At 42.5% G+C, this 57,671-nt stretch carries 43 protein-coding genes and 2 pseudogenes; 31 read left to right on the forward strand and 14 right to left on the reverse strand.

Features of this window, described 5'->3' with window-relative positions:
• The first annotated feature begins 235 nt into the window (after positions 1 to 235).
• From OKW21_RS04630 to OKW21_RS04640, 3 genes are all read left to right on the forward strand, one after another.
• Positions 236 to 871 (forward strand): peroxiredoxin, encoded by a 636-nt coding sequence (locus OKW21_RS04630; protein WP_277477765.1) that lies wholly within the window; start codon positions 236 to 238, stop codon positions 869 to 871.
• Between the two features lie 242 nt (positions 872 to 1,113).
• Positions 1,114 to 1,599 (forward strand): GNAT family N-acetyltransferase, encoded by a 486-nt coding sequence (locus tag OKW21_RS04635; RefSeq protein WP_277477767.1) that lies wholly within the window; start codon positions 1,114 to 1,116, stop codon positions 1,597 to 1,599.
• 321 nt (positions 1,600 to 1,920) lie between these two features.
• Entirely contained in the window at positions 1,921 to 2,169 is a 249-nt protein-coding gene (locus tag OKW21_RS04640) for a hypothetical protein (protein WP_277477768.1), read from the forward strand.
• Between the two features lie 112 nt (positions 2,170 to 2,281).
• Here OKW21_RS04640 and OKW21_RS04645 read toward each other — a convergent pair whose 3' ends face one another.
• Both OKW21_RS04645 and OKW21_RS04650 read right to left on the reverse strand, forming a co-directional pair.
• Positions 2,282 to 3,064 carry a toast rack family protein gene (locus OKW21_RS04645; RefSeq protein WP_277477770.1) on the reverse strand — a complete coding sequence of 261 codons (783 nt, stop codon included), beginning with the start codon at positions 3,062 to 3,064 and terminating at the stop codon, positions 2,282 to 2,284.
• Between the two features lie 30 nt (positions 3,065 to 3,094).
• Entirely contained in the window at positions 3,095 to 5,242 is a 2,148-nt protein-coding gene (locus OKW21_RS04650) for a S9 family peptidase (RefSeq protein WP_277477773.1), read from the reverse strand.
• Between the two features lie 484 nt (positions 5,243 to 5,726).
• On the opposite strand from OKW21_RS04650, the gene OKW21_RS04655 reads away from it, so the two are divergent.
• From OKW21_RS04655 to OKW21_RS04700, 10 genes are all read left to right on the forward strand, one after another.
• A complete protein-coding gene (locus tag OKW21_RS04655; RefSeq protein WP_277477774.1) occupies positions 5,727 to 7,943 on the forward strand; it encodes an outer membrane protein assembly factor BamB family protein in 2,217 nt (738 codons plus the stop codon).
• A 98-nt stretch (positions 7,944 to 8,041) separates the two neighbouring features.
• Positions 8,042 to 9,010, forward strand: a complete 969-nt coding sequence (locus tag OKW21_RS04660) for a sugar phosphate isomerase/epimerase family protein (RefSeq protein ID WP_277477775.1) — start codon at positions 8,042 to 8,044, stop codon at positions 9,008 to 9,010.
• A 78-nt stretch (positions 9,011 to 9,088) separates the two neighbouring features.
• The gene (locus OKW21_RS04665) at positions 9,089 to 10,420 is read left to right on the forward strand and encodes a sulfatase-like hydrolase/transferase (protein WP_277477776.1); all 1,332 of its coding nucleotides are present in this window, start codon (positions 9,089 to 9,091) and stop codon (positions 10,418 to 10,420) included.
• 524 nt (positions 10,421 to 10,944) lie between these two features.
• A complete protein-coding gene (locus OKW21_RS04670; RefSeq protein ID WP_277477777.1) occupies positions 10,945 to 12,789 on the forward strand; it encodes a 3-keto-disaccharide hydrolase in 1,845 nt (614 codons plus the stop codon).
• A 26-nt stretch (positions 12,790 to 12,815) separates the two neighbouring features.
• Positions 12,816 to 14,834 (forward strand): c-type cytochrome, encoded by a 2,019-nt coding sequence (locus tag OKW21_RS04675; RefSeq protein ID WP_277477779.1) that lies wholly within the window; start codon positions 12,816 to 12,818, stop codon positions 14,832 to 14,834.
• A 565-nt stretch (positions 14,835 to 15,399) separates the two neighbouring features.
• On the forward strand, positions 15,400 to 16,659 hold the full coding sequence (locus OKW21_RS04680) for a DEAD/DEAH box helicase (protein ID WP_277477781.1): 1,260 nt from the start codon (positions 15,400 to 15,402) through the stop codon (positions 16,657 to 16,659).
• 33 nt (positions 16,660 to 16,692) lie between these two features.
• Positions 16,693 to 17,616, forward strand: coding sequence for a class I SAM-dependent methyltransferase (locus OKW21_RS04685; protein ID WP_277477783.1), 924 nt, complete (start codon positions 16,693 to 16,695; stop codon positions 17,614 to 17,616).
• An 81-nt stretch (positions 17,617 to 17,697) separates the two neighbouring features.
• Entirely contained in the window at positions 17,698 to 17,889 is a 192-nt protein-coding gene (locus tag OKW21_RS04690; RefSeq protein WP_277477784.1) for a cold-shock protein, read from the forward strand.
• Between the two features lie 150 nt (positions 17,890 to 18,039).
• Positions 18,040 to 19,002: a heme-dependent oxidative N-demethylase family protein gene (locus OKW21_RS04695; RefSeq protein ID WP_277477786.1), complete on the forward strand. Its 963-nt coding sequence runs from the start codon at positions 18,040 to 18,042 to the stop codon at positions 19,000 to 19,002.
• Positions 19,003 to 19,338: 336 nt separating this feature from the next.
• Positions 19,339 to 19,974 carry an FkbM family methyltransferase gene (locus OKW21_RS04700; RefSeq protein WP_277477788.1) on the forward strand — a complete coding sequence of 212 codons (636 nt, stop codon included), beginning with the start codon at positions 19,339 to 19,341 and terminating at the stop codon, positions 19,972 to 19,974.
• 20 nt (positions 19,975 to 19,994) lie between these two features.
• Here the strand turns inward: OKW21_RS04700 and OKW21_RS04705 are convergent, their stop codons facing one another.
• Genes OKW21_RS04705 through OKW21_RS04715 form a run of 3 tightly spaced genes read right to left on the reverse strand, consistent with a single transcriptional unit; the run spans position 19,995 to position 23,458 of the window.
• The gene (locus OKW21_RS04705; protein ID WP_277477790.1) at positions 19,995 to 20,906 is read right to left on the reverse strand and encodes a lysylphosphatidylglycerol synthase transmembrane domain-containing protein; all 912 of its coding nucleotides are present in this window, start codon (positions 20,904 to 20,906) and stop codon (positions 19,995 to 19,997) included.
• On the reverse strand, positions 20,872 to 21,828 hold the full coding sequence (locus OKW21_RS04710) for a glycosyltransferase family 2 protein (protein ID WP_277477792.1): 957 nt from the start codon (positions 21,826 to 21,828) through the stop codon (positions 20,872 to 20,874). Before OKW21_RS04710 ends, OKW21_RS04705 begins: the two co-directional genes overlap by 35 nt.
• 1 nt (position 21,829) lies before the next feature.
• Complete coding sequence (locus OKW21_RS04715) at positions 21,830 to 23,458, reverse strand: ArnT family glycosyltransferase (RefSeq protein ID WP_277477794.1); 1,629 nt, start codon at positions 23,456 to 23,458, stop codon at positions 21,830 to 21,832.
• A 594-nt stretch (positions 23,459 to 24,052) separates the two neighbouring features.
• Between OKW21_RS04715 and OKW21_RS04720 the strand changes: the two genes are divergently transcribed.
• The 4 genes from OKW21_RS04720 to OKW21_RS04735 all read left to right on the forward strand — a co-directional run bounded on the left by OKW21_RS04720 (position 24,053) and on the right by OKW21_RS04735 (position 27,502).
• On the forward strand, positions 24,053 to 25,360 hold the full coding sequence (locus tag OKW21_RS04720) for a phenylacetate--CoA ligase family protein (RefSeq protein ID WP_277477796.1): 1,308 nt from the start codon (positions 24,053 to 24,055) through the stop codon (positions 25,358 to 25,360).
• 300 nt (positions 25,361 to 25,660) lie between these two features.
• Complete coding sequence (locus OKW21_RS04725; protein WP_277477798.1) at positions 25,661 to 25,855, forward strand: hypothetical protein; 195 nt, start codon at positions 25,661 to 25,663, stop codon at positions 25,853 to 25,855.
• A 232-nt stretch (positions 25,856 to 26,087) separates the two neighbouring features.
• A complete protein-coding gene (locus OKW21_RS04730) occupies positions 26,088 to 26,726 on the forward strand; it encodes a hypothetical protein (RefSeq protein ID WP_277477799.1) in 639 nt (212 codons plus the stop codon).
• Between the two features lie 86 nt (positions 26,727 to 26,812).
• Positions 26,813 to 27,502 (forward strand): metallophosphoesterase family protein, encoded by a 690-nt coding sequence (locus OKW21_RS04735; RefSeq protein ID WP_277477800.1) that lies wholly within the window; start codon positions 26,813 to 26,815, stop codon positions 27,500 to 27,502.
• Positions 27,503 to 27,527: 25 nt separating this feature from the next.
• On the opposite strand, the gene OKW21_RS04740 is transcribed toward OKW21_RS04735, so the two are convergent.
• From OKW21_RS04740 to OKW21_RS04755, 4 genes are all read right to left on the reverse strand, one after another.
• Positions 27,528 to 30,218 (reverse strand): MGH1-like glycoside hydrolase domain-containing protein, encoded by a 2,691-nt coding sequence (locus OKW21_RS04740; protein WP_277477801.1) that lies wholly within the window; start codon positions 30,216 to 30,218, stop codon positions 27,528 to 27,530.
• Positions 30,219 to 30,639: 421 nt separating this feature from the next.
• Entirely contained in the window at positions 30,640 to 30,993 is a 354-nt protein-coding gene (locus OKW21_RS04745) for a hypothetical protein (RefSeq protein WP_277477803.1), read from the reverse strand.
• Between the two features lie 102 nt (positions 30,994 to 31,095).
• Positions 31,096 to 31,725 (reverse strand): response regulator, encoded by a 630-nt coding sequence (locus OKW21_RS04750; protein WP_277477804.1) that lies wholly within the window; start codon positions 31,723 to 31,725, stop codon positions 31,096 to 31,098.
• Positions 31,726 to 33,447: a sensor histidine kinase gene (locus OKW21_RS04755; RefSeq protein ID WP_277477806.1), complete on the reverse strand. Its 1,722-nt coding sequence runs from the start codon at positions 33,445 to 33,447 to the stop codon at positions 31,726 to 31,728.
• Positions 33,448 to 33,659: 212 nt separating this feature from the next.
• Here OKW21_RS04755 and OKW21_RS04760 point away from each other — a divergent pair, with 212 nt between their 5' ends.
• The 5 genes and pseudogenes from OKW21_RS04760 to OKW21_RS04780 all read left to right on the forward strand — a co-directional run bounded on the left by OKW21_RS04760 (position 33,660) and on the right by OKW21_RS04780 (position 39,511).
• A complete protein-coding gene (locus OKW21_RS04760; RefSeq protein ID WP_277477808.1) occupies positions 33,660 to 34,742 on the forward strand; it encodes a carbohydrate-binding family 9-like protein in 1,083 nt (360 codons plus the stop codon).
• Positions 34,743 to 34,804: 62 nt separating this feature from the next.
• A pseudogene (locus OKW21_RS04765) lies at positions 34,805 to 35,853 on the forward strand (glycoside hydrolase family 43 protein).
• 333 nt (positions 35,854 to 36,186) lie between these two features.
• A complete protein-coding gene (locus OKW21_RS04770) occupies positions 36,187 to 36,855 on the forward strand; it encodes a GNAT family N-acetyltransferase (protein WP_277477809.1) in 669 nt (222 codons plus the stop codon).
• A 481-nt stretch (positions 36,856 to 37,336) separates the two neighbouring features.
• Positions 37,337 to 37,771 carry a thiol peroxidase gene (tpx, locus tag OKW21_RS04775; RefSeq protein WP_277477810.1) on the forward strand — a complete coding sequence of 145 codons (435 nt, stop codon included), beginning with the start codon at positions 37,337 to 37,339 and terminating at the stop codon, positions 37,769 to 37,771.
• Positions 37,772 to 37,963: 192 nt separating this feature from the next.
• On the forward strand, positions 37,964 to 39,511 hold the full coding sequence (locus tag OKW21_RS04780; protein ID WP_277477811.1) for a Ppx/GppA phosphatase family protein: 1,548 nt from the start codon (positions 37,964 to 37,966) through the stop codon (positions 39,509 to 39,511).
• Between the two features lie 40 nt (positions 39,512 to 39,551).
• Here the strand turns inward: OKW21_RS04780 and OKW21_RS32680 are convergent.
• Together OKW21_RS32680 and OKW21_RS04790 are read right to left on the reverse strand one after the other, a co-directional pair.
• A pseudogene (locus OKW21_RS32680) lies at positions 39,552 to 40,416 on the reverse strand (sterol desaturase family protein).
• A 56-nt stretch (positions 40,417 to 40,472) separates the two neighbouring features.
• Entirely contained in the window at positions 40,473 to 40,778 is a 306-nt protein-coding gene (locus OKW21_RS04790) for a phosphoribosylpyrophosphate synthetase (protein ID WP_277477812.1), read from the reverse strand.
• Between the two features lie 150 nt (positions 40,779 to 40,928).
• Here OKW21_RS04790 and OKW21_RS04795 point away from each other — a divergent pair, with 150 nt between their 5' ends.
• The 3 genes from OKW21_RS04795 to OKW21_RS04805 all read left to right on the forward strand — a co-directional run bounded on the left by OKW21_RS04795 (position 40,929) and on the right by OKW21_RS04805 (position 43,570).
• On the forward strand, positions 40,929 to 41,582 hold the full coding sequence (locus OKW21_RS04795; protein ID WP_277477813.1) for a transglycosylase domain-containing protein: 654 nt from the start codon (positions 40,929 to 40,931) through the stop codon (positions 41,580 to 41,582).
• 78 nt (positions 41,583 to 41,660) lie between these two features.
• Positions 41,661 to 42,869: a BaiN/RdsA family NAD(P)/FAD-dependent oxidoreductase gene (locus tag OKW21_RS04800; protein WP_277477815.1), complete on the forward strand. Its 1,209-nt coding sequence runs from the start codon at positions 41,661 to 41,663 to the stop codon at positions 42,867 to 42,869.
• Between the two features lie 71 nt (positions 42,870 to 42,940).
• Complete coding sequence (locus OKW21_RS04805) at positions 42,941 to 43,570, forward strand: hypothetical protein (protein ID WP_277477816.1); 630 nt, start codon at positions 42,941 to 42,943, stop codon at positions 43,568 to 43,570.
• A 112-nt stretch (positions 43,571 to 43,682) separates the two neighbouring features.
• Here the strand turns inward: OKW21_RS04805 and OKW21_RS04810 are convergent, their stop codons facing one another.
• Complete coding sequence (locus OKW21_RS04810; RefSeq protein ID WP_277477817.1) at positions 43,683 to 43,865, reverse strand: hypothetical protein; 183 nt, start codon at positions 43,863 to 43,865, stop codon at positions 43,683 to 43,685.
• Between the two features lie 27 nt (positions 43,866 to 43,892).
• Entirely contained in the window at positions 43,893 to 44,087 is a 195-nt protein-coding gene (locus tag OKW21_RS04815; RefSeq protein WP_277477818.1) for a hypothetical protein, read from the reverse strand.
• Positions 44,088 to 44,410: 323 nt separating this feature from the next.
• Here OKW21_RS04815 and OKW21_RS04820 point away from each other — a divergent pair, with 323 nt between their 5' ends.
• The gene (locus OKW21_RS04820) at positions 44,411 to 48,280 is read left to right on the forward strand and encodes a PAS domain S-box protein (protein ID WP_277477819.1); all 3,870 of its coding nucleotides are present in this window, start codon (positions 44,411 to 44,413) and stop codon (positions 48,278 to 48,280) included.
• Positions 48,281 to 48,319: 39 nt separating this feature from the next.
• Positions 48,320 to 48,949, forward strand: coding sequence for a response regulator transcription factor (locus tag OKW21_RS04825; RefSeq protein ID WP_277477821.1), 630 nt, complete (start codon positions 48,320 to 48,322; stop codon positions 48,947 to 48,949).
• Positions 48,950 to 49,073: 124 nt separating this feature from the next.
• On the opposite strand, the gene OKW21_RS04830 is transcribed toward OKW21_RS04825, so the two are convergent.
• Positions 49,074 to 50,081 (reverse strand): retropepsin-like aspartic protease, encoded by a 1,008-nt coding sequence (locus OKW21_RS04830; protein WP_277477822.1) that lies wholly within the window; start codon positions 50,079 to 50,081, stop codon positions 49,074 to 49,076.
• A gap of 675 nt (positions 50,082 to 50,756) precedes the next feature.
• On the opposite strand from OKW21_RS04830, the gene OKW21_RS04835 reads away from it, so the two are divergent.
• From OKW21_RS04835 to OKW21_RS04850, 4 genes are all read left to right on the forward strand, one after another.
• Positions 50,757 to 54,062 carry a SusC/RagA family TonB-linked outer membrane protein gene (locus OKW21_RS04835; protein WP_277477823.1) on the forward strand — a complete coding sequence of 1,102 codons (3,306 nt, stop codon included), beginning with the start codon at positions 50,757 to 50,759 and terminating at the stop codon, positions 54,060 to 54,062.
• A 10-nt stretch (positions 54,063 to 54,072) separates the two neighbouring features.
• A complete protein-coding gene (locus OKW21_RS04840; RefSeq protein ID WP_277477824.1) occupies positions 54,073 to 55,677 on the forward strand; it encodes a SusD/RagB family nutrient-binding outer membrane lipoprotein in 1,605 nt (534 codons plus the stop codon).
• A gap of 30 nt (positions 55,678 to 55,707) precedes the next feature.
• Entirely contained in the window at positions 55,708 to 56,640 is a 933-nt protein-coding gene (locus tag OKW21_RS04845) for a hypothetical protein (RefSeq protein WP_277477825.1), read from the forward strand.
• Between the two features lie 133 nt (positions 56,641 to 56,773).
• Positions 56,774 to 57,619, forward strand: coding sequence for a hypothetical protein (locus OKW21_RS04850; RefSeq protein WP_277477826.1), 846 nt, complete (start codon positions 56,774 to 56,776; stop codon positions 57,617 to 57,619).
• Positions 57,620 to 57,671: the final 52 nt, after the last annotated feature.

The following is a 57,671-nucleotide window of genomic DNA, read 5'->3' on the forward strand; positions in this document are numbered from 1 at the left end:
GTGCAATGAAAACTGATGAGATGAAGGCTTGTTTTAGAAAGTAGATGGGTATTTGAGAAATTATTTATTGATGGAAAAAAAGCTTTTTGAAAAAAAAGTGTGAATTGATGTCTTTTTCACAATTACATCCGTATGATACACTGAGTGTTTTTTTAGCAATCAAAGCAGATTGTTGTCTGAAATGCTCATTAATTGATTTTAGTATTAATTTTTTCATCAAACCTAAACAAACAACATGGAACTTAAACTAGGAGATACCGCACCTGACTTTACCGCGGAAACTACCGAAGGAACAATCAACTTTCACGAATGGCTGGGAGATAATTGGGGAATGATCTTTTCTCATCCTGCTGATTATACGCCAGTATGTACTACTGAATTGGGAAGAACAGCCAAGCTTAAGTCAGAGTTTGAGAAAAGAAATGTTAAAGTGATAGCCGTAAGTGTTGATGATCTTGATTCTCACAAAGGCTGGATCAATGACATCAACGAGACGCAGAATACTACAGTAAACTTTCCAATCATCGCGGATGCCGATAAGAAAGTTGCAGAACTGTATGGAATGATGCACCCCAATGCTTCCGACAGCATGACCGTTCGCTCAGTATTCATCATAAGCCCAGACAAAAAGATAAAGCTTACGCTGACTTATCCTGCATCTACTGGTCGTAACTTCCTAGAATTGTTAAGGGTAATTGATTCTTTACAGCTTACTGCCAACTACAGTGTAGCTACACCAGCAGACTGGAAAGATGGAGAGGATGTGGTAATTGCACCTGCTATAGCTGATGCGGATATCCCTGAGAAATTTCCCAAAGGACATAAGGTAATCAAGCCATATCTGAGAACTACACCTCAGCCCAACCGCTAATTAAAAGCCCTTATTGAAGCCTGCAAGAGTCATTTTGCAGGCTTTTTTTATGTCAGAGCCCCGTCAATAAATCTTCTGATTCTTATCATAAAATTGTTTGCCAGAGGGGAAGGGTAAGTAGACTTAACGAACTTTATACTGTTTCTTTCAAGTAATATTGGTAAATTATGAGATTTAAAAAGTATTAGTAAGTGAACATACACTTATCCTAATCACCCCAAGATAAGTAGCAATACAGATTTATGACTAAAAAATTAAAGATTAAAGTAAGGCCAGCCACACCAGATGAGCAGGAAGTAGTGACAAGCTTGTTCAGAGACACAATATTGAACATTAGTACGCAGGATTATAGTGAAAAGCAGGTAAACGCCTGGGCAGCCAGGTATGAAAAGACCCACCGCTGGTCTGACCGGATCAAACATCAATATTTTATAGTTGCAGAGCACAATAAGCAGGTGATAGGTTTTGGCTCAGCCACTTCAGATGGTTACATTGATACACTCTTCGTACATAAAGATCATCAGGGAGTAGGGGCAGGTACTACTATTTTACTGCAGCTGTTGGATTATATCACCCAACAGGGTAGAAATGAGGCTCACCTGGATGCCAGCATTACTGCGCGTTCATTTTTTGAAAAGCATGGCTTTCGTATGATCAAACCTCAGCAGAAAGTTATTGATGGAGTTGTGTTCGTTAACTTTATGATGGTAAAAAATATTGAGAGATAAAAGGTGAACCAATAAGCAGGTTAGACCATACGCTAATATCAACAATTGAGTTGAGGTAAACGCATAATGAGTATTATCTACTCTGTAATCTATGATAAAGTCTGCTTGTCTTTTAGGTCTACCTCTCGGTATCACAGCATGCGCACCAACACCGGTCGCTCTTTTCAATGCTGAAATCTATACCCGTCCATACTATACAGAGTTTGAGGATACACTAATGATAAGTATTGGGTGAAGCCATACCAGGTCACTTTGATGGGCAGGATATAGACCATTTGAACCCAAAGCTTCACCCGCGCTGAAGCATTTCAGCCGGTTTCCATGGGCCAAATTGTAAATATCCAGGGGTACCAGGGGCTCAGGCTTAGAAGTAAAGATGTAAACCAACAGGCATCTGAACTTGTGATTTATATGAATACCGATGGTGGTTTCAACTTCTTTACCTACCATCAGGGACGCATAATTACCTTCATTTCATCTATAAGCTCGCGGCAGGAGCTATTTAGCAGTATGAGCGCCATTAATAGGCTCATTAAGCTAATTTGGGCAGGTAGTATTTTACTGACATGAGAAAAAATTTTTTATAGATAAAAAAAGAGCAACATGCTATGCTGCTCTACTAAATCTATGGATAAATTATTTGTTCTTGCTCAGTGCCAAGCAAGACAGCTTATATAGGTAATTATTCTAAACTAATATTCACACTACCAATGCCAGCTTTTACATCCAGGCTAATAACATATTTAGATTCTCCGTAAAGATCATTGGTAAACACCCGGCCATCTTTGTTCAATTCAGGGGCGTTAACTGAGCCTAAAGCTCCGTTTACTTCTATCCGTATCCCAATTTCACGTGGCAACAGCAGGTTGAGCTCTCCTATCCCTCCATTGACTTCCGCATCCAGGTCATTATACCACTGACCACTCAAGTCAATAGATACTTCACCTACACCGGCATTCACTGTTAAGTCTGGCAGGGAGGTATTGGCCAGGTTTAGACTATGCTCACCTACGCCAGCATCCAGGCTTACGCTATTAAGTTTGAGTCCTCTCAGGTCTATTTCAGTCTCTCCCGCCCCTATGGAGAGGTTCAAATCCTGCCTAAGTGCATCATTCAGCTGTATGATCCAGTTATTGGCATCATCGTCACCTATATTAAAATTAAAGTTGTTGATATCAGGCTGTTCTATACGCAGCCGTCCGGTGTTTCCGGTGGAAGTATATTCAATTTCTGGCTGCCAATCTTCATGACTATAGGTAATGTCAGTATCTACCAGATTTTCAGCTCCACCTTTTACGGTCAGCCTCCCGGCTTTCATGGAGATATCGGTTTTGACAGTTTCTACTTCATCCAGCTTGATCGTCTGAGAGGCCTGTCTTACCCCTCCGTTATTCCTGGACTCACTGTTGAATTCGCAAGCCACTAAGCATGGGAGTAAAAGAAATAATAGCTGCTTATTACTCATGATAAAAGAGTTTTTGATAAGTTAGGCAAATTATTTATGACCTGCAGCATCTATTTCAGTGGCAGCGGGCTTCACCGAATGATTAGCATAACGTTCAAAAAACTCCACGATACGGTTAAGCCGGTCCATTCGCCGCAGGGGGTTTCCTGAGCGTGAAAGCTCATGCCCTTCTCCCGGATAGCGTACATATTCTACCGGTCTTTCCAAAACTTTCAGGCTTCTGTACAGCAGTTCGGATTGTCTTACTCCGGTGCGTAAGTCTGTATCGGCATGCATGATGAGTAGTGGTGTTTGAATATTGGCGACAAAGGTTTGCGGGGAATTGGCTTCCATAGCGGCTTTGGCATCCGCTTCCCAGGGATACCCTCCGAAATGATCAGGCACAAGTCTCCAGGCATTACCTTCGCCAAAGAAAAACTCCAACTCATACACTCCTCGTTGGGCAACTGCCGCCTCAAAGCGATTCGTTTGAGAAACAATCCAGGCAGTGAGGTAACCGGCATAGCTACCTCCCGTCAGGAACTGCTGCTCACTGTCTATCCAGCTGTGTTTTTGCATAGCATCATCCAGGGCTGCCAGTACATCACTGGCTGGTCCTTCACCCCAGTTTTGGTAATTTGCCCGGCGAAAGCTATCTCCATAGCCGCTACTTCCTATGGGGTTAGCATAAACCACTGCATACCCCCAACTGCACAGCAACTGAAACTCATGCCACATGCTGAATTCACCGGGGCCCCACATGGCTGAAGGGCCTCCGTGCATTTCAAGCACTACCGGATATTGGGCATTGTCCTGGCGGTTTACGGGTTCCATCAGCCAGTATTCTACTTCATGACCATCATTTTGAACGCTGAAGCGTTTGGGCTGAACAAGCTGTTTCTCTGCCAGCCAATTCTGATTGAGGGAGGTTAACTGCTGAGCATTTCTTCCTTTAGCATCTGCCATGTATACTTCATAAGGTTGGTTGACTTCGGTAGCTGCATAGACAATTACTTCCTCATGCAGGTCGTAATTGTTAACGCCAAGGTTTTCTCCCAGCACTAAATCTGTTCGGGCATTGCGCACATTGATATTATACAAAGGAACATAACCTTCATTAGAGGCGGTGAAAAATATTTCTTTGCCATCGTATCCCCATTTGATGTCACCGATACTTCGGTCAAAGTCATGGGTAAGGATTTCTGCTCCTGAGCCATCGGCCTGAGCTACACCCAGTTCAGTTTGCGCATATGTAATATCAGTCATTGAAGCAGCTGAAAAAGCAATCATTTCGCCATCAGGCGAGTAAGTGGGACTATACAGGCGCATATCAGGCATGTCCAGGAGTTGCCTGCTGCCGGAGCCATCGGCCATCACTTCCCAAAGGTCACTGTCAATGACTCTGTCTGGCATTTGCTCATAATTAATAGAGCTACACACAATGCGGCTACCATCCGGTGACCAGGAAGGGGATTGGAAATTCTGGTAACCATCTGTGAGCTGTGTGGCTTCGGCTTCTTGTTTAGCGTCTATCACGAACAGGTGCTGAAACAGCATTGTATTGTCCAGTCCCAGCTCACCCTGAAAATCCAGTCGGTTGATTACCATAGGGTTTTCTTTGCTGGCATTTTTGGCAAGCCAGGCTCGCACCGATTCCAGGTCACCATCGGGACTCAGCTGGCTTTCTTCTGTACTATCCTTTTTAAAGTCCGGAGTGTCACCCAAGGTCCGGCCCGGCCTTTCGTAATCCCATGTAGGTGTACCGGATAGCTCTTCCATAGGAATGCTGGAAGTAAAAAGGATTTTAGTACCATCCGGTGACCATTGTGGGTTAGAGGCTCCATTTTCGGTATGTGTAAGTACATAAGCTTCGCCACCGGTGAGGGGCAATATCCAGATTTGTGACTGATCTTCATGCTTTCGTACAAAGGCAATCTTGTTTCCATCAGGAGACCAGACGGGTTGGCTGTCGCTATGGTCTCCATAGGTAAGTTGCTGTACCGAAGGATTGTCATTTTCCAGATTGGCTAGCCATAGGTGGTGCAGGTATTTGTAATCCTGCTCCTCATCTTCTGTCATGCTCGTCACTATGTATACCGCTCGGTTGCCATAAGGTGAAACACGGATCTGGCTAGCAGTTTTTATTTTCAGTACATCTGAAGTGAGGATGGGCTGCTTTGCCTGGGCCCACAACATCATAGGCAGGCTCAATGAAAATAAAATGCAGTATATTTTTGCTCTCAAATTTGTGGTTAAAGTCATATTAAAAAATTAGTAAATAATTACGATTTGGGATCTGCAATATAATAAGTCCTGTCTATGTTTTGGCCACCAGTTATTGTTAAGCAAGTAAAACAGTTTGCTCAATGGATAGGAACTTATAAGGTATTAGCATTTTATTATATTCGCTGCACCAATTAGTATTATTACTTGTGAAGGGTTGTACATAAATAATTGACTTTCAGGTATCAATGCTTACGCTTGATGTTTGCAAACCCATAAGTGCGACAGAATAACCAGTCAGCTAGGGGAAAGCAGATTCCAACAAAATCGGTGAAAGTTATGAATTACGAAAAAAGCTGCTTTGCGTAAAGCTTAAAGGACAAGCTTTTTTTAATGTTGATAATAAAGACAAAAGCATTTTGACTTTTCAAAAAAAAATACAAAAATTAAAATGCTATTGTTGTTAAAAAGTTTAGATGAAGCCAATCTGTTTACCTTGAAAATGCAACTTACCTACTACCTTTCATTAGGATTTGCAGGAGCGTTACTGTTATCTTCCTGTGCGCGAGAGCCTAACTTATCTCAAGAAGAAGAAGAAGAATTTACAGAATGGAATAGCTATCTGGGTGATCCTGGCAGGTCTCACTATTCTGTTCTTGATCAGATCAATAAAAGTAACGTCACAGACCTGGAGGTAGCCTGGACTTACAATGCCGGTCAGCAAGGTAGTGGAGGCCCTGATTATATACAGGCCAATCCTCTTATTGTTGACGGTGTGCTGTATGGAGTTTCTCCCGGACTTAAAGTTTTCGCAATCAACGCGGCTAATGGAAATAAAATATGGGAGTTTAATCCTTTTGAAGGCACTGACAAAAGCAGCTTTAGCAGGGGGCTGGTATATTGGGAAGACGGAGAGAATCAGAGGATCATGTTTTCTGCGGAACAATATCTATATGCGCTGGATGCTTCGGATGGTATGCCCATTCGGGATTTTGGCGAAAAAGGCAAAATTGATCTGACCCAGGGGCTAGGTCGTGAGCTGGAAGGGCTTGTCTACAGAAGCCATAGTCCGGGCGCAGTGTACAAAGACCTGATTATCATGGGGGCACTCAACTCGGAGCGACTGCCTTCAGCTCCCGGTCATATTCGGGCCTTTAATATTCATACTGGAAAACAGGAATGGATTTTTCATACTATTCCTCAGCCCGATGAGTTTGGCTATGACACCTGGGAAGACTCCATGGCTTACCAGTTTGTTGGTGGAGCGAATAACTGGTCGGGAATGTCTATAGATGAAGAGCGAGGAATCGTCTTTGTGCCTACAGGATCAGCTGCCTTTGATTTTTACGGAGGAAATCGTAAAGGGCAAAATCTTTTTGCCAACAGCTTACTGGCTTTGGATGCAAATACCGGCAAGCGGATCTGGCATTTTCAGACAGTTCATCATGATTTGTGGGATAGAGATTTGCCGGCCCCACCTAACCTGGTGAAAGTAGTACGAGAAGGGGAGAAGGTTGATGCTGTTGCGCAGATTACCAAGTCGGGCCATGTCTACGTGCTGGATCGTGAAACTGGCGAATCATTGTTCCCTATTGAAGAAAAGCATTATCCGGAATCTGATCTGATGGGTGAACAAACCTGGCCTACGCAGCCCTTGCCGACTAGCCCTCCACCTTTTGCCCGTCAAAGATTTACTGAAGCGGATATCAACCCTTTCTCCCCTGATAAAGATTCACTCCTGGCTGTATTCAAAAAAACGCGTTCCAATGGTCAGTTTGTACCTCCCAGTACTGAGGGTACAATGATTTTTCCCGGCTTTGATGGGGGAGGAGAATGGGGGGGCGCCGGCTATGATCCTTCTTCTGGTATTTTATACGTAAACGCTAACGAAATGCCCTGGATACTTACTATGATAGAGGTGCAGGATGTCAATACCCAGGATATGGTTGTTTTGGGGAAAAGTGTGTATCAGGCAAATTGTATGGGTTGTCACGGAGCTGATTTGCAGGGGAGTAATTTTCATGGTAATGCTCCTGAACTTGTCAATGTCAAACAGAGACTTAGTCATCAGGAAATAGCTACACTGGTCAAAGAAGGTAGGGGTTCGATGCCCTCTTTTGCTTTTCTGAACGATGCCCAGATTGATGCAATTACTTCTTACTTGTTGGGAGAGGAAGCAGGTGTACAAATGCAAATGGAAAAAACGGCGGCTAATCAACCTGTAGATAAAGAAATAGGTAACCTGCGTTATAACCATACGGGTTACAATCGCTTTTTGGATTCTGAAGGTTATCCGGCTGTGAAGCCTCCCTGGGGTACACTCAATGCTATTGATCTTAATGAGGGAGAGATTCTATGGTCAGTACCCTTAGGGGAATTTGACGAACTTACAAAGAGAGGTATCCCTAAAACAGGTACTGAAAATTATGGAGGGCCGGTAGTAACAGCAGGAGGGCTCATCTTTATCGCAGCCACTAAAGATGAATATATTCGTGCGTTTGATAAAGATACCGGAGCTGAATTGTGGAAATATAAGCTGCCGGCAGCAGGTATGGCTACTCCTGCCACCTATCAAGTTGATGGTCGTCAATACCTGGTTATCGCAGCCGGAGGAGGAAAAGGAACGAAGACTCATTCTGATGCTTATGTAGCTTTTGCCCTTCCAAATAAAGAGTGATGATTGATGAATAATGATGCATGCTTATATTTTGCCATGACTAATACCTGTTTTTAACAGTCATTCTCCATTTTTTCAATAAACATTAAAAACAACCTATGCACAGCAATCACAAGAATAGCCGAAGAAATTTTTTAAGTACATTGGCAGCAGGAAGCGCCGCGTTAACCATTTCACAGCCTTCATTTGCAGAGGCCAGAGGGAAGAAGCAAAAAGAACCTGTCAGCTTTCACGTATTCTCCAAACACTTACAGTTTTTGGATTATGACCATATGGCGGAGGCTGCCGCTGAAATTGGCTTTGATGGTGTGGATCTTACGGTACGTCCCGGTGGTCATGTACTGCCTGAAAATGTGGCTCGGGATTTACCTAAGGCAGTTGAAGCTGTCAAAAAACAAGGACTACAGGCCAAGATGATGACTACCGCACTGCTTGATCCTGACAATGCCACCAATCAGACATTATTAAATACTGCTAGCGAGCAGGGAATCCAATATTACCGCACCAATTGGCTTAAATATCCCGAAAAAATAAGCATTCCTGAGTACATGAAAGAATGTCGTAAAAAACTTACGAAGCTGGCCAAATACAATCAGAAGCTTGATATTTATGGTTCTTATCAAAATCATTCCGGTCGGCAATATGTAGGTGCGCCGGTTTGGGATATTGCCCTTATTCTTTCAGAAATCAATTCTCCACATTTGGGTAATCAGTATGACATTCGCCATGCCACAGTGGAAGGAGGAGAGGCCTGGCCATTAGGTTTACAATACATACACCCCCATATCAACACAATAGTGATGAAGGATTTCAGGTGGGAAGAGAAAGACGGAAAATGGCAGGTATTCAATACGCCTATAGGAGAAGGTATGGTGGACTTTGCCAGCTACTTTAACATGCTAAAAGAATTGAACCTGAGCGCCCCGGTCTCTTTTCATTATGAGTATGAGATGCCTGAGCATGACGATAGCTTAAGCGAACAACAAAAGCTTGCCAGGACCAAAGAAGTAATGAAAAAAGATCTGACAGCAGTAAAGGAAATGATGAAAGACGCTGGTTTGATTTGATAGAGTTATGGCTTTACGCGGATATTACCATAATATTATAGCACCTAAAACTATTATACTTAGAACTAAAACGCCATAATGAGATCACTGCTTTTCCCTTTTTTTATTTGCATTATTTCTAACCTTTTTGCCCAAAATCAACGTCCTAATGTTATTCTAATCTACACCGATGATCAGGGTAGTATAGATATGAATTGCTATGGTGCTCAAGATCTGGCTACCCCAAATATGGATGCCTTAGCCAAAAGGGGTGTGAGGTTTACCCAGTTTTATTCAGCCGCTCCGGTCTGTTCTCCTTCCCGGGCAGGTTTACTGACAGGTAAAGTGCCCCAAAAAGCAGGCTTGCCAGGTAATGCTTCTTCCAGAGAGGGGCATGCTGGTATGCCTGGCGAGCAGATCACGATTGCAGAAATGCTCAAAGAAGCAGGTTACACCACCGGCCATGTAGGCAAATGGCACTTGGGCTATACTCCCGAAACTATGCCCAACGGTCAGGGCTTTGACTACTCCTTTGGCCATATGGGTGGCTGTATTGATAACTATTCTCACTTCTTTTACTGGAATGGCCCAAATCGTCATGATCTCTGGCAGAATGGTGAAGAAATCTTCAGAGATGGAGAATTTTTTCCTGATCTGATGGTGGAGGAAGCCAGCCAGTTTATAGAAGCCCATCAGCAAGAACCCTTCTTTTTGTATTGGGCAATCAATACACCACATTATCCTTTGCAGGGAGAAGAGAAATGGAGGGAGCATTACAAAGATTTACCTTCGCCGCGTAGGGAGTACGCAGCCTTTGTATCTACGACTGACGAAAAGGTTGGTGAGCTAGTCAATAAAGTGGATGAGCTTGGCTTAAGAGAAAATACCATCATCATTCTGATGTCAGACCATGGGCATTCCGTGGAAGAACGTACTTTTGGTGGAGGTGGAAATGCCGGGCCTTATCGTGGAGCCAAGTTTAGCCTATTTGAAGGTGGGATCAGGGTGCCTGCTATCATAAGCTGGCCCGCACAGCTACCTGAAAACGAAGTGCGTGAGCAGATGGGTGTGGGCGTAGACTGGTATCCTACCATTGCTGAGCTTTGTGGTGTTTCCCTCAATCAAACAGATCTGGATGGTATTAGCATAGTCCCTGTCATTCGCTCAAGTAAGGCTAAATCTCCTCATAAGACTTTTTACTGGGCTACAGGCAGAGAGCAGTGGGCAGTTAGAGAAGGGGACTGGAAACTGATTGGTAACCCTTATGATCCTACCGACAAAGCCCCGATACCCGAAAACCAAAAATATTTTCTGGTGAATTTGAAGGAAGACATTTCAGAAATGAATAATCTGGCCGAACAGCAGCCGGAGAAAGTAAAACAGATGAAAAAAATTCATGCTGAATGGGATGAGAAGTTCTCCCGGCACTAGCATATTGATATATCAAATCACTTAAAAATCAGGTATAATCCTGTCTTTTTCATTTTTCTACTGGGGCTGAATCTTTACTTTTGAAAGATTGTCAGGTGTGTGAATCTATTATTATCGTGAGTAAGCTACCTTTTCCTCTATTACCAACACTCATGCAAAGACTGCTTATTCTTTCTTTAGATCTGCTGAACCTTTGTTGTTGTCTGCGCTAATATTAGCAGGTGCATATAGGACAAGCGTAGCCTCAAAATATGCTAAAGAAGGCAATTAGCATGAATGTAGAACGTTTACTAGCCTGGCGAGGTATGCTGAAAGAGGCTGTTTTACGGCCTTGATAAACCCATACTGTATTTTGCGACAGAGGTGAAGAGCTGAATTGAAGGTATTTTCAGAAAAGGCTGGTATATAAAGTTTGTAAGCCTATTTTTGTCGCTTAAAATAATGATAAAAGCCTCAATGAATGTTGAGCCAGTTAACGTACACGCTCAACGAATTTTGTATTCTAACCTTATTTTGAATTACAAATGCAAACAACACAATTTAATGATTTGAAACGATGGCTGCCGCGTATAGCTTCAGGTGTTTTTACCCTTGTATTGATTACGCAGAATGCTTTCGGACAAGCAGGGAAGATTGACCTTAATGATTTATCTGCCTTTGAAGATCCGGGAAAAACCTGGTCAGTAGTAGCGCGTGTCTCAGCGGATCTGGAAGAAGTAAATGGATTTGAGATCACAAGAGGAAAAGGAGTGCTGGTTAACCAGCCTACTGAGCGTAGACATGGTGAAGACCTTTACACAAAACTTGAACACGGAGACATAGACCTTGAGCTGGACTATATGATGGCCACAGGGTCTAATTCGGGCATTTATCTCCAAGGCATGTACGAAATTCAGTTGTTGGATAGCTGGGGTAAAAAATACCCTTCATCCGCTGATAATGGTGGCATCTATGAGCGTTGGGATGAAAACCGGCCCGAAGGAGAAAAAGGCTATCAGGGCTTTCCGCCTCGCCAAAACGTGAGCAAGGCACCTGGCCTGTGGCAACATCTGAAGATCTCGTTCCAGGCTCCCCGTTTTGATGCACAGGGTAATAAAACAGAGAACGCCAGAATCCTTCTGGTGGAACTTAATGGCGTGACCATACATGAAGATGTGGAGTTGCAAGGCCCGACACGTGGTGCAATGGCTCAGAAAGAAGTGGCCAAGGGCCCTTTGCGCATTCAGGGGGATCATGGAGCTGTTGCTTTTAAAAATATCAAGTACACTACTTATGAAAGCGAATATCCTTCCTTATCAGATCTGAACTTTAGTTTATATGAAGGTGAGTTTGAAGAAAAACCCAACTTTGATGCGGTAGAACCAACGCTGGAAGGTGAATCTGCCGCCCTTACTTCCAACCTGCCTTTTGATTCAGACCAGGTGCTGATCCGCTATCAGGGAAATCTTAATGCCGATAAAGCAGGTGACTATACTTTTAACCTGCTGATGTCTGGTGGAATGGGTAGCCTTAGCATTGGTGGAGAGGAAGTAATCAGTGAGGCCAGAAACAATGGTAGCGCTACCGTAAACCTCAAAGCAGGCAGTACTCCATTTGAATTAACCTATTATAAATATGTGAGCTGGATGGACCCTTCCTTGGGATTGACCGTCTCCGGCTCAGCATTACGGGAGACCATCATCAGCGATGAAGATGATTTTCAGCGCAGCAATGCTGCTAACCCTATCCTTAAAGAAGCGGAAGTAAATACTACGCTAAGAAGTTTTATGAGGCTTCCCGATAATGAAATCGTAGTGCATGCTATTTCAGTAGGTAGCCCTGAACAAATCCATTATACCTACGACCTTGATCATGGAACTATCGTGCAGGTTTGGAGAGGAAGGTTTTTAGACGCTACTCCTATGTGGAACAGTCGGGGGAATGGTACCAGCCGTCCATTAGGATCGGTGCAGTACCTGAGCGAACCGGAGATGACTGTATCTACCATGAGCTCTGCCAATGCCAGCTGGAATAATGATACTACCCAGTACCGTCCTAAGGGGTATATTATGGATCAGGACAATCGCCCCACCTTCCGCTATCTGATGAATGGGGTCATGGTTAATGATGAGATCAGGGCAACAGAAGGAGGTAAAGGTATTCGCAGAGAGCTAAGCATAGAAAAGCCTTCAGATAACCTTTATGTACGCTTGGCAGAAGGTAACTCTATCTTAGCTATGGAGAATGGAATGTATGCAGTTGATGATAAGGCATATTACCTGAAGCTGGAAGGTGATGGAAACACAAAACCTACAGTTAGAGAAGTAAATGGTAAGCAGCAACTGATCATGCCCTTGCGTGATAAATTGACGTATTCTATTCTTTTCTAATTCCCAATGAGATTAATTTCAACAAAATGAAATCAATAAATATTAAGCTATCAAAGGTTTACATTCCCCTCTTGCTGATTGGAATGTTGACGATGAATTTAAATGTATTTGCTCAGGAATCTCCAAAAGAAGAAGACTATTTCAGCATCATGCGAGTGCCGGTTCCTGAAAACGTATTATTAGAAGTAGGTGGAATGGTAATGTTGCCCAATGGTGACTTAGGCGTTTCTACCCGGAGAGGAGATATTTATGTTGTAGAAAATCCCAGTAGTAATCAACCGTTTTTTCGCCTTTTCGCCTCAGGATTGCATGAAGTATTGGGCTTGACCTATAAAGATGGATCATTCTACTGCTCGCAGCGTGGTGAACTGACCCGTCTGGAAGATACCGATATGGATGGCAAAGCCGATGTGTACGAGACCGTTTATGCATGGCCGCTTTCCGGTCACTACCATGAGTATAGCTACGGCCCTAAAATAGCACCTGACGGCTCTTTCTTCGTATCGGGCAACGTAGCCTTTGGCGATGAGCAATGGTGGAGCGGTGAAAGTAGGGTGCCCTGGAGAGGATGGATATTGAAAGTGACTCAGGAAGGTGAATTAGTGCCCTGGGCTGCCGGAGTGCGTTCTCCCGCCGGTTTAGGTATGATTGATGGCGAACTCTTCTATACTGACAATCAGGGTGACTGGGTTGGTTCAGGCGGAGTTTGGCATGTAGAGAAAGGAGACTGGCTGGGACATCCTGCCAGCCTACGCTGGACCTCCAGGCCTAATTCTCCCGTCAAGCTTAGTGCCGAAGAAGTCTATGCAAAAGTAGACCCCCGGGTAGAAAAAGATGAAAACGGAAGATACATCAAGCCCGAGAATGTGCAGAATGGAGACTTCGTAACTTTATATGAACTTCAGGATGAGTTTTCTGAAATCAAGCTTCCAGCAGTGTGGTTGCCTCACGGTATTTTGGGCATCTCAAACTCTGAGATTGTAGAGATCCCTGACAATCATTTCGGGCCTTTTGAAGGACAACTGCTGGTAGGTGATCAGGGGCAAAGCAAAATTTCGCGGGTGGTATTGGAAAAAGTCAATGGCGAGTATCAGGGCGTCGCTTTTGATTTCAGAAGCGGCTTTCAGTCAGGTGTATTACGCATGGCCTGGGGGCAGGACAAATCTCTTTTTGTAGGTGAAACCAACCGGGGTTGGGGTTCTGCCGGTACTGCCGACGAAGGGTTACAAAGACTGGTCTGGAACAAGAGGGTCCCCTTTGAAATGAAGACCGTGAAGGCCATGCCTGATGGTTTTGAAATTGAGTTCACCCAGCCGGTAGACCGCAAATCTGCTGAGGATATCGCTTCTTATGATGTATATAGCTACATCTACAAGTACCATCCGGTATATGGCAGCCCTCCTGTCAAAAACAATAATGCTATTGTGAGGGGAGTAAAAGTGTCTGAAGACGGCATGAAAGCCCGTATCATTGTAGATGGATTAGAACGTTACCATGTACATACAATCCGTCTTTCAGGTGTGCGTGAGAAAGAGCATTTCTACTCTTTGGTACATCCTACGGCTTACTACACTTTAAATAATATTCCCGAAGGGCCCAAGCTACAGCTGAGTGAAGTTAGCACCTATAACTCTGCCAGTCAGCAGACCAGTGCTACGCTTCCTGATAGAAAAGAAGCGCCTAAAAATCTGGTGTCTCCCGATGGTCCCGGACAGGATAGTTCGGGGAGAGGAGCAGGAAATGGTGCTGCAAAAGCTACAGCAGGAGTAGAAGAAAAAGCTGCTCCTACCTTCGCTGAAATAGAGCCATTGCTGGCGAACAACACATGTACCGCATGTCACAATGCTGACAGTCGCCAGGTTGGTCCGGCTTTCAAAGAAATCGCCAAGCGTAAATACTCCGACGAGGAGATCGTAGATTTGATTTATGTGCCGCAGCCCAAGAACTGGCCTGATTATGCTACCGAGATGCCTCCTATGCCTCAGGTGCCCCGGGATGAAGCACTGAAAATTGCGGCATGGATTAATTCGCTAGTCGGAGAATAAGAACTTTTTAAGTTAAATTTTATGTACTAAGCCTCTTTGCCAGTTTGGGCAGAGAGGCTTTTTCTGTTTATATAAAATGCATCATTGTAAGAGGCCAGAATAACCTAAGAGGAAGTTATTTTTATGTCTTTTGAGTACCCAATAGAGTGCATTAATGCAGATGTTTCTAATTTCATTGTATTGGTTGGCAGAATGAGTAAGTCTATATAGAGCATGTCTGTGCCAATATACATGAAGCACATTGTGAGCTTAAAAAAGGTATCTGTAACAGACAGTGCGGTTTTGAAAGTGATTTTAACATAAAAATTAGATCATAGCTGCTTCTATGCCGGGAAGTAGTTTCCCTGTTCTTTTTTTGTATAACTCATTTTTATGCCTTCCTTTGTGAAAATAATATTTTACTAATTGAAATATATTTACAATAAAGGAACTACCTTTAAGTATTAATTGTGTATATACCATCTGCAGGAATAGCCTGCTGATGAATTTGCTGTTTTAGATGAATTAAGTTCCCGTCCACACGGCCCTCTTGCATTTAGGCCAGCCTTATTTTTAATAATTACGAATGACATTTAACGAATTGAATCTGATAGAGCCTATCTTAAAGGCGCTCCGTCAGGAAGGTTATAGTAAACCTACGCCTATACAGGCAAAATCTATCCCCCCTATACTAGAAGGAAAAGATCTTTTGGGCTGTGCCCAGACCGGTACCGGAAAAACCGCTGCATTTGCCATCCCCATGTTACAATTACTGGAGGAGCAAGGACCGCGAGGAAAATTCCGTAACCCAATACGTGCGCTCATATTAACCCCTACACGAGAGCTTGCTATTCAAATAGGAGAAAGTTTTCAGGCGTATGGCCGACATCTGCCCATCAGGCATACTGTAATTTTTGGTGGTGTTTCTCAAAAGTCACAAACTGATGCTTTGAGAAAAGGTCCGGACATACTCGTAGCTACCCCGGGACGCTTGCTGGATTTAATGCAGCAAGGTTTTATAGACCTGAGGAAGCTTGAGCTTTTTGTGCTGGATGAAGCAGACCGCATGCTGGATATGGGCTTTGTGCATGATGTAAAAAAGGTAATTGCCAAGATTCCTAAAGAAAGGCAAACCCTTTTCTTCTCAGCAACTATGCCACCCGACATCGTTAGCCTTGCTGACAGAATTTTGGATCATCCTGTAAAGGTAGAAGTAGCTCCGGTATCATCTACGGCAGATACTATTCAGCAGTCTGTGTATTATGTAGACAAGGGGAATAAAAAAGCCCTGCTCAACCATATCCTTCAGGATGCTGCAATAGAAAGTGCTCTGGTATTTACACGTACCAAACATGGAGCGAATAAAGTGACTAAAGATCTGGCAAAGTCAGGGATTACCGCTGAAGCTATTCACGGTAATAAGTCGCAAAACGCCCGCCAGAATGCACTGAAGAACTTTAAAAACCGCCGTACAAGGGTATTGGTAGCTACTGATATTGCAGCCAGAGGAATTGATGTAGATGACCTTTCGCATGTGATCAATTTTGAGCTTCCCAATGTACCTGAAACCTATGTACACCGTATCGGCCGTACCGGTAGGGCGGGAGCCAGCGGTACCGCCTATTCTTTCTGTGATCAGGAAGAAAAAGCTTTTTTGCGGGATATACATAAGCTTATAGATAAACGGATTCCGATAGTAGATGATCATCCTTTTCCTTTAGGGGCTATGCCGGCAAGACCTTCGGGTGAACAAGATAAGCAAAGAAGAAATCAGCCGAATCAGGCTGCCAAACCTAAGAAAAAGAATTTCAATAGGTTCTCTGACAAGAAATCCCGTAAGTGGTAAAAATAGACACCAGGTAAATAAGCTTTATTTCTAATGAATCGTGAAGATAAACTAGGCCATTCAGAACAATACTTCGGTAGATACCGGGATCATTGGTGGAATGATAGTTTTCTTATGGCTTTAGCTTCCCGTATCTCCCTGAAGCAGTGCAAGCAGATGTTGGATGTAGGTAGTGGTATGGGGCATTGGAGTAAAGTTCTTTTTCCGTTTCTGGCCGAGGCAGCAGAAGTTCATGCCGTTGACAATGACCCCGTCTGGTCTGATCTACAGGATAGCAATATTGAGTATTTTAGTCAAAAAGGGGGAAGCTTTAGCTTTGAATGTGCCTCCGCCGATAGATTACCTTATGAGGATAATACTTTTGATCTGGTAACCTGTCAAACCTTATTGATTCACGTACGTGAGCCGGAAATGGTGATTATGGAGATGAAAAGAGTATTAAAACCGGGGGGTATCGTATTGTGTGCTGAGCCAAATAACCAGGTACAGCATCTCATCAGAAATTCTTTGTCGGCAACTGCTTCCATAGAAGAAACTATGGAGCACGTAAAATACGCTCTGCTCTATGAAAAAGGGAAGAAACATTACGGGCATGGAGATAACTCTCTGGGCGACCTGCTTCCCGGCCTTATGGCTAAGGCTGAATTTGAAAAAATTGAAGTCAGAATTTCTGATAAGGCTATTGCCATGTATCCTCCCTACGATAAGCAGGAGCAGATCGCTACACTGCATCAGTGGGCAGAAGGAGGCCATTCTTCACCTTCGGGTACTGATAATAGAGATTATTTTGCTATTTTAGGTGAAGAGTATTTGGATTTTTATGACTCCTACCATAAAAAATACGTTAATAAACTGGATCAATTGCTTGTTGCTTTGGAGGAAGAGTCTTTTCATACTGCAGGCGGAGCTTTGATGTATGTGGTTAGCGGGCGGAAAAATAATAAAATCAAAAACTAATGAGTTATTTAGGTGTTTAACACACTTTAGTACTTACTTAATCAATTAATACAGAACAATTATCACAAATCAATTTATATCATGAATCACGGAACAGTTAAATTTTTTAATGAATCAAAAGGATACGGATTTATTAAAGATGATGAAACAGGAAAAGAGTACTTTGTGCACGTATCTGGTCTGATAGACGAAATCAGAGAAAATGACGAAGTTACTTACGAACTGGAAGAAGGAAGAAAAGGACTAAATGCAGTAAATGTAAAGCTTGCTTAGTTTACATATATCTAATTTATAAATTTTCTCAGGGCTACTTTATCAGGTTAACTTTGCCAGCATCAGCTATGGCATTCTGGCCTTTTGAAGTAGCCACTTTTTTTTAATGTATTTCTCAAAAAAGATTAAAACCATAAGAATATTTTTCTGATGGGTATGACCACATTTGAGATCCCTCCGGCCCGATATTATCCCTTCTCTTCAGGAATCTACAGTACTTCAGCAGGGCTGAATAAGCTACCTACAGATTTTGGAAATAGAGAGGCAGATCAAAATATCTTCCAGATAGATACGGCCTGGCATAATTACCACAGCAATAAAGAAGAGTGCCGAAAAGAAGGCATCCAAAAATACTATAAGACCCATACCCTTAGAGATGATACGCGTATGAGTCTGAGCAGGTATGTTATTCAGCAACTTCTGACGGCTTATCCCAATATATTTCAGGAAAAAAACATAAAGGGGCTGAGATACCTTCATTGCCTGCTTAGTGGTGAGACAATTACGTATGACCAAAGCTATCAGCTTACAGAAAACAGCAAGTACCTTTCCCTCCTAGATGCATTGGCAAGTTTTGTACAGGAAGACATTGCCGTCTGGCAATGGGATGGTGAGCGTGACTGGATGTCTTTGATTCACCTTTGCGCTCCTAACCACTGGGCCCCTGCCGATAAGATCGGCAAGCCCTTTTCCGAAGTGCATCAGCCGGTAGCCGGTATGGAAAAGATGCGGCAACGCTATCAACCCATGCTCAGCAGCCTGATCAAAGGGGGTAAATATGTGCGTTTTGCCTGGGGGTTAAGTACAGACAAACGCCTTAATCATCATCCTGATCCACAGGCAGGGTGGGATGAAGATGCATGGCAGGGTAGAAGGTTTGATCCTGAAAATCCCTCACTTTTCGTGCGTATTGAAAGACAGACCCTCAGTGGGCTTCCTGAAGTAAATGCTGTATTTTTTACCATACGTACTTACTTTGAGGAGGTCAATGCATTGGAGGCTACCCATCGCAAAGCATTATTGGAAGCGCTTAGCAGCATGTCTTCAGCATCTTTGAAATATAAGGGGCTAAATGATGATATTGAAAACATAAAAGCCTATCTCAATACGTAAGAGTCAAGAAGCTGTTTGCATTAGCTTCATCGCGCTGCAAACATGTCTGATGAGCTATAGCTTTCTTACTTACTCGGACCGTAGCTTTGGCCACGCTCCTCAAAATCCATTGTTTTCGCCAGTAAATAAATAACTCAAACAGCTTCTAATATTTTTAGTGTTCTACAGGCACTTTAAAGTGAGAAAAGTAACTAATGGAAGCATAGGGAGTTACTTAATTCATAACCACTATTTTTATTCTAATCAATGCTTTTCATTTCATGTTTGCGTCTTTCTAAAGACGAATGACCTCTCTGGTAAGTTGAAAATTAGAAGTGAAGGGTTTAATCCGACATTATGATAAACAAATGGAAAAGAAAATTTTTGAATCAAGCTGCTTATTTTGTTTCGTATCTAAAGTTATATCCCCTCATTCAAAAAGACCTAAGTAATACCCTGGTCATTGACTGCGGAGCTAACCAAGGTGATATTTCTGCTCTTTTTGCCAGAACAGGGGCAAAAATTTATGCGTATGAACCCGATCCAATTGCGTTTAAGATTTTAGAGAGCAAGTTTTCCTCAAACCCTGATGTAAAATGTGTCCCCAAAGCCGTCTGGGTTGAAAATGGGCAAATAGATTTATACCTGCATAGCGATCAGGAAGGTGAAAATATTGATTTTACGGTGAGCTCTTCCATTGTCAAGGGAAAAAAGAATGTTTCGGAGCGTAATAATATACAGGTAGAGACTATCAACCTCATTGAGTTAATTAAAAATGAATCAAGCCCGATTTCAGTACTAAAATTGGATGTGGAAGGGGCAGAAATAGCGCTTTTACAAAGAATTATAGAAGAAGAGTTATATAAGAAAATAGCGCTTATTTTGGTTGAGACACATGAAAATAAAATTGAAGCTCATGTACAGCCTGTCCAGGAGATGCGAAAGCTTATAGAAAAGAAGGAGATCACCAATATCAAACTGAACTGGGTTTAGTTTGATATTAGTGATCATGCTTAGTGCCTTTGTACACTTTCTGTTACATCCTGGAGGCTTTCCAGTTTTACAAAAGCCCCACTCAGCGAAGTGATTGTGGTAATCAGAAAAAAGAGCAGGCCCAGGGTGAGGGCTGTATCTTGCGCTAGTTCAGCACCAAACAATTGAGGGGCATACACAAGTACAGCTTCTCTTGCACCTACTCCACCAATTGTAAAGGGAAGCATTGCTGCCAGTGCAGCAAGCATAAAGAAAACATAATAATCAGCATATCCGCTACTGATGTTTAAGGCAAAAAGGATGGAAAGTACACTGCCTAAAGTCAGTACCTGAACGGCTATAGAGTAGAGGCTGCTCGTCCAGTAGATAGATGTAAATTTTGGGAATAAAATTTTTAACCCCAGGTAATACAGCGGAAAGGCGAAAATTATTCCGAGCCAGATCAGCCAGCTCCATGCTTCAATTGAAGCATAAATCTGACTGAAAAATAAGGCGATGAGCGTAAGCAATCCTAATGCTACCACACCACTTACTCTGTCAAGCAAAGAGGCTGTAATCAGACCTCTGGTAGAGACTCCATCTATTCTTCTCAATATTACTATTTTGTATCCATCTCCTCCCATGCCGCCAGGTAAGAACAGGTTATAAAACATGCCTACCATATAGAGTTTGATATTAAAGAAAGTATTGAGATAGAGGCCAATACAGGAAAAAAATGCCTGTAGCCGAATCGCATTAAATAGCTTGGATAAAATAAAGAGCAAAAGCGCTGGAATAAGCCAGGCAATATCTGCTGCTTTCAGAATCTGCCAAACCTCATGAATATTTACTTTTCTAAAAACCAGATAGAGCGCTAATGTTGTCAACCCAAGCTTGAGTAACAGTTTTAGGTATCGCTTATAGGCTTTTTGTGGTACTGGTAGCTTTTCCAATAAATACTTCTTTGACGCGATAAGGTGTTTTATTTTGAGATTCAAAGTAGGTACGCATGATGAGCTCGGCCATAAAACCAAAAGTAACCAATTGTATTCCACCAATAACGAGCACTACACCAAGCAGGAGTAATGGCCTGCCCCAGATGTCATGTCCCAGAAATTTCTCAATCAACATATAGAAATTAATGATTGCTCCTAAGAAAAAGGAAATAATCCCCATTGTTCCAAACAAGTGCATGGGTTTTTGTATGTACTTCTGAAAGAATAGCATTAGCATCAGATCACTGACCACCCTGAATGTACGTCCCAAACCATATTTGGATTGGCCGTAAATACGGGGATGATGCCTTACACTCATTTCTGTCACACTTGCCCCCTGCAGCTTGGCCAATACCGGAATAAAGCGGTGTAGCTCTCCGTATAGTCCCAGGTTATGAGCAATGTCACTACGAAATATTTTTAAGGAGCATCCGTAGTCACTGATGTATACGCCCGTAAGTTTGCGGATAATCGCATTGGCGATTTTGCTGGGAAACTTCCTTAGAATAAAGCCATCTTTACGCTTTTCCCGTTTACCGGCTACCAAACCCCAGCCTTCATTTTCTATCTTATCCAGCATGGCTGGAATGTCCAGAGGATCATTCTGCAGGTCACCATCCATAGTCACAATATATTCGCCTTTGGCATAATGGATTCCGGCTGACATAGCGGTGGTCTGACCATGATTGCGGTTGAATACGATGAGTCGCACATTTTCATTGGCATATTTTTTTACCATAAAAACTGTCCGGTCGGTAGAGCCATCATCTACCAGCAAAACCTCATATTCAAGGCCCTGAAGTGCATCCTCAATGCGTTTCAGTAATGGTTGTACATTGTCTTCTTCGTTATAAAGTGTAATGACCAGCGATAACTTCATCTTATTTAAATTTCACGAGCTGTAATGTGTCTTCTTTATATTGAAAGTTATACAGGCTTTCATATTTATATCCCTGCTCAGCTAAAATATCCTTATAAGCCATATAATAATGATCTGGTAAAATTTCCTCCTCAAAATTCAATACCTCTTCGCGTTGCCATTCAATATAAAATACGGTTGTTCGGGAGATCATAGAACCTTCCAATACATGAAGGGGGGCATTTTTGCTTATACTTACGATTTTGTCCGCATCACGTTTGTCCTGAGCTTCGGAGCTATTCGCTGACCTGATGGGAATTACCGTAAGGTTGAATACGATTCTAAACCAGACCAACAGCAATATCAAACTTAATACCCTTCCTGTGGGGAATTTTATATAAAGCCCGAGAATGGCCAGAGCACCACTGCTAGTAAGTAATGCCACCCACCAAAGTCCGGGTACATTTGCCTGTAAAACAGGTACAAATGGTATTGCCATGCCTGAGGCCGCTACTATGACAATAAGTACCAGAATGATGCGGTGTAACAGTTTAACCTTAACTGCTTTGGCTTCATCCCCTGGCAGAAGGAAGTAGTATACCAGCATCATAATAGGAAAAGGGTACAACATGTAGGTGTAGCGTGCCCTTGCTCCGGGTGATAGCCAGTATAGTAGAAAGTTAGCAATAAAAATGAGAGTGATAAAAGTGATCACTGGCTGCCTTTTAAGCTGATTAATAAAACCCCTGCGAAACATAAATGCCAATAACAAGCTGGAGGGCATGATGTTGACGAAAGTTGTTAGGGGAAATTCAAAAATATGTGCAACCAGCTTAAGGAAACCGTTTCCTTCATCTACCGCTGTACGACTGCTGGACTCGGAAAATAACCGCTCAATGAAGCCTGTAGGATCATTATACAAGCTATACGCCCAAAAGTAGCTGCCTACGAGCAAGAGGAAAAGAAAAATACCTGCAAAATGTGCAGGTAGAAAGAGTTTGCGGAAGTCTCTCCGGTAAATGAACCACGTCAACAAAGTAATTCCCGTAAAGGCGATAGAAGGTAAACCTTTGGTTAATGTTCCTATGGCAGTAAGCAGATAAACCCAGAGAAATAGTGACCAGAAGCGCTGCTGATGGTAGAAATGATATACCGCCAACAGGCTTGCTAATGTGACGAGAGAATAGAAGAGGTCAATTTCTCCGGTAAGCGAAAAATAATAGAGAATATCTACCGAGACCAAAAAGAATAGCGCTGTGTATATGCCAAAAGATAGGCTGACATATTTTCTGCCAAAAATGAAAATAAGCCCTCCCATTCCCAAAAAGGAGAGTACCGAAAAAAATCGTACTGCAAACTCAGCATAGCTACCGAATAGCTTAAAGGAAAGGATAATGAGCCAGTTATAAATGGGAGGTTTATTGTAGTAGAGTGCTCCTACCTCAGTGGGGACTATCCAGTTTCCCCTAAAAATCATTTCTAAAGCCACAAGTGCCCGGCGCGGTTCTTCATGTTTAAGCGGGTGTACACCCAATTGAAAAAAAAGCGCAAAAAGAAGCAATACAAATATACTGGCAGCCAGGTACGCTTCATTTCTGCTCAAGTTGGGCAAGGCTTGCTTATTGTGAGTGCTAAGAGGCTTGCGTGACATTCTTACTTGAAGAGCTTAGATATTGTTATTCTGTTATTAGCGCAAAGCTATGAAAATTATGATTGGTCACTTCATCCAAGAGTGCTTATTTAATTTACTGCCAAACAGAGAACCTTTGGATGCTGACAATACAGTTCACCAATGTAATGGACGATCATACTGTTTAGAACTCATCTCAATATTATCCTAGCTCAAACCTAGGGAGCGTACATGTAGCATAGCAATGATGAAGTTGGAATATTTATCAATTTTGGAATGTAATTTTTATTGAAAAAAAGCATTTATTTTTTTTGCAAGCTTAGCAACAGTCAAATAACACACTTCTGAAGTAGCAGGATTTTCCTGTTAGAAAAGGAAAAGTTTTATGTCGCTGCTCGACAAGTTATCATAGTAAATCGCTGAATAAAGTAGCAGTGCAATGGTGAATATAAACAGGAAGGTAAAAAGGCAAACTTACTTTGAAGTAGAAGATATTTGTTAATCCTCTATTATTTCACAAAAATTTAATAAAATATATTTGAATATTAATTATCTATACTATATTTTTATTATGTAATATTTGCCAAAAGATTCAACTGACTTTGCTTGTATATTATGAAGAGAATACTACAACAGTTTTTTGATAAACAGCTTAGATACAGCCCTTACTTTTATAAAAGGCTCAAAGAAGTTCAGAAACTTGAAAGCATGAAGCATGCTACCGTGAATAGTTTACTGGAAAAAAAGTTTATTTATTTACTACGTAAAGCAAGCCAGGAATCTGTGTTTTATGCATTGCTTTACAAAAAACATAAGGTAAATATTGATAAAATAAAGACAGTTGGTGACCTGAAGTACCTTCCCGTCATCACTAAACATGATGTTGTACCTAATAGAGAAGAGATTTTTATCGGGAGTAAGTTCAACAAATTAAAAGCCAATACGAGTGGCACGTCAGGGTATACAGTAAGAATATATAGAGATTACCAGTCAGTTGTTGAAGAAGGAGCATATCAATGGGCCCACCGTATGAAGTTTGGCCATTTTCCGGGAATGAAGACTGTAGTGCTGAGGGCTAATCTGAATATTCATGAGAAAGATGTCTACGACCCCTTTACTAAGACACTTTATCTGTCCAGTTATCATCTTAAGCAACAAAATGTTGAGTGGTATTATCAGGGAATTAAGGAGTTCGCACCCAATGCAATATTTGCTTATCCCAGTTCATTGGAGTCCTTGGCTAACTTTTTTATTCAAGCAGGTAAAAAGCTAAGCATACCTGTAATTTTTACATCTTCAGAAACATTATACAGCTACCAAAGAGAAAAGATTGAAAAAGTTTTTTCTTCCCGCATCATAGATTGGTACGGAAATGCAGAGCGTACCATAGCTCTGAAAGAGCAAGAAGATGGCTTATATGATCAGGTGCCGCTATATTCAATTAATGAATTTGAGCAAGATCATATCATTACCACCAGTCTAATCAATACCAGTTTCCCACTGATTAGGTACAAAGTAGATGATATCGTGCATCTGGATGAGGTAGGTCCAGAAACGAACGCGGGTAAGCGGGTGAAAGAAATACAGGGCAGGAGTGATGATGTATTATTACTACCTGACGGTACACGCATAGGATTACTTTGTGGTGCCTTTGACGGTATAGACCATGTGCTGCTTAGCCAGATTGTACAGGAAGATAATTATACTTTCTATGTCAATGTGGTTGTCACTGATGAGTATTGTAGTGATGATGAAGCGCTGCTTAGAAAACAATTAGAAGAGTATATCGGATCAGATTTGCATTATACAATCCGCTACGTGAGTGAGGATCAGATCATCAAGTCTAAATCGGGTAAGTTTAAGCTTATTGTAAACAAAACGCGACAGCCTGGCCAGAACGTTAAGGCCTCAGTTCTTAATTGATTGAAAAGCTTGCATTTTCTTCATTATAACAGCTTCAATATTTTAAGCGTATCTTAGCCAGGAAATAATTCTTTAGTTTTCGCTCTACAGCTGACAGTTAGATAAACTTATTTTTGTCAATCAGGGAATAGCAGATTGAAGCTTCCCCTCATAAAAAAGTTTGGAAATCAACATCAGTTTACAAGCCTGCTACTCGCAAAATAACAATGAAAGATCTATGCGATACAATTTTAGCGCTCATTGAAGAGGCAAGTAAATATGTAAATGGCTTAGATCAAAACGTGCTGTCATATAAGGAAAATGAGCTCAAGTGGTAAAAAAGAAATTTTGGGGCATTTGGTTGATTCTGCTATCCGTAATCTTAAGCGTTTCACAGAAGTTCAGTTTTCCTCTCAACCTTATAGAATTCAAAAATACCAACAAGATGAGCTTTTAAGATCTAATCATTATCAAAATCAAAATTACGAGGAAATATTGACACTTGGCAGAGGCTAAATCTTCAAATCAGACATGTGCTTGCTTTCTTAGGTGCAGAAGAATTGAACTACAAAACTGTTATAAATGAAACCGTTACGATGGTTGATTGAGGACTACGTGGCACATATGCAGCACCATTTAAAGCAGATCAAAGCTGAGAATTAACTGATGATGTGTTCATCAAGTATAGGAATAATCACTTCAAATATTTACATTATGTAAGCCACTTTTACTACTTAGGATCAGCGTAATGCATGTTGTATTCATCATAAAACTTCAAAGCCTGCTGCTTACAATATTCTTCATTATTGTACTTCCCTATTTTAGTCATGGCCAGCACATAGATATTGATACACTTAAATATAAATTGTGGAGTGCTCATGATTCATTGCAGTGGTCTGATTTTCAAAAATCCCCGGTGGAGAAAGAACTTAAGTATGGTTTTAGGGCAAAGACGCTTACCTCACTTGTATATTTTTATACACCAGCGCTTTGGCATATTGACTCCTGCATGAACGTATACGTTGCAGTGAGCAGGCAAAATTCTTTCACTAAAGATACTACAGACAAAATTCTATTAGGACACGAACGCATTCACTTTGATATTGCAGAACTATTTGCCCGCTATTTGAGAAAAGAGTTTATCATGCTATCCCAGTCAGATGAAAACACACTTGAACAGTACTTATCATTGAGAGATAGCCTGTTTCAGTCCGCCAATGTTTTCCAGGACATATATGATGAAGAAACCATGTATGGCCTTAATGCCAGGGAGCAAAAGAAATGGACAGAATACATCGATAAAGAGCTTGAAACATGGAAGGGGTATACTTTTGATCAAATACCTCAACACTGCAAAAAATACATCACTAAAAATGAAGGGAACTGAGTACTCGTGGAATTTTTTGCAATAAATTACTATAGTAGAGGTAAAGTAAAGCTATAATTTTTATTATATATAAAGTACAATTACGTATGCGGATTTTTGCAATCAGTGATATACATGCTTGCTATCGCACATTTGAGGCACTGCTCCAGAAAATTGACCTGAATAAAGAAGATGAGTTGTACTTATTAGGAGACTATATTGATCGTGGGCCAAGCAGCAAAGAGGTAATAGAGCTGATCCTAAAGCTTCAGAAAGAGAATTATAACGTTCACTGTCTGCTCGGAAACCATGAGGTCATGATGTTGCATGCGCTACGTTACCCTCACTCACCCGAAGCACAAAGCTGGCAGCACTGGAATGGGGGAGATAGTACACTGAAAAGCTTCGGAGTAACTTTTGTAAGCGACATTGATGAAAAGTATATCCGGTTTATGCTGTCTCTCTCATACTATCTGGAAAAAGATCATTTTCTTTTTGTTCATGCCGGATTGAATTTTAAGTTAGCCGATCCGCTGGGAGATAAAGAAAGCATGTTATGGTCTTTTGATGACCGTCCGAAAGTCAATAAAAAGTGGTTAGGAGATAGGATTATAGTGCACGGGCATCGCATCCATACCAGAAGTAGAATAAGGCAAAATATCAGCGAACTGGATACATTTCCTGTGCTTGGTATTGACAATGGATGTGTCTATCCCAAAAGAGAATACAATAAACTTTGTGCAGTAGAATTAAATAATATGGAACTATATTTTCAGAAGAATATTGAAATCCATTAAGCTTTACGGCCTATTCTACTGCTAACTAACTTTCTTTTTTTTGGATGTCCTGCTTTACGAGCTCTTCTAATGTAGCATCATCTTCCATTTCCAAAAGAAGGTTTGCAATAAGGGCTGTCCACCCCGTTTGATGTGACGCCCCCAAGCCCTGTCCGGTATCACCATCAAAAAATTCGTAAAAAAGGTGATGGTTCTTAAAGTGTGGATCCTCAATATATTGCCGGTACGAGTGATTGGTGTGGTACCGAAACTTCCCTTCATCATCTCTTTCAAATATTCTCAACAGTCTTTTACTCAGTTCGTTAGCAATTTGCTTTAGGTTGAGCTTTGTGCCTGAGCCGGTAGGGAATTCATATACGTAAGAGGAGCCATAAAACTTGTAATATTTGCGTAAAGACTGGATAATCAGGTAATTAAGAGGTAGCCAGATAGGACCTCTCCAGTTGGAGTTGCCGCCAAACATACTGCTGCTGCTTTCACCTGCTTCATATTGAATTACATGTTTACCATGATGCTCAAAAATAAAAGGGTTTTCTTTATGATGCTTAGACAAGGAACGTATACCATAATCAGATAAAAATTCATCTTCATCCAGTAAGCGCTTGAGCAGTTGCTCTAACCGGTAAGCCCTGAGTACAGAAAATAGATATTCATTTTTTTCATTCTTTTCTTCAATTCTGGAGATAAGCGATGCCAGGTCAGGGCGGGTACGGATAATGTTGATTGCGCGGGTTTTAAACTCATACAGGTGGTCAAAGGCACTCTTATTGAAGATTTCAACGGCAAAAAGAGGGATGATACCTACCAGCGAACGAACCTTAAGTCGCTGCGTGCTACCGTTCTCCATTTGTATCACATCATAATAAAAAGCATCTTCCTCATCCCACAAAGAGATATCTTTCTCACCTATGTGGTGCATAGCCCAGGCAATATTCAGAAAATGACGGAAAAATTTTGCGGCAGACTCTTCGTAAGCATTATTGTGCTTAGCCAGTTCCAAAGACATCCTCAGCATATTAAGGGCAAACATCGCCATCCAGCTGGTAGCATCTGCCTGCTGCATTTTTCTGATGCCGGGCGGCATTTGGTTACGGTCAAAAACACCAATATTGTCAAGGCCTAAAAAACCGCCTTCAAATAAATCAATTCCGTTAACATCTTTTTGGTTGACCCACCAGGTAAAATTCATCAGGAGCTTCTGAAAGGCTCTTTCCAGGAAGTCCCAATCGGGAATACCGCTCTTTTGTTTATCCTTTTCATATACTTCCCATACTGCCCATGCATGCACGGGAGGGTTTACGTCGCTGAAGTTCCATTCATAGGCGGGAATCTGCCCGTTAGGGTGCATATAGTACTCGCGTAGCATCAGTTGGAGTTGTTCCTTGGCAAAGTCTGGGTCAACCTGAACAAATGAAGTAGCATGGAAAGCCAGGTCCCAAGCTGCATACCAGGGGTACTCCCACTTATCGGGCATTGATATGATGTGACGATTGGTAAGGTGCTGCCAGTTAAAGTTTCTTTTATCAAGACGAAAAGGAGGCTCATCACCAGGTTCTCCAAATAGCCATTTGAATACGTCCAGGTAATAGAACTGCTTGGTCCAGAGTAACCCTCCCAAGGCATTTCTTAATAGTTTTTGGTGTGCATTTTTTAAATGAGGCGGAGAAAGCTCTTTATAGTACGCTTCACTTTCAAATCTTCTTTGCTGAAATATTTGGTCAAAATCTTTCCAGGGAATATCCAAACGTTGCTTGCTGAGGCGTACTTTAAAAGTATGCGATTTTCCTGAAGGTATATTTGCCTTAAACCAAATCGCAGCTTTGGTGCCTTTCTTCTCCGGATTTACAGATTTACTACCGAGTGTAACATGGTCATTGATCCCATCTTTTACCCAGGGATGTTTATTTTTGGTATTGTAGATGCGTAAGTCATTGCTCTCATTTTCACAAAATAACTGCTTGCCTCCATGATGATGCAGATAATAGCTGCCATTTCTGCTGGAGTTAGCCAGTATACAAGAAGGTGAAACTGCTTTGAGCTTGGGTTTCTGATAGCGCTTGTTATGCTTCCAGTAATTTCTGAACCAGAGGTGAGGGAGTACGTGTATGGGAGCTGCTTCAGGGCCGCGATTATGCACTGTGATTTTCATCAGCACATCATCTACTCCAGCTTTGGCGTATTCAATATAACAATCAAAGTAACGGTTATCCTCAAAAGCATCGGTGTCCAGTAGTTCATACTCAGGCTGCGTGCGATCTCGCTGATTAGCCTCAATTAATTCATCGTAAGGAAATGCCGACTGAGGGTATTTATAAAGATATTTGCAGTAAGAATGAGTAGGGGAGGACTCCTGATGAAAGTAAAGTTCTTTTACATCTTCACCGTGATTGCCCTGCTGATTAGTGAGGCCAAAAAGCCTTTCTTTGATAATAGTATCTTTCCCGTTCCAGAAGGCGGGTGCGAAACAAAGAATTTGCTGCAAATCACAAAACCCGGCAATAGCTTCTTCCCCCCAACGATAAGCGATGCTACGTGCCTGATCATGTGAAATGCATCCCCATGCATTGCCATCAATGCTGTAATCTTCGCGTACAGTACCCCACTGTCTTTCAGTTATATAAGGTCCCCACTTTTTCCATTGTCTGTTTTCAGCCGAGTCAAGCAGACGTTCTTTTTCAATACTGATTTTAACATTATGCTTCCGGCTGTCCGTCATATTTGGAAAAATATTACTTTAAAGAGTAAATCAATCAAATATTGTTAAAAATAACAAATAATATGCATATTTTATTTTTTATTACAATAAAATATTTTGTATGGGTTGTGGACGACTGGTGCTAACTATCAGTTTACTCAGATGAAGTGGAAGCTTTAGTATTGGAATTGTGTAGCACAGGTTTTAGCAAAGCTTTTAGTATTCTTAAGTGATGCTGAAACAAGGGAAGGTTCTGGAAATTATTTCAAATTTCTATGAAGAGAACAAGCATTTGTATGATGCCAATAAGCATTATAAAAAAGTAGAGCCAGTTAACAGCTAGGACAAAAAAAACACGGCCTCAAAAATATTGAAGCCGTGTTTGAATCAAATTAACGTAATGTATTCTGTCAGTTACTTGCTTATGAAATCTTAATCATTACTAATGATTTATGCTGTCTTCTCTACTGGCAATTGTCTTTATCTCCTGTCTTTTTATCTCCCAGGGCCTGGTGTTTTTTGCTTTAGGTCCGGTTACTTTTGCGCGGGTAGTTGAAACATCCACCAGTTGGGCATTTTCAATCACTTCCGGCGTATTTCTCCAGGGTTTCTGATTTTTTGCCGCAGGTCCTTTGGGAGCAACTTCTGAAGTAAATAGTATAGCAGACTTACTATCTTCATGCTTCCAGTGCTTATAATTTTTAGCCTTCGGCCCTTTCAGGTCATTCCTACTCTGAGCCATGCTCATCGTACTCAACAATATTCCGGCAAATAATAATATACTTAGTTTTTTCATGATGTAAATCTTTGTATCGTTTGTCAAGTAATTATACGCTTTAAATAACGCTTTGCAGCTCTAAAAAATATGGTAATTATTTATCCGTATTTATACGGATGCTCAGATAAGTTTAAGGTGTGCTGCTTTTTTGATCAGTTCCGCAGTGTTTTGTACTTTCAGCTTTTTCATCATGTTTACCCGGTGGGTCTCTACAGTACGGGTACTAACAAAGAGCTGGTCTGCTATTTCTTTTGTCGTTTTTCCATTTGAGACGAGTTTGAGCACTTCCCTTTCTCTTTTGGACAAATTCTTGTGAGGCTCGCCTTCCATAGCCATATTACCAATCATCAATTGAGAAATCTCCTCATTAAAATGTTTTTTACCTTCAAATACATTGTGGATAGCTTCAATAAGCTCTTTTTCATCAGCATTTTTAAGTAAGTAACCATATGCTCCGTTTCTTACCGCTTTTACTACATATTGCCCCTCAGCATGCATGGTAAGTACGATAAACCTGATATTAGGATGGCTGTCATTAGCTTTAAGAATAGTCTCAAGACCATCCGTCTCTCCCAATGAAATATCAATCAATACTACATGAGGCTGCTTGGATTTCAGGGCATGAAAAAGCTCTTTGGCGGAAGAAGCTTCGCCGATCACATCTATGTCTTCATCTTTACTGAGCAAAGACACAATCCCCCCCCTAAACAATTGGTGATCGTCCACGATCATGATTTTAATAAAGGCCATTTAAAAAGGAATTTCAACTTCTATACTGGTACCATTTGCGTCTGAGTAGATTACCAGACTGCCATCTACCAGTCTGGCACGCTCCCTCATGTTTCTCAGTCCATTGCCTGGAAGTACCGTACTCTGATCAAAGCCGGAGCCATTGTCAGAAATGAACAGACTGACATGTTCATCAAACTCTGTCAGAGAAAGTCTGATTTCAGTAGCCTGAGCATGTCTAATCGCATTGTTAAGTGCTTCCTGAGCGATACGGTACAGCACTATATTTACTTTCTGAGGGATTTTAGATTCTTCAAGTGTATCTTGATTATAACGAATATCAAGGGGTGAACTCTGATCAAGTTGTATCACCAGGTTCTTAATGGCCTCGCCGGCACCAAAGTCTTCCAGTACGCTGGGCATAAGATTGTTGGCCATACGCCGGGTTTCTGTTATGGTATCATCCAGCGTTTTCAGTAATTGCTTTTTGTGAGTTTCTTCAAGAGGTATGGCCTGTATTGAAAGTCTCAGGCTGGTAAGCAGGGGGCCTAGCCCGTCGTGAATCTCTTTAGACAATCTGGAGCGTTCCTGTTCCTCACCATTAATGATTGACTGCTGATTTTCTTTCAGTAACCTTTCTTCATTTTTCTGGTAGTCTCTGAGTTTTTGTTTCATCTGCAAAAGCGCAGCCCCCAGGGTATCCTCTTCACTGAGTAGTTGATAGTTGGCGCTGAAATTCCCTTCGCCTATCCTTCCTGCAAATTCTATAGTTTGTTGTAATGCAGTAGTGAGCTTATCCAAAGCCCTGAACATGCCGCCAATTTCGTCATTTCTGTCTACATCTTTCTGTGGCTCAAGAATAACTCCTCTGGACATTGTGTTGAGGTATTGTTCCATTCTGAGTATAGGCTTCACCAGTAGCCTCGCCAGTTGGTATGACGCCAGAAGCACAAAAGCCAGCATGATGACCAGCATAATGTAAAAATTTCTTCTCAGGCTTTTCAAGGGAAATAGGGCTTCCTGATAATCAATTTCTGAGAGAATAACCCATTCCAGTCCATTGATGGCTATCTTTTCAAAGGCACTAAATACAGAGACCCCTCTGTAGTCCAATATAATGCCTTCTCCTGTTTCCCCTCTCAGAGCTCTAACTGCTCCTGAAGTCCTGGCCAGTATCGTTGTGGGGTTTTTGTCAGGAAAAAAACGAGATGTGCTACGCATAGTATAGTCTTCACCTACCAGGTAAGACTCACCGCTTTGTCCTAAGCCGGTTCTTTCCAGCAAAATAGATTGTATTTCAGTTAATGTGTCAATACAAACCAAATATTGACCTGAGTTATACGCCATAAACGCAAGCGTAGCAAAGCCTTCATCATTCTCCGGGCTTAAGTCCTTGATAAATATATTGCCCTGATTAAGTGTGTCAGGTAGCGTTAGTTCATATGAATTAATATGCACTGAGCCTGGACTCTTTAAATAAACTACTGAATTAAAAAACTGCTGATTATAGGTTGAATCTGATTGAGCAAGCAGGTGTTTTATAGCCTCCACGCGGCTGTTGATTACATTTTCTATTTGAACCACTTTAAGTTTTTTGACCGAAGAAAGCTGGAGCAGTACCCGCTCTTTGAGTGCTATTTCAAACTGTAGATAGAATAAGGTGCTGAAGATTCCGATCACAATACAGGAGAGGGCGGTCATCACCAGGGCCAGCTTATTTTTTATCCTTACATGTCGGAACATCAGACTTACTTATTCTGAAGGGGTTTGAGTAAAAAAACAAATGATTGACAAATGAAAGTGGACAAATCTATAATATTTGTGGAGAAATGTTTGGGAAAAAAGAATTTTGTTGAAATTTTTTAATGCTGATGAAATAAAAACTGTTTTGTTATTTTTGCATCCTTAAAATATTTTCTGATATACGACTCATGCGTTAAACACGCTCAACCTATATGCTGAGACATCTGACTTTTGTATTTACGCTCCTTATCTTCGCCAGCCCTATGCTACGGGCACAGTCACATATACCCACATTTGACCCCAAGCAGTACATTTGCTACCAAAGCCTTGATTCCCTGCTTATTGATGGCAAGTTGGATGAGGAAAGCTGGCAAAGTGCCGCCTGGACTGATGCCTTCATAGATATTCAGGGTGAGCATATGGCCGGGCCGAGGTTCAGAACCCGGGCGAAAATGCTGTGGGATGATCAGTATTTGTACATCGCTGCCTATCTGGATGAGCCGCATGTCTGGGGCACGATTACCGAAAGAGATGCTGTCATCTTCCATGACAATGATTTTGAAGTATTTATTGATCCTGATGGAGATACACATTTCTATTACGAATTTGAGATGAATGCCCTCAATACCATCTGGGACCTGATGCTTACCGCGCCCTACCGTGATGATAAAAATGTGGTGCTCAATGCATGGGACATTCGAGGTATCAAGACAGGAGTACATGTAGACGGAAGCCTGAATGATCCTAATGATACCGATCAGGGCTGGTCGGTGGAAATTGCCATGCCCTGGAAGGTACTGCTTGAGAAGTCAGAAAGCAGAAAAATTCCTGCAGATGGTGAGTATTGGCGGATCAACTTCTCCCGAGTAGAATGGCAGATAGACATTACAGCTGAAGGCTATCAAAAGAAGATCAATCCTGATACTGGCAAGCCTTATCCCGAAGATAACTGGGTGTGGACATCACAGGAATACATCAATATGCACCGCCCCGAGACATGGGGCTTCCTTGCCTTTTCAGATACTGAGGTTGGGCAGGGAACAGAAAGTTTTACCATACCTGAAGCAGAATATTTGAAATGGGAGCTGAGAAAAGTCTATTACCGGCAAAATGATTATTTTCAAGCCCATCACAAGTATGCGGATCGGCTAGAGGACCTGAATCTGGAAATCCCTGAGGGACATACGGTTGAAATCAACGCTCAGCCTACTTATTATGTAGCCCGTCTTAAAACTGCTGATGCGTCAAAAACATGGCTGATCAATGAAAAGGGCAAAGTTTGGAGTATTGAGTAGTGTGTAGATGATAAGTGGTACATTTATTTTTTGTAAAATCATAAAGAGTTAATCTAAACCTGATGCGCCAAACAGCACTAAACCTAAGTCTTAATGTATTGGTCAGTATATTTCTGATCACCTCATGTACCCAGCCCAGTCAGCAAAGCGAAAATGCAGAAACTGATACTGTGGCTGTATCAGGTAATCCTGTATTTGAAGGCTGGTATGCCGATCCAGAGGGAATCATCTTTGACGATCAATACTGGATATTCCCCACTTACTCCGCGCCATTTGAGGAGCAGGTGTTTATGGACGCTTTCTCTTCTCCTGATCTTGTCCACTGGACCAGGCACGAAAAAATTATAGATACCAGCCGGGTAAAATGGGCGCAGAAAGCTATGTGGGCTCCTGCGGTGGTGGAAAACAATGGGAAGTACTTCCTCTTTTTTGGTGCCAATGACATTCAGACTCCGGAAAGGCGCGGGTGGAAAGAGGGCGAGTCATTAACCTACGGGGCATAGGTGTTGGGGTGGCAGATCAACCTCAGGGGCCGTATTCCGATTATCTGGGTGAACCATTAATTCCGGAGGTGCATAATGGCGCCCAGCCTATTGATCAGTTTGTGTTCAAAGATCAGGATGGCAAGCACTACCTGATCTATGGTGGCTGGGGGCATTGTAATATCGCACAGCTCAATCAGGATTATACCGGCTTTATCCCTTTTGAAGATGGTACTACTTTCAAGGAAATTACGCCTGATAGTTATGTGGAAGGGCCTTTTATGTTTATCAGAGATGGAAAATACTACTTTATGTGGTCGGAGGGCAACTGGACTGGCCCGGATTACAGTGTTTCTTATGCGATTGCCGACTCTCCCTTTGGTCCTTTTGAAAGAATAGGTACAGTTTTGCAGCAAGATCCTGAGATTGCTACCGGAGCCGGGCATCATTCGGTGCTTCACCCTGAGGGAACAAACGACTGGTACATTGTATATCATCGCCGACCGCTGGGCAGAACGGATGCCAACCATAGAGTTACCTGCATTGACCGCATGGAATTTGATGAAAACGGAATGATTCAGCCGGTCAGGATTACACAGGAAGGGGTGGTCGCTAATTCTTTAAGATAAATTAAGCCAAGAGATTTAGCAAAAGCCAGCTGAAATTATTGTGCAAAGCATGTTGCTTTTTTTGATGGTATGTTTGCCTACTGTATCTAAAATTTTTTTGAAGTCGATAATTATCTATACAAGAACGGGAAGGAACTGCCAAGCCGCCTCAAAAATCAGGTCAGTAAAGCTATCTCATACTTGTATCATGCTTACAGCCCCTCTCTGTAGGGCAAGATTGTTAGAATGCTAGGTGATGTAGTAAAGCCTGGATGTTTGATGTCAGCGCTGGTTCATTTCCCCTAATGATCGCCATGCAGGCTGTGGAATATGCAAACATGTTTTTACTTATCTTTGAAGAAGAAAGAAGCGATCAACTTCCGTAGATGGCATGCATTACGCGATAAGCATTCCCTACAGGGCTCGGGACATAGGGGTTGCAAAAAAGCATGGAATAGCTTTAGCATGATAAAAACAGAACTACTTACTGCCAGGTTAAGCCTAAAAAAGCCGGTTTGGGAAGACATCATGTCTATTCATCATCTGCATTCACTGGCTGAAACCGATCAGTACAATACTTTGGGTATTCCTCAGCATGTAGAGGAAACAGAAAATGTTGTCAAAGAGTGGATACAGGCCTATGCGCAGGAACCCGTCAGCTATTATACTTTCGTAATTAGAGAAGTGAATATGAGTATTTCAGCATTTGTAGGGGTGATTGCGCTCAAATTGGGTAGCCCCAAATACAAAATTGCAGAAGTATGGTATAAAGTACTTCCCCAACATTGGGGAAAAGGCTATGCTACTGAAGCTTTGTTGTCGCTCATTGATTTTGGGTTTAAGGAACTCAAACTGCATCGTATAGAAGCAGGATGCGCAGTCGACAATCTGGCCTCCATCAGGGTGCTGGAAAAGGTGGGTATGCAGCGTGAGGGCAGGAAAAGAAAAATACTGCCTCTCAAAAGTGGTTGGTCAGACAATTATGGATATGCCATCCTTGAGGAAGACTATACTGGAAAGTGAGACTCTCTTTGTGAAGGCTTTAATACCGCAATAGAGTGACCTCATTTTGGAAATGCAGACGCCTGGGCCCGGCAAACCTTAGCTGATCATTTGTACAAATCTTCGCATGGCTACAAAGCATCCCTTCAGCATTCATATCCCCGATTCGGCCCATTTTGCAATCAAGGGGGCTACCAAGTGAATTGATATTGGACGTTTTACGCCTAAAATGTAATATTCCGCTGTCCTAAAAGTGATGATTTACACGTAAGATTCCTCATAGACAGTATCTACAGGGCTTGTTTTACACCTGAAACGGAGGGAGTAGGTATTGCAATTGTCCATTCTGAGCTAAAATATCCTGTTTTAAAGTGAAGTGTTATTTTTTAGGGCTAAGGTGTGGCACTCATGCTCTCATTTATGACAAATCTATTGTTACAAACAATCAAGCAGGTTGCGGGTTAGTCTTAATCGATGTAAACCCATAATTATACTGAAAAGAATGGCTGAAATAACGCTTGGGGGCAATCCCATACATACCCTTGGTAAGCTTCCTGCTGTAGGAGAACTGGCTCCGGATGCAGTACTTACGAAAAATGATCTAAAAAGAGTCTCCCTCAAAGATTTTCGTGGTGCTAAACTCGTACTGAATATCTTTCCCAGCCTCAATACTTCAGTTTGTGCTACTTCAGTGAGGGAGTTCAACAAAAGAGCAGGGGCGTTGGGAAATACCAAAGTGCTCTGTATTTCCCGTGATTTGCCTTTTGCCCAGGCGCAGTTTTGTGGTGCGGAAGGTATAGAAAATGCGATCACACTTTCGGACTTTGCTCAGGGAGAGTTTGGAAAAAATTATCACCTGGAAATCATTGATGGTCCTTTCGCAGCATTGCATTCACGTGCAGTAATCGTAGTAGATGAAGAAGGCAGAATTGTTTAAAAAGAACAGGTAGGAGAGATAGATGAAGAACCTGATTATGATGCGGCTCTTGCTGCCCTGAAATAAATATGAGAAACGTCATGCTTAAGTCTGCATACAAATGGTTAAGCAGATTTCTTTACAGACATCTTAGACTATTGCCTTAGCTGAGGCATGCGAATGTACAGTATCACGCTTTAATGAACCAATTACATGAAACTTGCCGCTATAGACATTGGAACCAACTCAATTCACATGGTAATCGCCGAGGCAGCCCATAAAAATAGCTTTCAGATTATTGATCGTGAAAAAGAGATGGTTAAGCTGGGTGTAGGGGTTTTTTCAACCAATCGCCTGAGTGAACGTGCATTTAAGGAAGGCTTAGAGACCATCAAGCGTTATGTGCAGTTGGCCGACCAGCGTGGTGCTGATGAAATTATTACCGCTGCTACCAGTGCTACTCGCGAAGCCCATAATGGCAGTGATTTTTTGAATGAACTTGTCCGGCAGACTGGTATTTCGCCCGAAGTAATTTCGGGTGGAAAAGAAGCACGGTTGATCTTCAAGGCAGTACGAAACGAAATAGCGCTACGGGGTGAGAATGCGATGATTATTGATATTGGGGGAGGGAGTACTGAGATAGTTGTTGGCAATGAAAAAGAAATTCTGATGGGCAAAAGCATGAAGCTAGGGGTACTGCGCCTGCTGGATATGTTTAATGGAGACAATACAGTAGGAGAAGAAGCCCTGGGGGTACTACAGGCACACATTCGTTTTGTAGCCCAAAGCATCATGACTGAGGCAAAAGAGATTGGCTTTACCAGGATAATAGGTACTTCAGGAACCATACGAACACTGGGCGAAGCTGCCCATATTGCTGCCGGAGGGAAGTCCATGAAATCTGTCAATGCTGAAGTAGTTAAGTTGAATGATCTGGACAATCTCACCAAAGAACTACTGAAAATGAAGGCTGAAAAGCGGGCTGAGATCAACGCGATAGGGGAGAAGAGGGCAGATGCCATCCATCTGGGCGGAGCCCTGCTGGTCCAGCTACTTCAGATGGCAGGGGTAGAGGAGATAACCTTATGTGATGCCTCTCTTAGAGAAGGGCTGATATTGGACTACCTGGATAATCATGCACAAAATATCGCTGACTTTCCGGAGTCGCAGGATTTAAGACATCGTTCGGCTTTCCAACTTGCGCATCAATTTAATGTAGACTGGCAGCAAAAAATTCATGTAGCCTCTCTTTCACTTCAGCTCTTTGACCAGACGCAAAAGTTGCATGAGCTTGAACATTTTGAAAGAGATATTCTAGAGTACGCATCCTTACTGCACAGTGTGGGGCAGTATATCCGTTTTGAGCATTATCACAAACACTCCCGCTACATCATCGCCCATGCCGGTCTGAGAGGTTTTAATGACGAGGAAATTTTGCTTATCAGTCATGTGGCACGTTACCATCGTAAGGCCGAGCCCAAGAAGAAACATAAGAAGTACAAGAAGCTTTCCAAGCGTCAGAGAAAGGTAGTGAAGGTTTTATCAGCCGTATTAAGAGTGGCGGTAAGCCTTGACCGTACCAAGAATCAACTGGTAAAAGAAGTAGCCTGTAAGCACGCCAAGAAAAAGCTGGTACTACAAGTAGCAGGACGTCCTGAAAATATGAAACTGGAACTCTGGGCTACCCGCAAGCATGTAGATCCGCTGGCAAAAGCACTAAAAAAAGAAGTGTCGGTTGAAGCTATTCCCGGTGACCTATAGCGTATCTATGGAATAGTAAAGTGAATACTATAAACATTAGCTACTCTACATCCTGGAGCTTAGCTTTAATGGGTTTTTCTATTTTTTCATGTATTAGCGGCGGATGCTTCCGGTACGGCTGAAAAGGAATCATAAGTAAATTAGATAAACGGTCATGCTCTACTACTTTCATATGGGTATCAATGCCATAGTTTAGCATTTTTGTATGCTTTACTTTACGATAAGTACCAAAAATCCTGTCCCAAAACGCGAAAATATTTCCGTAGTTGGAGTCGGTAAGCGGTTGTTGATAATGGTGATGCACCTTGTGCATATTTGGGGTAATAAATATGTAGGAGAATAGCCGGTCAGCCTTCTCCGGCATTTGTATGTTAGCATGGGTAAGATGAGCAAACAGTACCGAGAGACTTTGATATAGCATGACAATCCCTATCGGCGCACCAATGAGTATAACAGCCAATGCGGAAAACTGTCTCTCCAGGATGATGGCGTAGCCCGGTAGTCACGTCTACCGTAGTATCACTATGATGCACCAGGTGGAACTTCCACATCCACCTCACCTGATGCTCCAGCCAGTGAACAAAGTAAGCGCCGATCAGATCCAGGAGCAACACCCCCACTACAATTTGTGTCCAGAGTGGCAAATCTACCAGATATAACAATCCGATCTGGCGGGAAGAAGTAAAATCAGAAGCCCAGAGGAGTACTCCGGCCAGGCCAAAGCCGATGATCATAGTGGTGAGCGTGAAGAAAAGGTTGAGCCCTGCATGTCGCACTTTTTTGTAGCGGAAGCGGAATAAAGGCAATATTCCTTCCAATACCCAGAAGAAAACAATCCCCCCTATCAACAGTGAAGCTCTGAAACTAGTGGGAATTTCGGTAAAGAAATTAATCAGCGATTCCATAAGGCTTAGGTCTTAGATCATCCTATGGCTGGAGCTATCATAGGATATCCAATAGTCTACTCGGGTTTAAACCTCAGCTTCTCCAGCATCTCAGGAGAAATACTCTCAGCATAAGCTCCATAAGCGTCTACCAGTATACCCTTATCTCCTACACTGGTTTTGATCGCATAGAGTACCTCATTATCGTCAGGGTTGCTCATACCTTCAAAGCGGTATGTTTCCTGAATTTCAAACTCTTTGGGCCTGTAGTACATGTTTAGGTGTTTACAGTAGATTTTATCTTTTTCCAGGTTAAAATCGTGTTGATAGCCTTCAGTGCGTAGTGCTTTGATAGCTTCCTGCAAAGTGTCATAACTTTTCATAATGATATTAATTGTTTAAGCTATCCTAATATAGCTTTTGTTGAGAATAAATATGGCTAAGTAGGGTGGAAAAAAGATGAATTTATGGCAAATTCGTGAAGTCTTATGTCAATCTTTCGTTAAATTATAAGCAGTAGAAAACTAACCATCATGCTATTCATCAAAAGAACTGCTGTATTGCTCGGGTTTGTACTGCTCATTACATCCTGTTATTATACAATTGTAGTACTGGAAGCACGTAATGAAACGCCTCGTATAGTTCAAAGCATCATAGATTCAGATAAGATCAAACTCAAGTTGGCTGACTTTACTGAACGGCAGATTGATATACTTTTATCCGTGCAGGACCCTAAATTCTATGAGCATAAAGGCATTGACCTGAAAACTCCGGGAGCAGGAAAAACTACCCTCGCCCAGGGCTTGTGCAAGTTTTATTATTTTGATGGGTTTAAAAGAGGCTGGGATAAGATCAAGCTGATGCTCATCACCCGCTATGCATTTGACCCCCTTGTTACCAAGGATACACAGATGTTACTGATTATCAATGACATCTATCTTGGTTCTTATCAGGGGCAGCATATCAGAGGGTTTGAAGATGCAGCTCAGGTATATTTTGACAAAACTTTTAAAGAGCTGAGTGAAGACGAATACATCTCGCTGGTAGCCATGATACGTCGCCCCAATGGAGATAACATCAAGAAGAAGCCAAAAGAGCACGAGCTTAGGGTGATGCGAGTCAACAGATTTCTAAAGGGAGAGTATACCCCCCAGGATAACAGTGATCAGTTTTACGACAGAGATTAACTTCACCGTTCTGCCACTTCCAATTTTCAGAATGCGTTTTATGTACCTACCTTTGCGCTTATTTTGAAATCATAAGCTTTGAGTAAAAAAATTATTGTGTGCGGTGGGGGGGCTTCCGGCTTCTTTACAGCGATTAATATTGCCAGTAAACACCCTGATTATCAGCTTATATTGCTGGAAAAGACCAATAAGGTGCTGAGCAAGGTCAAGATTTCGGGAGGAGGACGCTGTAATGTGACCAACGCAAGGTCCAAGCCTTCCGATCTTGTGAAGTTTTATCCCCGTGGACAAAAGAAGTTACATTCCATCTTTAAATCATTTTCTACCAGTGATATGGTGGAGTGGCTGGATAAATCCGGCGTAAAAACACATACTGAAGCGGACCTGCGGATGTTTCCCGTCAGTAACTCTTCCCAGACTATTATAGATTGCTTTATGGAGGCAGCCCATGAAACGGGGGTGGAGATCAGAAAAAACTGTGGGCTAACAGGCTTCTCGCAGACTAAGAAGGGATGGAAAGTAGAAACTCAGCAGGGCGAAACATTAGAAGCCGATGCACTGGTCATTGCGACCGGCTCCGCTCCTTCGGTTTGGAAGATACTGGGGAAGATGGGACTTGCGGTAGAGAAAGCAGTGCCCTCACTCTTTACTTTTAATATCAAAGATTCCCGGCTGCAGGGCTTGTCCGGGATGAGCTTCGGTGATGTGAGCATACGAATTAGCGGAACCAAATTAGAAGAACAGGGCCCCTTACTGATTACCCACTGGGGGTTGAGCGGACCGGCTGTACTCAAGCTCTCAGCCTGGGGAGCCAGGTGGATGGAGGAACAAAAGTACCGGTTTAATGTTCAGCTTAATTTTCTCCCTACATCCAACTTTGAGCAGTTTCGTGAAGAACTGCTCAGTTTTAAAGCCACTCATCCCGGTCGCAAAGTTAAGAACTTTCAAAAAGAAGAAATTCCTAAGCGTTATTGGGAGTGCATATTAAGTTTTCTGGACATTAATCCTGATCTTACTTTTGGAGAACTGCCCAACAAAATGATCAACAAGCTGACCGTGGAGATAATGCAGGCTGGCTTTGAGGTTAGAGGGAAAAGCACATTTAAAGAAGAGTTTGTCACCTGTGGGGGAGTGGCACTCGCTGAAGTAGACTTGAAAACCATGGAAGCCAAACGCTTCCCCGGGCTCTACTTTAGTGGTGAAGTGCTGGATATAGACGCCCTTACGGGTGGGTTTAACTTTCAGTCCTGCTGGTCTACTGCCTGGCTGATTTCTGAAATGATTTAGTTTGAATAATTATAACTAATAGGATATAATATAGTATTTTTGGGGCTTTAACTTCGTGAAAATGCTATTCTATGGCTTTCAGGGTACTTATTGTCACTTTTCTTTTCAAATTCATTTCACCCGCTTTTGCTCAGACTGAAGGTATTAAAGTAGGTGCATATTCCAGTTTTTACAGTTTTATAGAAAATAGACCCATTCCAGGAATATCAGTAAGCATAGTAGAAGCTGATAATTCTAGAGACCGACTTTTTGTCCCATTTACGTTACTTAGATTTGAAGCCCCTTTTAAAATAAAAAGGAAAGAATATGCGAAGAGTAGACTTTGGGGCTTCTATGATGGAAATAATCTTTACATCAGTTCAAAAAATTATACACTATCAACGATAGTAAGATTCAGTAAAATCCTTCACCTGGGCAGATACGCGTATTTCAGAGGAACAGAAGAAATCTCAAATAAGACAAACTGGGCAATAGGGGGATTAATAGGGACCATACCTATAGGAAGTTATTTTGTGCTCGATATGAGTAATGGAGATGTTTTTCCGCTAACGATAGAAACATTAAAAATTATTTTGAGAGATAATCCTGATTTGTATCAAAAACTCGAAAAAGACCCAAATGGAGCAAACAATCTGTTAAAGTACATAGAAAAATTTAACAGTTTATTTCGTATCAAAGAAGAAAGTTATATCAAACAATAACTTCTTCAAGGTTTGCGAATGCTTATCAACTACTGTCCCGAGACCTAGCTTCGTGATCAATGCTTCACTCGGTCTTTGCTCAGCACTTTGTTTCGCATGAAATATTAAAACACTACCTTCCCCAAAGCTTTTTTATGCTCTGTCTCATCTCGGGGATCAGCGGAGGGAGCATGGCAATATTGAGCAAGGCACCGGCAATGCAATACGTGTATGCCTTCTTCTGCTTAAAGATGATGTTGATCATATAATTGATGCCTCCTGCTACCGAACTGATAATAATACCGCCCAGTAGCACGTCAAAAATAGGATGACGGCCGGATTTTTAACTGCCAGCTGCTGAAGCCAGCACAATATTAAGCGCATAAAGTAGCAGGCTGACTGGGCCATCAGGTACACCTATTACGTAAGCGTCCTTAGCGCCATTAGCTTTCTCGGAGTCAAATATTCTTCCGGGCAAATCAGGCATAGGTCGGATCATACCCAACTGGTAAAAAGAGATGATGATAAAGTCAAGCATTCCAAAGCTGGAAAGCAATGCAATCTGTCACCTTCTCTTCAGCGACCTATTTTGACCGTGGAGCAGTTCCCGGCGAATGGCGTTGATATTCATCAGTATGAAATTAATGATTAGATTTTTTAAACACCGAGATTGGGCAATTGTTGGGGTAAGCACTTCAATGAAAGCACTATGCTTGCATGTCCCAGACTCCCCCAAAGTGGGGGAATTTTATATGAATAGCTTCTAAAAATTTCCCAAAGCATTGATATTCTTAGCATAAGGTTAAAGCTTAGTTCAGGAATCCATATCTTAGTAAACTGTTCAGTATCAGTTAGCTGCTTATGAGATATGTGTTGATTATCATATTTTCCCTGTGGAGTACACTTGCTTATCCCCAAAGCTATAGCTTCTCTCAGTATGAAGTTGAGGACGGCTTGATTCAATCATCTGTTAACTGCTTTTTGCAGGATCATTACGGAAATCTATGGGTGGGAACTTCCGGCGGACTGAGTAGTTTTGATGGCAAAGAATTTGTTAACTATGGTTTACAGGATGGCCTTGCCGGGACTGAAGTCTATGACTTGTATCAGTATGGCGACTCACTGCTCATTGGCAATAACCAGGGGCTTGCTGTGTTTGATGGTGCTACATTTCATAATTTTGAAATTACTGACAGTAGTGGACAGGTACTGAAAGTAAACCTCATCTTTAAGGATCAGCAAGGTCAGTTGAACCTGATCCTGTCAGAACAACGCTTGGCTGTATTTTACGGTAATAATGTTCAATATAAAGGTAAGCTTACCGATGAGCATATTTCTGCCGTAGCCATCGACGCTCAGGGACTTCCCTGGCTGACTACCTATCAGGGCAATTTATTCACGCTTGAGGATGGACAGCTTATACATAGAGCTTCCAGCCCTCATCAGGACTTTCATTTTGCAGACCTAATCTTTGACGATCAACAGCGACTATGGGTAGCTGGTGTGTACTATGGCTTTCTCACATATGATTCAGCCAGCGCGCAGCTTCAAAAGTTTCCGCTGGATTTACCAGACATCGGGCGAACCTTCAAAATGTCTCTGGACCGAGAAGGAATGATGTGGGTAGGCACCTCCGGCGGCACCTATTGCTTTGATCCGGAAAGTGCTGAAATTGATCATAAGAGTTTTGCTTTTGAGGGTTCAATCGTTAGAGATATTTACCAGGATGATGAAGGAAATCTTTGGTTTGGTTCTTTTGGTGATGGTTTTTACAAATTTAAAGGCAGGCTGTTTACCAAGTTGAGGCACGAAGAAGGGTTAAGGGGAAAAACCTTTATGGCTGTCATGAAAGACAGCAGAAATAGATACTGGTTTGGTTCCTATGGTGGAGGAGTAGACTTCTTACATGAACGAGATGTTGACAATTTTAACGTAGAAAATGGGCTGAGCAGTAATTTTGTCTCCAGCCTGGGAGAAGATAGTCTGGGCGGCATCTGGATTGGTACCTTCAACGGGCTGAATTACTATGACGGAAAAACTATTGCGTACTTTGGTGAGAAAGAAGGGCTGCCCTCAGCGGCAGTCTATGCTATTTTCAGGGACAGCGACCAACGCATGTGGTTTGGCACCAAGAGCGGAGTCGTTTATTTGAAAAATGGAGCATTTCATCCTTTGATGGACGATCAGGGTAAAGCTTTTGATGAGCCTGTTATGATCATGCAGGCCTGGAAAGATGATGCCTACCTCTTTGCTTCCGGCAAAAACATTTATCAGCTTAGAGGAGAGCGTGTTTCCCTGTTTTTATCTTCTGAGACCTTTGATCAGGGGCATATCATCGCCCTTGCGCAGGACCAAAAAGGGCAGTTATGGATAGCCACAGTGAATGGTCAGTTATTTCGTTATCAGCCGGAAACACAAGAAGTACTTCACTTGAACAAGCTCTACGATATCCCCGGTAGCCTGATCTATTCTATGATTTTTGCTGATGATGGAAGTTTACTGCTGGGCACACAGAGAGGGATCAACCGCCTGTTTTTTTATGAGGATGGTAGCCTCGCCAAGCTACAACACTATGGAAAAAATGAGGGCTTTCTGGGGGTGGAAGCCAATGCCAATGCCATCCTCAAAGAGGATGATGGAAGCGTCTGGTTTGGTACTGTCAACGGTATGTACCGCTATAACCTTCAGGAAGAGCAGGAGAGTTTTGAGCAGATCAGACCGCATTTGACGGGGCTTCGACTGTTCTATGAAAATACCAACTGGAAACGCTTTACCGATTCCGTGAGTAATTGGTATAGCATACCTAATCAACTGAGTCTGTCCTATAAACACAATCACCTCATGTTTACCTTTAAGGCAGTAAGCCTTGACAAACCGGAACAGGTGATGTATAGCTTTATACTGGAAGGCTACGAAGAAGACTGGTCTCCGGCAACCGAGCGCTCAGAAGCAGTGTACCCCAACTTACCTCCCGGGGAGTATACTTTTAAGGTAAAGGCAAGAAGTCCGGGAGGAGTCTGGTCAGAGGAGCCGGTAACTTATGCTTTTATAATCAATCCACCGTACTGGCAGACCTGGTGGTTTTATCTGATTTGTCTCTTGCTCTCCATTCTCCTGATTCGTCTGTATATCTTCTTAAATTTAAGACGTGAACGTGAACAGAGAGTACAATTGGAACTGGAAGTAAAAGGGCGAACACGTGAGATACAGGCACTGAATAGCTCATTGGAGAAAAGGGTAAAAGAAAGAACTGCCGAACTGGAGCTTACCAACAAAAAGTTTGAGGTAGAGTTTGAACTACGCAAACTTGACCAGGAGAAACTGGCTCAGCGGGAAAGAGAATATCGTCAGCTGGTGAATAACCTGCGGGAAATTATTTTCAAGACTGACACCCGAGGAAGGCTTACCTTCCTAAATGACCGCTGGCAGGAATACATGGGTTACCAGTCTGCTGAGTCTGTGGGCAGGCAGTTCACAAAATATCTATATGGGCCTGAGTTAGAAAAAGAACGTTATATTCAGGTCTTTGAGTCCATCATCGCCAAGGAGCTGCCCTACTTTGAGGCTGAGCTTCGCATGACGCGTAAAGATGGTGATAAGTTCTGGGCAAAGGTGTCAGTCAGAATTGAGTATGACGAAGATGGAGAGATCATCGGAACCAATGGTAGTTTGGTAGATATAGACCAACGCAAAAAAGCAGAGTTTGCCCTTAAGGCCAGTGAAGACCGCTATAAGTTCCTGATTGAAAATACCCAGGATATCATTACCCTGCAGTCGCTGAACCTGATCTATTTTTATGCCTCGCCTCGTATTTTTGAAGTGGCCGGCCACGAGCCGGAAGATATTATTGGCAAGTCCAGTATGGACTATCTGCATCCTGATGATGTAGAGGGCTACCTTAAGCTGAAAGAAGAGGTGGTCCGGCTAAAACACAGCAAAGGAATGGTAGTCCGCTTCCTGGATGGAAGTGGTGAATACCGTTGGTATGAAACCTTCCTGAAACCAATTTTTGACGAAAATGGAGAGCTGCGCAATTTCATTTCTTCCAGCCGTGATGTAACTGAAAAGGTGGAGCTCTCCAAAGAGATTGAAAAGGTTCGTAAAAAAGTAGCGCAGGATTTCCATGATGAGATGGGGAACAACCTGGCCAGTATCTCAGTACTCTCTCAGATTATCCAGAATAAGCTGGGGCAACAGAGCAATGGCGTAGAAACTTTGCTTAACAAAATTGATGTAGCATCTAAAAATCTTTTCAGTGGTACTCGGGATTTTATCTGGGCAATTGATCCTAAAAATGATAACTTAAAGGAAGTGTATTTTAACCTGAAAGATTTTGCAGAGGAGCTATTTGACAATACCGGTATTAACTTCTATGCCAGCTTTGACCAGGAAGATGAAGACATACGTTTAAAATTACCTTCTGGCTGGAGCCGTCAGCTGGTACTGATTTTTAAGGAAGCCTTTACCAATGCACTCAAGTATTCCAACGGAAGCTGTGTGAGCATGTGTTTTTATGTAGATAATGAATCATTTTGCATACAGGTCAAAGACAATGGTCAGGGGTTCTCCTTCAAAAATGAGAATAACTTCCGAGGTATAAAAAATATGCGTGACCGTGCCAGCAAGATAAAAGCCCGTTTTGATATTCAATCTATAGCAAAAGATGGCACATCGGTAGTTTTAAAGAAAAAAATCACCCAATTTGGGTTAGTCAATCTTGAGGCTAAATAGGAAGAATTTACGTTACACTAGTAAGAGCGTATACAGACTATGAATGACCATACGAACAGAATAACCATCGTTGAAGACAATGAGGTGGTGAGGGATGGCTTTGCCTTACTCATTGACAGTGTGAGCGAGCACCAGGTTGTCAGCACTTATGACAATTGTGAAGACGCACTAAAAAACCTCAAAAAAGACCGACCAGACATCATTTTGATGGACCTGGAACTGCCAGGGATGCATGGCGTAGAGGGTACGCGTCGTATCAAAAAACAGCTGCCTGAAGTCAATATCATTGTAATCACCGTTCATGCCAATAGTGAACTGGTTTTTCAGGCTTTATGTGCCGGAGCTTCGGGTTACATCACAAAAAATGCCGGACATAACAAACTCCTGGATGCCATCGCTGAAGTTCAGAAAGGTGGTGCGCCTATGAGCAGCCAGATCGCTCGTATGGTCGTGCAGTCCTTCCAGAAAAATACAGACTCACCACTTACCGCCCGTGAGACTGAAGTCTTGGAGTTGTTAGCCAAAGGGAAAAGCTATACGGTAATCGCCGATGAACTCTTTGTGCATAAAGAAACCATCAAGTCACACATCAAAAATATTTATACCAAGCTCCAGGTAAACAGTAAAGCTGATGCTATAGAAAAGGCGCTCAGAGATCGCCTGATTTAGCTGTCCTATACACAGCAGTATTGCTATACTTTGGTTAAATAAAAAACCTGAATACTTAGTTTAAGCTTAGAAAGCTTGTCCAGAAGCTGTTGCTGGTATAAAATGGCCGCCCATCCAATTCTTATCATAATTGCTCTTGGCGAGCTTCATCTTTTACCAGCATAGGGCTCCAGCCTAGGTGCTCTCGGATGTAAAACGTATTGTGGGCGTAGTCCAGTACCACACAAAACTGCTTCAGGAGCGCATTGCCTATGATGCCATCACGGTATGAGATAGTAGCTTCATCGGCCTTATATGCCTTAAAGGTTGGGAAAAAAGTATTTACTTTAAAAAGCTTTCTTTTACCAAGCTTCAGCATAGGTAAGTTACTACTACTTCCGGTGATACTCCCACTGTAGCCAAACCCCAGCCGCTCAAATTTTGGCGAACTTTCCTCTATGGAAGTATTGTCATAAATGAGCAGGTGATGGTTAAATCCCGTGTCTATCATCAAATTTAGCATATGTATTTCATCATTCCATCGGGCTTCAGACCGGACGATAGGTCGGCTCATCACCACCTGCATAGGGTGAGGTGAAAAAGTGTTTTCTTCCAGAAAGCCAGAGCCCTCATGTAGGCGGATGACTTGGGTGAGGTAGTCTATTTCTACAGCAAAACTGCGGAACAATGAAGCTCCAATGATGCCATGGATGGTAGTTCCCTTAAGTTTTAACCGTGCCAATGGGTTATTTTGCAGAACAACCGCCCCCATCTGCTTGGCATAAGCGTCCCCCACTTGTATGCTAATACAGCTGATCACAGTGCCTTCCACTGCTTTTCCACGGCCTGCACCCTGAAAATGTATTTTTCTTCCCAAGTGAAGTTCCAGGTCTTTTACATAACGTTCGTGCAAAATCACGGGTGAGTTGGTACCTGTATCTACTAAAAAATTAAGGTCTTTCTCTCCATTGATATTTACGGGTACGATGATGAGGTCGTTGATTAAGCGAAATGGGATCTCGGTATATGGCAAGCCATTTAACAAGCTAAATATTTTACTGTTTGGCTCAGTCATCGCCTTAGTCTGGAGTACAATGATAAAGCTCAGGATGAATAGCATCCATTTTCTGGGGAGGGTTAATGCTATGCTCATGTGGGTGAATTTTGTGATATCAAAATACATGCACACGGGCTGGCATACTATCGCTTCATATTGGGGAATCTTGTATTACAGGTCTCACCCGGATTAGGGGGCGGATAGTCACAAAATGATCTCACAGAAAGAATATGCCCGTTTTTGCCCCCTCTTTTGCGGTATAAATACAAGTTTATTTTTACCCCAAGCATAGGTATAATGAGCAACCAAAAGGCATTAATCAGTAAGCTTGGAAAGCAAATGACCAGAAATGAGTGAAAGACGTCTACCTATGTCTGGGGGATAAATTTCTTAGGCAGAAGTATAGTTTTGAGGCTTGAAATTTTTTGTGCATTCTCATTAAGTCAAATTTCTGACCTGAAAACAGGAGGAATCACAAAAGCGGATTACCAATAATATTCTCCTTGTACAACATACGACTGACCTTTATAAACTCACTCATATTATCTTAAAAAGTAACATTTCAAATTGATTTTTTGAACTTCATTTCTCCTTCCAAAAAACCCTTAAAATGGGGTATGGGTAAGCCTGTTTTATTTTGTAAAATTTGTAAAATATTGAATTTCAATTGTTAAAAATCATCACACTACTGTGAAAACTGATACTGTCTCCTACAAAAGAACAGCTCATTTCAAAACAGGTGATGCTTACCTCAACTAAACATTTTTTTATATGAAAGTAAAATTCTACATGCTAATGATACTGTTGGCTGCAGGGGTTTTTAGTGCTTTTTCACTGATGGCCCAATCCACAGTGTCCGGTAAGATAACTTCTTCGGAGGATGAAAACCCGCTGCCGGGTGTAAACATCATCGTGAAAGGGACTACCATTGGAACTGTGACTGATATAGATGGTAACTATCGTATCAACGTTCCGGAAGGAAAAAACACATTGTCGTTTTCATTCATCGGTTATGTCTCGCAGGATGTACCGGTAAACGGACGCAATGAAATCAATGTCGTATTAAATTCTGATGCGCAGCAACTTTCTGAAGTTGTTGTTACTGCCGTAAACATTGAGCGTGAAAAAAGAGCCCTAGGCTATGCAGTAACTGACCTTGATGGTGAAAAGATAGCACAAAAGGCAGAGCCTGATCCGGTTAGGGCATTACAGGGAAAAGTACCAGGCGTTAACATCATTGGTGGGGGTGGGGCGGTCGCTGCCGGGACGAATATTACCATACGTGGAAATTCATCATTACTAGGTAACAACCAGCCGCTATTTGTGGTAGATGGTGTGCCTTTTGACAATTCTACCTTTCAGACAGGAAGCTTTTCTCAGGGAGGAACTACTTCTTCCAACCGTTCTTTTGACCTTGATCCTAATAACATTGAGTCTATGACTGTACTTAAAGGAGCGGCTGCTTCGGCACTGTATGGGTCCAGAGCGGCGAATGGGGTGATAGTTATTACGACCAAGGCGGGGCGCAAAGGTACAAGCAAAGGCTTGGAAGTAACTTATAATGGTTCTTACTCCGTTGAACAGGTGTCAAATTTGCCCGATTACCAATTCCAGTATATGCAGGGCAACAACTTTAAATATGTAGATGGAAATTTTGGTACCTGGGGTGCTCCCTTTGATACCAACCATCCCGCCTGGCAGAATCCCTTAAACGCAGACCTGATTTTGGGTACCGATGATCAGGGGAGGGCATTAGTAGCGCACCCTTACGATCGCTATCCTGATCGTTTTCCTAATCTGGTGGAGGCTACCGTTCCTATTGAGGGATATAATACACCTGAGGCATTTTTCAGGAATGGATATGTTTTTGAAAATGCGGTAACGGTCTCTGCCGGTAACGAAAAAGCCAATTTTACTGCCGGTGCTTCCCGAACGACAAATGAAGGAATTGTGCCAAACAATTCTGTGACACGTACCAGCGTCAATGTAGGAGGTAACGCAACTTTGGAGAACGGAATCTTTATCAATGGAAGTATTAACTATGTAAATACTGACCTCACTTCTCCTCCCATCACAGGTTTGGGAACCGCTGGTACCAGTGTCAACGAGCGCCTGCTTTTTACGCCACCCAATGTAAATGTAGCAGGCTATCCTATACAGGATGCGGAAGGAAACAGTGCATTTTATCGCCCTGATAATGACAACCCCTACTGGTTGGCACGTTATGCTCCTCACACTTCCAAGGTAGACCGCTATTACGGTAAGGTATCAGTAGGCTATGACCTCACTGACTGGTTGACCGTACAATATCAGGCAGGATTTAATGCTTACACTGACCGTCGGCTGAATGTAATTCCGGCAGGTAGTAGCCAGTGGCCGGTAGGGCTAATGACCTCCGATGATATAGCACGTTCCGAAATAGATGGCAACCTTCTTCTGACTGCAAATACCAATCTCACAGAGGACATTGGGCTGAAGGTAATTGCCGGACATAATGCGAATCAGCGCACAATAGAAAGACAATCTTTTCAGGGTACCGGTATCATTGTCAGGGGAATTCATGATATGGACAATCTGCAAACAGTGATCCCTAATCGTGGGGGTTTTGAAAGAGTCCGCTATCAGGCGCTATTCGCCGATGTGGGGCTGTCCTATAAAAACTGGGCATTTTTGAACCTGGTAGGGCGTAATGACTGGCACTCAGGACTGCCCGAAGATGAGCGGAGCTTTTTCTACTCAGGGGTGAGCGGCTCTTTTGTACTTACTGATGCGCTGGAGATAGAGTCAGGCTTTCTTGATTTCGTAAAAATAAGAGCAGGTTTGGCTACCTCAGGAAACGACCTTGACCCTTATCTGACCCGTACCGTGTTTGTGACTAATTCCGCGTTAGGAAATAACATCGCCAGATTGGAATATCCCTTTAATAGTGTGAATGTACAGTCCTTGAGCAATCAGATAGGTAATGCTGACTTAAAACCTGAATTTACTACAGAGTTTGAAGTGGGGGCGGAAATTAGGCTGCTGGATAACCGGATCGGGATTGATTTCACTTACTACGATCGCTGGACGAGGGATCAGATCGTGCCTATTGATGTGGCTCCATCTACCGGATACTGGACATCTATCGCGAATATAGGTCAGGTAAGTAATACCGGGGTTGAAGTGGGATTAGACCTTACGCCAATTCGTACCAGTGGCGGGTTTAGCTGGAACATCTTCTCTGCCTTTACCAAAAACAAAAATACAGTAGACGAAATAGGCAATGGCCTGACAGAGATTTTTGTCGGTGGTTTTGGTAATGCTGTCAGGATCGTACATCGCGAGGGAGAGCCCTATGGCCAGATTTTAGGTTCAGTGGCAGCACGCCATACTGATGGCCAGTTGCTGGTAGATCCCGGCACCGGTAAGCTGATTGAAAAGACAGAGTTTGAAATTATCGGTGACCCTAATCCTGACTTTATCCTGGGCGTAACCAATACGTTCAGCTGGAAAGGACTTTCACTCAATGTGTTGGTTGACTGGCGTAAGGGAGGCGATATGTATTCAGACTCTTATACGCAGATATTTGGTCGCGGACTGACTACCGAAACCATACCTGATGGCCCCAGAGGCAGGGAAGTAACTTTGGTTATTCCGGGAGTATTAGGCGACCCCAGCTCACAGGAAGCCGTACTGGATGAGAACGGACAGGTGATTCAGAATGGCACGCAGCTAACGGTAAACGACTGGTTTTTTATCAATTCATTTGGAAGTGCCGGTCCGGAAGAGTTTGCGGTGTTTGATGCTTCTACGATACGCCTTAGAGAGGTTACCCTTTCTTATGAACTTCCCAACGGACTGCTGGAAAGAACGCCCTTCGGCTCTGCCAGTATTGCGTTTACCGGCCGCAACCTGTGGTACGAAGCCTATAATTTCCCTAAAAGCCTGAACCTGGACCCTGAGACAAGCTCTCTGGGTGCGGGCAATGTGCAAAACCTGGGCGCTAGCTCAGATGGTTCAGGAAACGCTCAGGGGATAGACTTTGGCGTAATTCCCACTACCCGTCGTTTTGGAGTAAACCTTCGCTTAACTTTCTAAAGGCATAGACATGAGAACAATAAACAAATATACATTATTAGTACTGCTCATCTTTGTTTTCAGCGCCTGTGGTGAAGATTGGCTGGATATCAACCAGGACCCCAATAATCCGCAGGATGGTACATTGAACCTGATTTTACCTGCGGCTCAGTCAGCCAAGGCATTTCGTATGACAAGAGACATCAACAAAAATACGATGGTATTTACCCGGCAGATTTACGACCTCAGTGAAAGCCAGTACACTCAGGACCCTACTACTTATTCTAATGACTATGATGGGCTTTTTGCCAATTCGTTGAAGGAAATGCAGGAAGTCATTGAGCAGGGAACTGAGCAGGAAGCCTGGAACTATGTAGGCGTGGCAAAGATCATGAAAGCCCATACCTACTCCATTATGGTTGATCTGTGGGGGGACCTGCCATTCTCTGAGTCATTAAACGGAGAAGAAGTACGCTCTCCGGAGTTTACCTCTGCCAATACCATTTACGATGCGCTCCTCACGCTCATAGATGAAGCCCTGACTGATCTGGAGAAAGAGTCTACCCTAACATTGGAAGGGGATTTGATTTATGGAGGTGACCTGGAGCAGTGGACAATGGCTGCCAATACGCTCAAACTCAGGCTTTATCTGAACCTCAGATTAGTTGATCCACAGAGAGCAACCACTGGTATCAACACATTGATCAGTGGAGGGAATTTGATTACCGACAATGCAGATGACTACGAATTTCAGTTTGCCAGTTCATTGACACCTAACAATCGCCATCCACTTTATCAGATAGAGTATGTGGATGGAGATAAGGATTATTACATGAGCAACTATTTTATGTATAACCTGATCAAAAAAGCAGACCCTCGTCTGCCGTTTTATATCTACCGCCAGGGAAGTGATGACGAGCTGGATTTTGAGACTACCCCTTGTAGTAACCGTACCGACTGTGTATACGGGCTGCTCAGCGCTACTGACTTGGGGGAAGCGGGAGAAGGCTACATCGGCAGGGATCACGGAGATCCTTCCGGCATCCCCGGTGACAATGAGATCAGGGCTACTTTTGGGGTGTATCCGATTGGTGGGGAATATGATGATAATGAGCGGGATGAAGCCGGTCAGGGTGATGGTGGACAAGGAGCAGGCATAATTCCCTACCTCAGCAATGCTATGCGGGCGTTTATGCTGGCAGAAGCTAAAATTACATTGCCTGGCGTAACAGTAGGTGAAACCGTAGAAGCCTATTTGGAAGAAGGGATACGTGCCTCCATGGGAAAGGTAGAGGCAATAGGCCTGGCACTGGATGAAGATGCCGAGCCTATGGATGAAGATGCCATTGATGCCTATGTCGCTGATCGTCTACAGGAGTTTAGTGATGCAGAGGGGAATAATCTCAAACTGAATGTAGTGATCAAAGAGAAATATTATTCACTCTTTGGCAATGGTATGGAAGCTTTTACCGATCTCCGCAGAACCGGTTTTCCTGCTGATTTGCCAAATAGCCTTGCTCCGGCAGCTCCATTTCCATTGCGCTTGCCCTACTCTATCACTGAGTTAAATACCAACAGTAACGCGCCATCACCTCCTCCGGCTTTGGACACACCGATATTTTGGGATATCAACTGAAGCCAAATTTTCCACTAAGATGAAACTAAGATGAAGAAATATAATATAGTAGCACTTTGTATAGGGGTATTGGTCTCCTTGAATGCCTGTGAAGAAGAGCGATGGGGAAATATCCCCAATTTGAATGAAAATGTTGGAGCTATTACGCTCATAGATGTCAATGAAGAGAAGTCTTTTTTCAACGCGCTGAATGCCCTGGAAGGGCAGGAGGTAGAATTTGAAATAGACGTAGATGGCTTTGATGAGACCGATGTAAACACGGTAGATATTGAACTGACTTTTACAGAGAAAGACGCCACTACTGATGCCGAAGGTAATCCTGCTGATCTGGCTTATGATCCTGTATTGCTCAAAACGGTTAACACCTTTCCTTCTACAGTAACTGTTACTGTTGAAGAAGTAATTGCCGCAATTCAGGCGTTTAAACCGGAGTTTACCGTAAAAGACCTTGAGGTGGGAGATAATTTCAACCTTACTTTCCCAATTAATACCGCTGACGGCAGACGGTTGACCACCGCCCTGAACTCAGACTTATGTCAGGAACCGGTACAGCCCTCATTTGGAGGTTGTAATGTGACCTGGAGTGTATCCTGTCCTTCCGAAATTCCTGAAGGGACGTATACCGCGGTCACGGATGCTACTTCTACCGATCCCTGTTGTACGGTTCCACTGGAAGGTTATACATATGAAGTTACCTTAACCGAAGAAGCTCCCGGTGAATATGCGCTGAGTGATATCTACGGTGGAATTTACATTGAATGGTATGACGTATACGGCGCTGATAGTGAAGAAAAGCGTACGCTGACAGACGTGTGCAACACCCTTTCAGCATCCTTTAATGATATATTTGGAGGTGGAGTCACCATCACCGGCACGTATGACCCTACAACAGGTAGTATTCAACTGGAAGGTAATAATACGTTTGGGGACGTGTGGTCAACTACCTTGACACCAGATGAATAATCATATCTGCCTGTCAGACAAGTTATATGGAAAACTATACTACGGTACATTTCTGGTTTGTGTCTCACAGACCAGGGCATAGCCGTGGGCTTGTGTCTCACAGCCCATTTGTACCGTAGTATAATGGAAAACTATGTCTAAGCTATCGCAACGAGGAGATATTTATCTACTGATTAGCTTTGACAAGTTCAAATCAAATATTGAAAAAGGAAGCCCCGGAGTTTCCTTTTTTCTTTTCAATACAAATTTGAGCATCATGAAAACCTTTTTATCCTTATTAATTGTCGCAATAATTTATTCTTCGGCATATGGGCAACTTGATCCGGGTATTGAGTCTGGAATTTTCCGTTTGGAGAAGGGTACATTTGACAGCCATCAGCTCATGATTGGCAGGAAGCTTCCTCCCCCGGAGGTAGAGGGAACTTACTATCTCAGCGAAAATTGGCAGGAGGGTAGTTTTGTAATGAAAGACGGAAGAAAGTCAGCCAGGTATCCATTAAGATATGATGTTGAAAATGCGTTACTGGAGATTGACTGGAACGGACAAATTAAAGTGGTCGGAGAAGAACTACTCACTTTATTTATGTGGAAAAATAGTGAGACAGACAAAACGCAGACCTTCATCAATGGACAGCGGTTTACTTATGCAGGAGCTGCTTTGTCAGGCTTCCTAGAGCTAATTTATAGTGGCTCAGACACCTTACTCTTAAAAACAGAAGCTTATATCAAAGAACCCACCTATGTAGAAGGTTTGGACATGGGAAAAAGAAGCGCTGAAATTCATAAGCGTGACATATTTTATGTATGTCAGGATGCTAAACTTACTGAAATTAAAAGGCGAAAAGATGTACTAAACGCAGTTGAGCCCTCACAACGCCAGGCGGTCAGGGATTTTATGAAGAAATCAAATGTAAAACCAGACAGCAGGGAAGGGCTAAGCAGTCTCTGGCAGTTTTATGAGTCGGAAGTTCAGCCCTAAGCAGTAGAATAGAGAGGAAGCTGGTTTTTCCAGAATTAAAACGAACTAAAAT

The sequence above is a fragment of the Catalinimonas alkaloidigena genome, from assembly GCF_029504655.1.
Taxonomy (GTDB): domain Bacteria; phylum Bacteroidota; class Bacteroidia; order Cytophagales; family Cyclobacteriaceae; genus Catalinimonas; species Catalinimonas alkaloidigena.

Coding starts and splice junctions, on each gene's coding strand:
- OKW21_RS04630 (WP_277477765.1), top strand. CDS start 236: ATGGAACTTAAACTAGGAGATACCGCACCTGACTTTACCGCGGAAACT.
- OKW21_RS04635 (WP_277477767.1), top strand. CDS start 1,114: ATGACTAAAAAATTAAAGATTAAAGTAAGGCCAGCCACACCAGATGAG.
- OKW21_RS04640 (WP_277477768.1), top strand. CDS start 1,921: ATGGGCCAAATTGTAAATATCCAGGGGTACCAGGGGCTCAGGCTTAGA.
- OKW21_RS04645 (WP_277477770.1), bottom strand. CDS start 3,064: ATGAGTAATAAGCAGCTATTATTTCTTTTACTCCCATGCTTAGTGGCT.
- OKW21_RS04650 (WP_277477773.1), bottom strand. CDS start 5,242: ATGATGTTGTGGGCCCAGGCAAAGCAGCCCATCCTCACTTCAGATGTA.
- OKW21_RS04660 (WP_277477775.1), top strand. CDS start 8,042: ATGCACAGCAATCACAAGAATAGCCGAAGAAATTTTTTAAGTACATTG.
- OKW21_RS04665 (WP_277477776.1), top strand. CDS start 9,089: ATGAGATCACTGCTTTTCCCTTTTTTTATTTGCATTATTTCTAACCTT.
- OKW21_RS04670 (WP_277477777.1), top strand. CDS start 10,945: ATGCAAACAACACAATTTAATGATTTGAAACGATGGCTGCCGCGTATA.
- OKW21_RS04675 (WP_277477779.1), top strand. CDS start 12,816: ATGAAATCAATAAATATTAAGCTATCAAAGGTTTACATTCCCCTCTTG.
- OKW21_RS04680 (WP_277477781.1), top strand. CDS start 15,400: ATGACATTTAACGAATTGAATCTGATAGAGCCTATCTTAAAGGCGCTC.
- OKW21_RS04685 (WP_277477783.1), top strand. CDS start 16,693: ATGAATCGTGAAGATAAACTAGGCCATTCAGAACAATACTTCGGTAGA.
- OKW21_RS04690 (WP_277477784.1), top strand. CDS start 17,698: ATGAATCACGGAACAGTTAAATTTTTTAATGAATCAAAAGGATACGGA.
- OKW21_RS04695 (WP_277477786.1), top strand. CDS start 18,040: ATGGGTATGACCACATTTGAGATCCCTCCGGCCCGATATTATCCCTTC.
- OKW21_RS04700 (WP_277477788.1), top strand. CDS start 19,339: ATGATAAACAAATGGAAAAGAAAATTTTTGAATCAAGCTGCTTATTTT.
- OKW21_RS04710 (WP_277477792.1), bottom strand. CDS start 21,828: ATGAAGTTATCGCTGGTCATTACACTTTATAACGAAGAAGACAATGTA.
- OKW21_RS04715 (WP_277477794.1), bottom strand. CDS start 23,458: ATGTCACGCAAGCCTCTTAGCACTCACAATAAGCAAGCCTTGCCCAAC.
- OKW21_RS04720 (WP_277477796.1), top strand. CDS start 24,053: ATGAAGAGAATACTACAACAGTTTTTTGATAAACAGCTTAGATACAGC.
- OKW21_RS04725 (WP_277477798.1), top strand. CDS start 25,661: ATGAGCTCAAGTGGTAAAAAAGAAATTTTGGGGCATTTGGTTGATTCT.
- OKW21_RS04730 (WP_277477799.1), top strand. CDS start 26,088: ATGCATGTTGTATTCATCATAAAACTTCAAAGCCTGCTGCTTACAATA.
- OKW21_RS04735 (WP_277477800.1), top strand. CDS start 26,813: ATGCGGATTTTTGCAATCAGTGATATACATGCTTGCTATCGCACATTT.
- OKW21_RS04740 (WP_277477801.1), bottom strand. CDS start 30,218: ATGACGGACAGCCGGAAGCATAATGTTAAAATCAGTATTGAAAAAGAA.
- OKW21_RS04745 (WP_277477803.1), bottom strand. CDS start 30,993: ATGAAAAAACTAAGTATATTATTATTTGCCGGAATATTGTTGAGTACG.
- OKW21_RS04750 (WP_277477804.1), bottom strand. CDS start 31,725: ATGGCCTTTATTAAAATCATGATCGTGGACGATCACCAATTGTTTAGG.
- OKW21_RS04755 (WP_277477806.1), bottom strand. CDS start 33,447: ATGTTCCGACATGTAAGGATAAAAAATAAGCTGGCCCTGGTGATGACC.
- OKW21_RS04760 (WP_277477808.1), top strand. CDS start 33,660: ATGCTGAGACATCTGACTTTTGTATTTACGCTCCTTATCTTCGCCAGC.
- tpx (WP_277477810.1), top strand. CDS start 37,337: ATGGCTGAAATAACGCTTGGGGGCAATCCCATACATACCCTTGGTAAG.
- OKW21_RS04780 (WP_277477811.1), top strand. CDS start 37,964: ATGAAACTTGCCGCTATAGACATTGGAACCAACTCAATTCACATGGTA.
- OKW21_RS04790 (WP_277477812.1), bottom strand. CDS start 40,778: ATGAAAAGTTATGACACTTTGCAGGAAGCTATCAAAGCACTACGCACT.
- OKW21_RS04795 (WP_277477813.1), top strand. CDS start 40,929: ATGCTATTCATCAAAAGAACTGCTGTATTGCTCGGGTTTGTACTGCTC.
- OKW21_RS04805 (WP_277477816.1), top strand. CDS start 42,941: ATGGCTTTCAGGGTACTTATTGTCACTTTTCTTTTCAAATTCATTTCA.
- OKW21_RS04815 (WP_277477818.1), bottom strand. CDS start 44,087: ATGCTTGACTTTATCATCATCTCTTTTTACCAGTTGGGTATGATCCGA.
- OKW21_RS04820 (WP_277477819.1), top strand. CDS start 44,411: ATGAGATATGTGTTGATTATCATATTTTCCCTGTGGAGTACACTTGCT.
- OKW21_RS04825 (WP_277477821.1), top strand. CDS start 48,320: ATGAATGACCATACGAACAGAATAACCATCGTTGAAGACAATGAGGTG.
- OKW21_RS04830 (WP_277477822.1), bottom strand. CDS start 50,081: ATGAGCATAGCATTAACCCTCCCCAGAAAATGGATGCTATTCATCCTG.
- OKW21_RS04835 (WP_277477823.1), top strand. CDS start 50,757: ATGAAAGTAAAATTCTACATGCTAATGATACTGTTGGCTGCAGGGGTT.
- OKW21_RS04840 (WP_277477824.1), top strand. CDS start 54,073: ATGAGAACAATAAACAAATATACATTATTAGTACTGCTCATCTTTGTT.
- OKW21_RS04845 (WP_277477825.1), top strand. CDS start 55,708: ATGAAGAAATATAATATAGTAGCACTTTGTATAGGGGTATTGGTCTCC.
- OKW21_RS04850 (WP_277477826.1), top strand. CDS start 56,774: ATGTCTAAGCTATCGCAACGAGGAGATATTTATCTACTGATTAGCTTT.